The 56,146-nt window shown below is 68.3% G+C and carries 51 protein-coding genes and 1 pseudogene; 25 read left to right on the top strand and 27 right to left on the bottom strand.

All coding sequences use genetic code 11. The features are described from left to right. Nucleotides 1–330: 330 nt before the first annotated feature. Nucleotides 331–1,182 carry a mycofactocin-coupled SDR family oxidoreductase gene (locus tag ABFT43_RS09240; RefSeq protein ID WP_109238556.1) on the top strand — a complete coding sequence of 284 codons (852 nt, stop codon included), beginning with the start codon at nt 331–333 and terminating at the stop codon, nt 1,180–1,182. Between the two features lie 47 nt (nt 1,183–1,229). Then, on the top strand, nt 1,230–2,129 hold the full coding sequence (locus tag ABFT43_RS09245; RefSeq protein ID WP_347960040.1) for an acyl-CoA thioesterase: 900 nt from the start codon (nt 1,230–1,232) through the stop codon (nt 2,127–2,129). A gap of 10 nt (nt 2,130–2,139) precedes the next feature. Here ABFT43_RS09245 and ABFT43_RS09250 read toward each other — a convergent pair whose 3' ends face one another. After that, entirely contained in the window at nt 2,140–3,069 is a 930-nt protein-coding gene (locus ABFT43_RS09250; protein ID WP_109238554.1) for an alpha/beta hydrolase, read from the bottom strand. A gap of 93 nt (nt 3,070–3,162) precedes the next feature. Between ABFT43_RS09250 and ABFT43_RS09255 the strand changes: the two genes are divergently transcribed. Continuing rightward, nucleotides 3,163–3,726, top strand: coding sequence for a TetR/AcrR family transcriptional regulator (locus tag ABFT43_RS09255; protein WP_109238553.1), 564 nt, complete (start codon nt 3,163–3,165; stop codon nt 3,724–3,726). 80 nt (nt 3,727–3,806) lie between these two features. Here the strand turns inward: ABFT43_RS09255 and ABFT43_RS09260 are convergent, their stop codons facing one another. The 3 genes from ABFT43_RS09260 to ABFT43_RS09270 form a co-directional block, all read right to left on the bottom strand. Continuing rightward, nucleotides 3,807–5,075, bottom strand: coding sequence for an FAS1-like dehydratase domain-containing protein (locus ABFT43_RS09260; RefSeq protein ID WP_347960041.1), 1,269 nt, complete (start codon nt 5,073–5,075; stop codon nt 3,807–3,809). After that, complete coding sequence (locus ABFT43_RS09265) at nt 5,072–6,571, bottom strand: class I adenylate-forming enzyme family protein (protein ID WP_347960042.1); 1,500 nt, start codon at nt 6,569–6,571, stop codon at nt 5,072–5,074. The genes ABFT43_RS09260 and ABFT43_RS09265 overlap by 4 nt, the downstream gene beginning before the upstream one ends. Nucleotides 6,572–6,702: 131 nt before the next feature. Continuing rightward, the gene (locus tag ABFT43_RS09270) at nt 6,703–7,509 is read right to left on the bottom strand and encodes a FadR/GntR family transcriptional regulator (RefSeq protein ID WP_347960043.1); all 807 of its coding nucleotides are present in this window, start codon (nt 7,507–7,509) and stop codon (nt 6,703–6,705) included. Nucleotides 7,510–7,671: 162 nt separating this feature from the next. Here ABFT43_RS09270 and ABFT43_RS09275 point away from each other — a divergent pair, with 162 nt between their 5' ends. From ABFT43_RS09275 to ABFT43_RS09285, 3 genes are read left to right on the top strand one after another with little or no spacing between them, the layout of a single operon-like run. Continuing rightward, nucleotides 7,672–9,165, top strand: coding sequence for an aldehyde dehydrogenase family protein (locus tag ABFT43_RS09275; RefSeq protein WP_347960044.1), 1,494 nt, complete (start codon nt 7,672–7,674; stop codon nt 9,163–9,165). Then, the gene (locus ABFT43_RS09280; RefSeq protein ID WP_347960045.1) at nt 9,162–9,350 is read left to right on the top strand and encodes a ferredoxin; all 189 of its coding nucleotides are present in this window, start codon (nt 9,162–9,164) and stop codon (nt 9,348–9,350) included. Before ABFT43_RS09275 ends, ABFT43_RS09280 begins: the two co-directional genes overlap by 4 nt. 36 nt (nt 9,351–9,386) lie before the next feature. Beyond that, entirely contained in the window at nt 9,387–10,427 is a 1,041-nt protein-coding gene (locus ABFT43_RS09285) for a spirocyclase AveC family protein (protein ID WP_347960046.1), read from the top strand. Nucleotides 10,428–10,541: 114 nt separating this feature from the next. Here the strand turns inward: ABFT43_RS09285 and ABFT43_RS09290 are convergent, their stop codons facing one another. Next, nucleotides 10,542–11,384 carry a sulfurtransferase gene (locus tag ABFT43_RS09290; protein WP_347960047.1) on the bottom strand — a complete coding sequence of 281 codons (843 nt, stop codon included), beginning with the start codon at nt 11,382–11,384 and terminating at the stop codon, nt 10,542–10,544. 32 nt (nt 11,385–11,416) lie between these two features. On the opposite strand from ABFT43_RS09290, the gene ABFT43_RS09295 reads away from it, so the two are divergent. Continuing rightward, nucleotides 11,417–12,574: a metallophosphoesterase gene (locus ABFT43_RS09295; protein WP_347960048.1), complete on the top strand. Its 1,158-nt coding sequence runs from the start codon at nt 11,417–11,419 to the stop codon at nt 12,572–12,574. Between the two features lie 46 nt (nt 12,575–12,620). Here the strand turns inward: ABFT43_RS09295 and catC are convergent, their stop codons facing one another. From catC to ABFT43_RS09315, 4 genes are all read right to left on the bottom strand, one after another. Beyond that, on the bottom strand, nt 12,621–12,902 hold the full coding sequence (catC, locus tag ABFT43_RS09300) for a muconolactone Delta-isomerase (protein ID WP_347960049.1): 282 nt from the start codon (nt 12,900–12,902) through the stop codon (nt 12,621–12,623). Beyond that, complete coding sequence (catA, locus tag ABFT43_RS09305) at nt 12,902–13,768, bottom strand: catechol 1,2-dioxygenase (RefSeq protein ID WP_347960050.1); 867 nt, start codon at nt 13,766–13,768, stop codon at nt 12,902–12,904. Before catA ends, catC begins: the two co-directional genes overlap by 1 nt. A gap of 97 nt (nt 13,769–13,865) precedes the next feature. After that, entirely contained in the window at nt 13,866–14,969 is a 1,104-nt protein-coding gene (locus tag ABFT43_RS09310) for a mandelate racemase/muconate lactonizing enzyme family protein (protein WP_109238544.1), read from the bottom strand. After that, complete coding sequence (locus ABFT43_RS09315; RefSeq protein WP_347960051.1) at nt 14,966–16,021, bottom strand: LysR family transcriptional regulator; 1,056 nt, start codon at nt 16,019–16,021, stop codon at nt 14,966–14,968. The genes ABFT43_RS09310 and ABFT43_RS09315 overlap by 4 nt, the downstream gene beginning before the upstream one ends. Nucleotides 16,022–16,262: 241 nt before the next feature. Here ABFT43_RS09315 and benA point away from each other — a divergent pair, with 241 nt between their 5' ends. From benA to ABFT43_RS09335, 4 genes are read left to right on the top strand one after another with little or no spacing between them, the layout of a single operon-like run. Further along, a complete protein-coding gene (benA, locus tag ABFT43_RS09320; protein WP_168701679.1) occupies nt 16,263–17,660 on the top strand; it encodes a benzoate 1,2-dioxygenase large subunit in 1,398 nt (465 codons plus the stop codon). Further along, nucleotides 17,657–18,214, top strand: a complete 558-nt coding sequence (gene benB / locus ABFT43_RS09325; RefSeq protein ID WP_347960052.1) for a benzoate 1,2-dioxygenase small subunit — start codon at nt 17,657–17,659, stop codon at nt 18,212–18,214. Before benA ends, benB begins: the two co-directional genes overlap by 4 nt. 9 nt (nt 18,215–18,223) lie before the next feature. Then, nucleotides 18,224–20,896: a benzoate 1,2-dioxygenase electron transfer component BenC gene (benC, locus tag ABFT43_RS09330; RefSeq protein ID WP_347960053.1), complete on the top strand. Its 2,673-nt coding sequence runs from the start codon at nt 18,224–18,226 to the stop codon at nt 20,894–20,896. 18 nt (nt 20,897–20,914) lie between these two features. Further along, nucleotides 20,915–23,635: a LuxR C-terminal-related transcriptional regulator gene (locus ABFT43_RS09335; protein ID WP_457590125.1), complete on the top strand. Its 2,721-nt coding sequence runs from the start codon at nt 20,915–20,917 to the stop codon at nt 23,633–23,635. Here the strand turns inward: ABFT43_RS09335 and ABFT43_RS09340 are convergent. From ABFT43_RS09340 to ABFT43_RS09355, 4 genes are read right to left on the bottom strand one after another with little or no spacing between them, the layout of a single operon-like run. Beyond that, nucleotides 23,581–24,261, bottom strand: coding sequence for a CoA transferase subunit B (locus tag ABFT43_RS09340; RefSeq protein WP_347960054.1), 681 nt, complete (start codon nt 24,259–24,261; stop codon nt 23,581–23,583). The genes ABFT43_RS09335 and ABFT43_RS09340 overlap by 55 nt on opposite strands. A 9-nt stretch (nt 24,262–24,270) precedes the next feature. Then, nucleotides 24,271–25,056 carry a CoA transferase subunit A gene (locus ABFT43_RS09345; RefSeq protein ID WP_109238538.1) on the bottom strand — a complete coding sequence of 262 codons (786 nt, stop codon included), beginning with the start codon at nt 25,054–25,056 and terminating at the stop codon, nt 24,271–24,273. Then, nucleotides 25,057–25,836: a 3-oxoadipate enol-lactonase gene (gene pcaD / locus ABFT43_RS09350; protein ID WP_347960055.1), complete on the bottom strand. Its 780-nt coding sequence runs from the start codon at nt 25,834–25,836 to the stop codon at nt 25,057–25,059. Further along, on the bottom strand, nt 25,833–27,068 hold the full coding sequence (locus tag ABFT43_RS09355) for an acetyl-CoA C-acetyltransferase (RefSeq protein ID WP_347960056.1): 1,236 nt from the start codon (nt 27,066–27,068) through the stop codon (nt 25,833–25,835). The genes pcaD and ABFT43_RS09355 overlap by 4 nt, the downstream gene beginning before the upstream one ends. 92 nt (nt 27,069–27,160) lie before the next feature. On the opposite strand from ABFT43_RS09355, the gene ABFT43_RS09360 reads away from it, so the two are divergent. Beyond that, the gene (locus ABFT43_RS09360) at nt 27,161–28,051 is read left to right on the top strand and encodes a LysR substrate-binding domain-containing protein (RefSeq protein ID WP_109238719.1); all 891 of its coding nucleotides are present in this window, start codon (nt 27,161–27,163) and stop codon (nt 28,049–28,051) included. A gap of 84 nt (nt 28,052–28,135) precedes the next feature. Here the strand turns inward: ABFT43_RS09360 and ABFT43_RS09365 are convergent, their stop codons facing one another. Both ABFT43_RS09365 and ABFT43_RS09370 read right to left on the bottom strand, forming a co-directional pair. Continuing rightward, entirely contained in the window at nt 28,136–28,912 is a 777-nt protein-coding gene (locus ABFT43_RS09365) for an enoyl-CoA hydratase (RefSeq protein WP_347960057.1), read from the bottom strand. Between the two features lie 52 nt (nt 28,913–28,964). Further along, the gene (locus tag ABFT43_RS09370) at nt 28,965–30,038 is read right to left on the bottom strand and encodes a 3-hydroxyisobutyryl-CoA hydrolase (protein WP_347960058.1); all 1,074 of its coding nucleotides are present in this window, start codon (nt 30,036–30,038) and stop codon (nt 28,965–28,967) included. A gap of 104 nt (nt 30,039–30,142) precedes the next feature. Here ABFT43_RS09370 and ABFT43_RS09375 point away from each other — a divergent pair, with 104 nt between their 5' ends. After that, a complete protein-coding gene (locus ABFT43_RS09375) occupies nt 30,143–31,030 on the top strand; it encodes a siderophore-interacting protein (RefSeq protein ID WP_347960059.1) in 888 nt (295 codons plus the stop codon). Here the strand turns inward: ABFT43_RS09375 and ABFT43_RS09380 are convergent. Next, nucleotides 31,027–31,533, bottom strand: coding sequence for a MarR family winged helix-turn-helix transcriptional regulator (locus tag ABFT43_RS09380; protein ID WP_347960060.1), 507 nt, complete (start codon nt 31,531–31,533; stop codon nt 31,027–31,029). The two genes, ABFT43_RS09375 and ABFT43_RS09380, sit on opposite strands and share 4 nt — an antisense overlap. Nucleotides 31,534–31,596: 63 nt before the next feature. Between ABFT43_RS09380 and ABFT43_RS09385 the strand changes: the two genes are divergently transcribed. Next, nucleotides 31,597–33,003 (top strand): FUSC family protein, encoded by a 1,407-nt coding sequence (locus ABFT43_RS09385; protein ID WP_347960061.1) that lies wholly within the window; start codon nt 31,597–31,599, stop codon nt 33,001–33,003. On the opposite strand, the gene ABFT43_RS09390 is transcribed toward ABFT43_RS09385, so the two are convergent. The 3 genes from ABFT43_RS09390 to ABFT43_RS09400 all read right to left on the bottom strand — a co-directional run bounded on the left by ABFT43_RS09390 (nt 33,000) and on the right by ABFT43_RS09400 (nt 35,433). Beyond that, nucleotides 33,000–33,827 carry an amino acid ABC transporter ATP-binding protein gene (locus ABFT43_RS09390; protein ID WP_347960062.1) on the bottom strand — a complete coding sequence of 276 codons (828 nt, stop codon included), beginning with the start codon at nt 33,825–33,827 and terminating at the stop codon, nt 33,000–33,002. The two genes, ABFT43_RS09385 and ABFT43_RS09390, sit on opposite strands and share 4 nt — an antisense overlap. Before the next feature lie 79 nt (nt 33,828–33,906). Next, nucleotides 33,907–34,560, bottom strand: coding sequence for an amino acid ABC transporter permease (locus tag ABFT43_RS09395; protein WP_347960063.1), 654 nt, complete (start codon nt 34,558–34,560; stop codon nt 33,907–33,909). 30 nt (nt 34,561–34,590) lie between these two features. After that, nucleotides 34,591–35,433 (bottom strand): substrate-binding periplasmic protein, encoded by an 843-nt coding sequence (locus ABFT43_RS09400; protein ID WP_347960064.1) that lies wholly within the window; start codon nt 35,431–35,433, stop codon nt 34,591–34,593. A gap of 363 nt (nt 35,434–35,796) precedes the next feature. Here ABFT43_RS09400 and ABFT43_RS09405 point away from each other — a divergent pair, with 363 nt between their 5' ends. The 6 genes from ABFT43_RS09405 to ABFT43_RS09430 are packed head-to-tail and all read left to right on the top strand — an operon-like array spanning nt 35,797 to nt 41,787. Next, complete coding sequence (locus ABFT43_RS09405; protein ID WP_347960065.1) at nt 35,797–37,155, top strand: aminotransferase class III-fold pyridoxal phosphate-dependent enzyme; 1,359 nt, start codon at nt 35,797–35,799, stop codon at nt 37,153–37,155. Next, a complete protein-coding gene (gene hydA / locus ABFT43_RS09410) occupies nt 37,152–38,630 on the top strand; it encodes a dihydropyrimidinase (RefSeq protein WP_347960066.1) in 1,479 nt (492 codons plus the stop codon). The genes ABFT43_RS09405 and hydA overlap by 4 nt, the downstream gene beginning before the upstream one ends. Before the next feature lies 1 nt (nt 38,631). Beyond that, a complete protein-coding gene (locus ABFT43_RS09415) occupies nt 38,632–39,636 on the top strand; it encodes an LLM class flavin-dependent oxidoreductase (RefSeq protein ID WP_347960067.1) in 1,005 nt (334 codons plus the stop codon). After that, nucleotides 39,633–40,502 (top strand): carbon-nitrogen hydrolase family protein, encoded by an 870-nt coding sequence (locus tag ABFT43_RS09420; protein ID WP_347960068.1) that lies wholly within the window; start codon nt 39,633–39,635, stop codon nt 40,500–40,502. Before ABFT43_RS09415 ends, ABFT43_RS09420 begins: the two co-directional genes overlap by 4 nt. Before the next feature lie 50 nt (nt 40,503–40,552). Beyond that, the gene (locus ABFT43_RS09425; protein WP_347960069.1) at nt 40,553–41,341 is read left to right on the top strand and encodes an IclR family transcriptional regulator; all 789 of its coding nucleotides are present in this window, start codon (nt 40,553–40,555) and stop codon (nt 41,339–41,341) included. 35 nt (nt 41,342–41,376) lie between these two features. Continuing rightward, on the top strand, nt 41,377–41,787 hold the full coding sequence (locus ABFT43_RS09430; RefSeq protein ID WP_347960070.1) for a carboxymuconolactone decarboxylase family protein: 411 nt from the start codon (nt 41,377–41,379) through the stop codon (nt 41,785–41,787). A gap of 3 nt (nt 41,788–41,790) precedes the next feature. Here the strand turns inward: ABFT43_RS09430 and ABFT43_RS09435 are convergent, their stop codons facing one another. Together ABFT43_RS09435 and ABFT43_RS09440 are read right to left on the bottom strand one after the other, a co-directional pair. Continuing rightward, a complete protein-coding gene (locus tag ABFT43_RS09435) occupies nt 41,791–42,690 on the bottom strand; it encodes an SDR family oxidoreductase (protein WP_347960071.1) in 900 nt (299 codons plus the stop codon). Then, nucleotides 42,687–43,190, bottom strand: coding sequence for a MarR family winged helix-turn-helix transcriptional regulator (locus tag ABFT43_RS09440; protein WP_347960072.1), 504 nt, complete (start codon nt 43,188–43,190; stop codon nt 42,687–42,689). Before ABFT43_RS09440 ends, ABFT43_RS09435 begins: the two co-directional genes overlap by 4 nt. A 96-nt stretch (nt 43,191–43,286) precedes the next feature. Here ABFT43_RS09440 and ABFT43_RS09445 point away from each other — a divergent pair, with 96 nt between their 5' ends. Next, the gene (locus ABFT43_RS09445; RefSeq protein WP_347960073.1) at nt 43,287–44,762 is read left to right on the top strand and encodes an MFS transporter; all 1,476 of its coding nucleotides are present in this window, start codon (nt 43,287–43,289) and stop codon (nt 44,760–44,762) included. Nucleotides 44,763–44,847: 85 nt separating this feature from the next. Here ABFT43_RS09445 and ABFT43_RS09450 read toward each other — a convergent pair whose 3' ends face one another. Together ABFT43_RS09450 and ABFT43_RS09455 are read right to left on the bottom strand one after the other, a co-directional pair. Beyond that, nucleotides 44,848–45,591: a GntR family transcriptional regulator gene (locus ABFT43_RS09450; protein ID WP_347960074.1), complete on the bottom strand. Its 744-nt coding sequence runs from the start codon at nt 45,589–45,591 to the stop codon at nt 44,848–44,850. 37 nt (nt 45,592–45,628) lie between these two features. After that, a complete protein-coding gene (locus ABFT43_RS09455) occupies nt 45,629–46,780 on the bottom strand; it encodes an acyl-CoA dehydrogenase family protein (RefSeq protein WP_347960075.1) in 1,152 nt (383 codons plus the stop codon). Between the two features lie 199 nt (nt 46,781–46,979). Between ABFT43_RS09455 and ABFT43_RS09460 the strand changes: the two genes are divergently transcribed. The 3 genes from ABFT43_RS09460 to ABFT43_RS09470 are packed head-to-tail and all read left to right on the top strand — an operon-like array spanning nt 46,980 to nt 49,965. Beyond that, the gene (locus ABFT43_RS09460; RefSeq protein WP_347960076.1) at nt 46,980–47,795 is read left to right on the top strand and encodes an HpcH/HpaI aldolase/citrate lyase family protein; all 816 of its coding nucleotides are present in this window, start codon (nt 46,980–46,982) and stop codon (nt 47,793–47,795) included. After that, the gene (locus ABFT43_RS09465) at nt 47,788–48,792 is read left to right on the top strand and encodes a MaoC family dehydratase (RefSeq protein WP_347960077.1); all 1,005 of its coding nucleotides are present in this window, start codon (nt 47,788–47,790) and stop codon (nt 48,790–48,792) included. Before ABFT43_RS09460 ends, ABFT43_RS09465 begins: the two co-directional genes overlap by 8 nt. Nucleotides 48,793–48,822: 30 nt before the next feature. Beyond that, complete coding sequence (locus ABFT43_RS09470) at nt 48,823–49,965, top strand: CoA transferase (protein ID WP_347960078.1); 1,143 nt, start codon at nt 48,823–48,825, stop codon at nt 49,963–49,965. A gap of 99 nt (nt 49,966–50,064) precedes the next feature. Here ABFT43_RS09470 and ABFT43_RS09475 read toward each other — a convergent pair whose 3' ends face one another. The 4 genes from ABFT43_RS09475 to ABFT43_RS09490 all read right to left on the bottom strand — a co-directional run bounded on the left by ABFT43_RS09475 (nt 50,065) and on the right by ABFT43_RS09490 (nt 54,626). Beyond that, entirely contained in the window at nt 50,065–51,012 is a 948-nt protein-coding gene (locus tag ABFT43_RS09475) for a phytanoyl-CoA dioxygenase family protein (protein ID WP_347960079.1), read from the bottom strand. A 245-nt stretch (nt 51,013–51,257) separates the two neighbouring features. Further along, nucleotides 51,258–52,043 carry a PaaI family thioesterase gene (locus tag ABFT43_RS09480; protein WP_347960080.1) on the bottom strand — a complete coding sequence of 262 codons (786 nt, stop codon included), beginning with the start codon at nt 52,041–52,043 and terminating at the stop codon, nt 51,258–51,260. A 23-nt stretch (nt 52,044–52,066) separates the two neighbouring features. After that, nucleotides 52,067–53,425, bottom strand: a complete 1,359-nt coding sequence (locus ABFT43_RS09485) for a hydroxysqualene dehydroxylase (protein ID WP_347960081.1) — start codon at nt 53,423–53,425, stop codon at nt 52,067–52,069. 82 nt (nt 53,426–53,507) lie between these two features. After that, on the bottom strand, nt 53,508–54,626 hold the full coding sequence (locus ABFT43_RS09490; protein ID WP_347960109.1) for a CynX/NimT family MFS transporter: 1,119 nt from the start codon (nt 54,624–54,626) through the stop codon (nt 53,508–53,510). Between the two features lie 272 nt (nt 54,627–54,898). Here ABFT43_RS09490 and ABFT43_RS09495 point away from each other — a divergent pair. After that, nucleotides 54,899–56,136, top strand: a pseudogene (locus ABFT43_RS09495) (lipase family protein). Nucleotides 56,137–56,146: the final 10 nt, after the last annotated feature.

Here is a 56,146-nt window from a genome sequence, read left to right on the forward strand (position 1 = left end):
GGGCGTGAATTGGATGTTTTCGAGAAATCTCTCTTGAGCTACCACCCTCTTGATCGAACTCGAGCGGGACATCCCATCTCCGCGACCGGGGTCGCGAACGTGTGGGGACCTGCCACCGTCTCCGCGACGAGGCCGGTGATCGCCAGATAGAGGTCGCGAGAGTCGGTTTGACACAAGCGATCGTACCGGGCTCCGCGTGCCGGGATCTGCGTGCTCGAGCGTTCGCCCGCCCGACGGGACATCGGCCCGAAAGCACCACTGCGGTCGGCCGGCATGGTGTCTAATGGCTAAAAGAGTTAACTTGTTGTCCTGTATTCGCAAGGAGTCACCATGGCAGCCCGACTCGCGGGAAGAGTAGCGTTCGTCACCGGCGTGGCCCGGGGGCAGGGTCGCAGTCACGCGGTGCGACTGGCCGAGGAGGGCGCCGACATCATCGGCGTCGACCTGCCCCGCCCCGTCGGGAACATGACCTATCCGCTCGCGACGCAGGAGGATCTCGACGAGACGGTGCGCCTCGTCGAGATCACCGGGCGAAGGATCGTCGCACGGGCCGCCGACGTCCGCGACCGCACCGCCCTCGACGAGGCGGTGGCCGCCGGTGTCGAGGCCCTCGGTCGTCTCGACGTCGTGGTCGCCAACGCCGGTGTCTGCCCGCTCGGACAGAATCCGCCCAACACCTTCCTCGACGTCGTCGACGTCAACCTGGTCGGCCTGATCAACACCTTCAACGCCGCATATCCGCATCTCGACGACGGGGCGTCGCTGATCGCAATCGGATCGGTCGCCGGACTCACGCCGGGCACGGTCGACAACCCCGCCACGGGCCCGGGCGGGGCCGGGTACGGCTATTCCAAACGAGCCATCGCCCAACTCGTACAAGACTTCTCGATCCTGGTCGCGCCACGCGGGATCCGCGTGAACGCGATCCATCCGGCGAACTGCGACACCGACATGTTGCAGAACGACGCGATGTACCGCATGTTCCGACCCGATCTGGAGTCCCCGACCAAGGACGATGCGGCCCTGGCGTTCCCGCTGATGAACGCGATCCCGGTGCCGTGGGTCGAGCCGATCGACGTCAGCAACGCGGTCGTGTACCTGGCCTCGGATGAATCGCGCTACGTGACGGGCTCGCAACTCAAGGTCGACGCGGGCGCGATCGCCAAGGCGGTCCCTCTCTGAGCCTCGGCGACTGCATCACGGTGACGCGGAGGATCGGAGAGCGAGACATGACAGCACACAACACCCGGGCCGCACGGGGCGTCGACGACACGCGGACCGACTTCGGCACGGTCAACGGAACCTCCCCGGGCCACACGGGACCGATCGCGTCGACCGTCACCGACGCGCTCAACCTCATCACGATCGACGAAGACATCTTCGTCGCCGCACCCGCCAGCGGCGACGATCCCCGTGGCCTCTACGGCGGCCGGCTGACCGCCCAGGCCCTCCGCGCCGCCTCGCTCACGCTGCCCGACGACCGGCTCGCCCATTCCATGCAGTGCTACTTCATGGTCCCGGGCGACGCCACCAAGCCGATCACCTTCGCCGTCACCCGCGAACGCGACGGCGGCCGCTACTCGGTGCGCCGCGTCGTGGCCAGTCAGGATGGTGTCGACATCCTCGATCTCGCGGCGTCGTTCCAGCGTGACCGGCCCGGATCGGACTACCAGGCCCCGGACATGCCGGCGGCCGAACCGCCTTCGCAACTGGCGCCGGTCCCCCAGGACCCGCGGATGCTCGATCTGGATGTCCGCATCCCCGACGACGGCGATGCCTATCATCGCTGGCCCACCCGCCTGTGGGTCCGGATCACCGGCCCGCTCGCCGACGACGCGAACCTGCGCACCTGCGGTCTGGTGTTCATCTCGGACATGTGCACCGGGCTCTCGAAGGCCCCGGGCGTACAGCAGGTCGGCATCCTGCCCAGCATCGACCACACCGTCTGGATACACCGCGCCTGCGATCCCAACGGCTGGATGCTGATGGACCTGGCGCCGGAGTCCACATCACACGGCCGCGGCATGTACACCGGCCGCATCTTCGACGAGAACGGCGTCCTACTGGCGAGCCTCGCCCAGGAGTCCCTGTTCCGCAAGCGCGAGAAGCGGAACGGGCACACCCGATAGAGAGCCGAAATCAGAACGGGTCGGGCCCGGGGCGCTGACCCACGTGGCGATCGAGGAAGTCGATCTGGTCGGCGACGATCGTGTCGAAGTAGGGAACCAGATATGGCTCGAAGTGGGCGCAATCGTACTCGCGGACCTCACCTTTCGGGATTCGACGCGCGACTGCGCGGGCCTTGTCGATCGGTGTGACGTCGTCCCTCTCGGCGAGCTGGACCAACACCGGGACCTTGATGTGGGATGCGTATCGGCCTGGAGAGTAGAACGGCACACGCAGTGCGACGCGGGCAGCGACGTCGTTCTCGGCGAGCACTTCCGGTCGCATGTCCGCCATCCGCTCCACCTGTTCGTAGGCGCCCGGTGAGGTCATCATCGCGACCTCGCCGGGTCGCCCGACCGCGGGTACGCGGTACGGGGCGCGCCCCGTCCACGCCCGGATCTGGTCACGCAGTCCGGCGATCGCCAGTTTCGCCAGGAGTGCGGGCGACTGAGAGAATCCCGAAGCCGGTCCACTCACGTGCGGAACCTGGACGATCGCAGCGGCGAGGTCGTGGTCCAGCGCGGCCAGCCTCAGGACATGACCACCGGCGAACGACGTTCCCCACGCGACGACCCGCCGGGTGTCGATCCCCTCGAGACCCCGGACGAAGGCGATCGCGGCATCCCAGTCGGCATGCTGTTCGGCGATGTCGAGAACGCGACGCGGTTCGCCTTCACTTGCTCCCCAGCGGCGATAGTCGAAGACCAGCGCGGCGTAGCCGGCCCGGGCGAATCGAGCGGCGTAGGCGTCGAGTCGCAGTTCACGGAAGGCGGCGAAACCGTGCCCGAGCACGACGATCGGGGGGTTCTCGACATCGTCCGGGCGATAGAGCCACGCGGCGCACCGGACGTCGCCGGACCTGAATGCGACGTCGGAGCGAACGTAATTGAACTGACCTGCCATGACCAACACCTTCGACGGGTATCTTGAACGGTGTTCAACAAGCTACAGCATCTTGAATGGCATTCAAGACAAGGGTCGGGTGGAGGCGACGACGTGGCGCGCAACAAGAAGCCGCAACCTGCCGACGAGAAGCGCGAGGAGATCGTCGCCGCCGCGCGGAGGCTGTTTCTCGAGGGCGGATACGACGCGACCTCGATGAGCAGGCTCGCGAGGGAGGCCGGGGTGGCCCCCAACACGATCTACTGGTATTTCGACGACAAGGACGATGTTCTCGTCGCGGTCGTGTCCGCGGTCATGGCCGACGTCTGGCCGGAGTACCAGGAGATCGCGAGCAACCCCGTCGCGGAGCGGATCTCGTGGATCGTACAACGGTTGACCGAGATGCGCGGACTGGTGACGACAGTGCACGCCCGCGTACCGCATTCGGCTGCGGTGGCGGAGTGGCACAACAATTTCCACCTGCTGACCAGCACCTTGTTCCGCGCCGAACTGGAAGCGATGGGCGTCCCACAGGAGGCCCTCGACGCCGAGGTCATGATCGCCGTGTTCACCGTCGAGGGCCTGCTGATGCACACGCCCGACGCTGTCGAGCAGCGCAAGGTGTGCGAGGCCCTGGCATCCCGATGGCCGACACCGGGCAGTCGATCCCACACGTAGCCGCGGGCAGGGCGCCTCCCTGGCCCTCGTCATTCCCGCAATGCGTCCCGGGTACCAACCGCCGAGAGCAGTTGCTGCCCTCAACCCTCCCGTTCGACCCGGCCCATCTCGTACCGCAGGATCTCGTCGCGGCTGTCGGCCGGCGGGTCGGGCAGCTCCACCCCCGCATCCCGGGTCGGCAACAACACCACCGCGCGGGCCGGTGAGGTGATCGTCCCCCGCTGGTTCTCGCACCAGAGTTCGATGTGAACCTCGTTGCGACCGTGGACCTGCTTCTTGTCGACGACCTGACCCTTGAGCCAGGTGGTGTCGCCCATGTAGTTGAAGGCGCGGTGCTGCACCGACAGTTTCCACAGCCAGCCGTCGTCGCCGATCCAGTCGGTGAGCAGATGGGTCAGCCAGGTCTCGCGCATGGCGCCGTAGTCGTACGAGGTCGGGATGCCGAGCTCGCGCGCCCGCTCGGGTTCCCAGTGCAACCGCTGCACGGTGTCGGGGATGCTGAGCGCGTTGGGCGGATACAGGCCGGGCGCCTTCTTGCGGACCTTGTACGCGTGGCCGAAGGCGCCGTTGGGCGTCAGTTGCATGCCCCATCCGACGTGCCAGACGACGATGTCGGTGGTGACCAGCGGCCCCTTCACCTTGACCGGCAACGCCTCCCCGACCTCGACGTCCTCGAAGTACCGGGGCCGCGCACCGCGTCTGACCTCCGCCTCGTACGCCGCATCGATCTCCGCGAGCTCCTCGGCCGTGTAAGGAACCTGCTCGAGGTGCTCCTTCTTCCGCTTCTTGGACGCCGAGCGTTCGGCGTTGACCCAGGTGCCTCGACGGATGACGCAGGGCTCGCCGTTCTGGTTGTCGTAGATGAAGGCGCGGGTCACGTGCGCGGACCGGCCGCCGAACCTCGAGGTCTTCGGCACGACCCCGACCTGTGCTCGCAGGCAATGGAGCCGGTCGCCGAGACGCAGCGGTCGCCACCACTCGAACTGCATGATTGCCTGGTACGACCCCAGCCCGGCGAACGGGTCGCCACGGAACAGCGCCTTGGTCTCCGCGTCGGGCCTGGGCGCCGCGTCCTCCCCCATCGTGTAGTGGAAGTTCGGCGGAGCGATGAGCCCGCCCCATCTGGTCGTCGGCCCGTAGGACGGGTCGCACCACAGCGGGTTGTCGTCGCCGTAGGCCTGGGCGAAGTGTCGCACCCCGTCCCAGGTGACCTCGTAGTTGTGCGGCGCGTGGGGAATCCGCTCCGGCACACCGTTGCGGAGTCGGCTGCGTTCGATGGCCTCGTCGGTGAGGACGACCTCCGTGTCGCAGGTCTGGCTGCAGAGTCTGGTGCCTGGCTTCAGGGTCATGACCTGTCCTGTGCTCGTTCGAATTGCGCCACCAACCGGCGGCGCAGAACCTTGCCGGTGGCGGTCTGCGGCAGCTCGTCCACCCAGATCACCTCGTCGGGCGTGCGAGACCCGCGCAACCGGGCACGCACGTGGGAACGCACCTCGTCCTCGGTGATGTCGGTCCTCGGATCGCGCACGACCACCGCGACGAGCCGCTGGCCCCATTCCTCGTCCGGCAACCCGATGACCGCGGTCTCGCGGATCGCCGGATGTGTGAGGAGCACGTCCTCGATCTCCGCGGGCCCGATGTTCTCGCCGCCGCGGATGATCGTGTCGTCGGCGCGCCCGGCGATGAACAGGTAACCCTCGTCGTCGACCCACGCCTGGTCGTTGGTGGGGAACCAGCCGTGCTCGTCGAGGACCGAGCCCTTGCCGAGGTAGGAACCGGACACCTGGGCGCCGCGGACGAACAGCAATCCCGTCTCCCCCGGCCCGACCGGCGTTCCCTCGACGTCGCGGATCTCGATCTCCATGCCCGGCACCGGCCGCCCGACGCTCTCGAGGCGGCGGCGAATGTGCGGGTTGTCGGAGGCGAGCGCGGCGGCGTGGTCGTCGGGTCCCAGCAGGGCGAGCGTCGAGCTGGTCTCGGTGAGGCCGTACGCGTTGCAGAAGCCGGCGTCGGGGAAGGCCCGCATCGCACGTTCGAGGATCGGGAGCGGAAGGCGCGCACCGCCGTAGGAGATCAACCGCAGCGCGGGCGCCTTCGCGACCTCGCCGTCGAGCGCGTCGACGATGCGGGCGAGCATCGTGGGAACCACGGTCGCCGACGAGATCGCCTCGCGATCAACCAGTTCCAGCCACTCCTCGGCGTCGAAGTCGGGCAGGTGCACGACGCGGCGGCCTCCGTAGAAGTTGGTGAGCGTCGCACCCACGGCGGCCACGTGGTACGGCGGCACGGTGATCAGCGCTGCCTCGTCGGGGGCCGCGCCCGCGAAGTCCACGGTGGCGAAGACATAGGCCTGCAGGTTCTCATGCCGCAGCGGGACGACCTTCGGCTTCGACGTGGTTCCGCTGGTGTGGAGCAGGACCGCGGGCGCATCGTCCGGGACATCGAGGGGAGGCAACGGTTCCGACGACCGCGCCATGGCCAGGAAGTCGTCGAGACCGAGGACCTGGTCACGGCCGGCGACCTTGTCGCGGTAGCGCTCCTCCACGACGACCAGCGGGCGTCGGAAGTCGGCGATCAATTCCGCGAGCACCTCGTCACCGAGCCGGTAGTTGACCGGCACGAACGGGACGCCCGCACAGACCGAGGAGAAGAACACCTGCGGGTAGCCCGGGCCGTTCCGGCCCAGGTAGATCACCTCGGACGGGTCACGCTCGGAGATGACCGCCGCCCCGCCGCGAGCGGCGGAGACGACGTCGGCATGGGTGAGCCCGGACTCGCGGCCACCGAGAGCGATTCGATCACCGAGCCCGGATTCGACCATGTCCAGCAAGAGCCCGACGCCCATGATTCCAGCCAATCCACGTGAGGTCACGGTCATGTGGCGCAGCACGCGGCCACGCATCCCCATCGTAGATCATTCAGTGCAATCAGTTATCCGATTTGGACAACCATGGGCACCGCGAGGACCCGTCGGGCTCAGTTGAAGAGGTCGACCACGGACTCGGTGGCGAAGCGGCCCCACAGCATCTTCTTCGCGACCGAGCTCATGTGGCGCTTCCAGTGCGCCTCCGCACCGTCGGCATCCCCGGCCTCGACCAGTGCGACCAACTTGCGATAGGCACGGATCGTCTTCTTGAACTGCGTGACCACCTCGTCGGTGTCGGTGGTCCGGGAGACGACGCGCGACATGTGCGTGGCGACGACGTCCGCCAGGACGCGGCCGATCAGGCCGAGCGTCTGGTTCCCGGCGCGCTCGAGGAGGAGGTCGTGGAAGCGGAACGCGGCGGTCGACCAGGTGTCCAGGTCGGAGGCCTCGACGCCGGCGCCGACCAGGTCGGCGAGTTCGTCGATGACCTCGGTGAGCGCCTTGATGTCGTCGTCATCGTGCCGGGCGGCCAGCATCCTCACCGCGGCGGGCTCGAGCACCATGCGGGCCTCGTAGAGGTCGGCGAGGGTGGTGTGCTGGATCTGCAGGAGGAGGCCGAAGTACCTCGCCGCGACCGAGACATCGGGCGAAACCACCTGCACGCCACCGCGGGACCCGCGCCGCACGACGATGAGCGATTCGTTCTCGAGGATGCGGAACGCCTCCCGCAGGGTGGGCCGCGATACGTCGAATCGTTGTCCCAGCACGGTTTCCGGCGGAAGCATGTCACCGGGCCTGAGCACGCCGCGGACGATCTGACCGCGCAGCTGAGCGGCGATGAGTTCAGCCGTCTTCGGAACCTGAATCCGCTTGGGCAATCCGCTCTCGTCGAACGAGTTGTTGGCCAATTCCCACACCTTCCGGACGCCGGCGACAGCCGAGCGGGGTTCAGCCTAGCACCCGGCGATGGCCGACCCCTGTTTTGACGAAACCATCGTGAAAATGAACACACCCATTGTACGGTTTAATCATCTAACTGATCGAGTGACCCCCAACGGCGTAAGGGAGGGGCCGACGCCATGTCGGACACATCGCACGCATCCACCGGGCGTATCCGCAGCGGCCGGCTCTACGTCGACGGCAAGTGGGTCGACGGCCACGGCGACGAGGCCATCACCGTCGTCAATCCCGCCACCGAGGCGATCCTCGGCACCGTTCCCCAGGCCACCGTCGCCGATGTCGAGGACGCGGTCCGCGCGGCGCGCATCGCCTTCGACGAGGGGCCGTGGCCGCGGATGTCGGTCCGCGAGCGGCAGGCCGTGCTGCGGAAGATGGCCGAGGGTTTCGCCGAACGTCGTGCCGAGCTGGTGGATCTCAGCATCGCCGAGGCCGGTTCCACTCGCGCGCTCGCCGAGTTCCTGCAGGTCGGCACTCCGATCGAGCACTTCACCGATCTCGTCGACCGGGTGATGCCCGCCTTCGACTGGGAGACCCCGCTGCCGCCGATGGTGGGCAACGGCATCGGCCAGGGCGTCGTGGTCCGCGAACCCTACGGTGTCGCGGCCCTGATCACGCCGTTCAACTTCCCGCTGTTCCTCAACCTCTGCAAGGTCGGACCGGCCCTCGCCGCCGGCTGCACGGTGGTGCTCAAGTGCTCGCCGTACACGCCGTTCGAGGCGCTCGTCGTCGCCGAGGTCGCCGAGGCGGCGGGGCTGCCGCCGGGCGTGCTCAACGTCATCACCGGCGACGCCGACGCCGGTGAGGCGCTCACCACCCATCCGGGGGTCGACATCGTCAGCTTCACCGGCAGCGACACCGTGGGCGCCAAGGTCTACGGCCAGGGCGCGCAGTCGCTGAAGAAGGTGGTCCTCGAACTCGGCGGCAAGTCGGCGAACATCCTGCTCGACGACACCGATCTCGACAAGGTGATGCAGAGCGTGCTCGGGGGCTTCATCACCCACGCCGGCCAGGGATGTGCGCTCATGACCCGCGTCCTCGTCCACGAATCCCTGCACGACGAACTCGTCGGTCGCATCACGATGGCGCTGGACCACATCCCCGTCGGCGACCCCGCCGATCCGAACGTGGTCATGGGCCCGCTCATCCGCGAGGCACAGCGTGCCCGGGTGGAGGAACTGATCAAGATCGGCCAGGCCGAAGGTGCCCAGATCGCCTACGGCGGTGGGCGTCCCGCCGGCCTGGACAAGGGATTCTTCGTCGAACCCACCCTGTTCGTGGGCGTCGACAACAGCATGACGATCGCGCAGAGCGAGATCTTCGGCCCCGTCGGCGTGGTCATCCCCTTCTCCGATGACGACGAGGCCGTGCAGATCGCCAACGACAGCCCCTATGGCCTCTCCGGCGGGGTCTGGTCGGCCGACCCCGTCCGCGCACACGCGGTGGCTTGCCGTCTCCGCACCGGCATGGTCGTGGTCAACGGAGGCGGTGGCGGACTCATGCCCGACGGGCCGTTCGGCGGATACAAGCGCAGCGGCATCGGTCGCGAATTCGGCGCCCACGGGCTCTCGGAATTTCTGCAGCACAAGACGATCCAATGGCCGGCGGCGCGATGAGAATCGTCGTCGATCGGGAGCGGTGCGGCGGCCACGGACGGTGCGTCGCCGTCGCACCGGAGCTGTTCGACCTCGACGACGACGGGATCAGCCTCCCACTCGTCGACGAGCTCGCGACCGACCAGGAGGCCGCCGCCGAGGACGCGATCGCCAACTGCCCGCAGAGCGCGATCCGAATCGACTGAGACCGGCCACCGGTCGTCGGGAGGACTGAGGGATACATGTCGAGTTCGCTTGGGGAGAAACCCGATTCGGGAGTCGGGCAGTTCCCTCCGGAAGAGCCGGGCGCCGAGCCGGTGGCCAAGGATTCCCCGCCGATCGTCTGGCTGGCCCGCCTGGGCGCGGTCTTCCTGGTCATCCAGGCCTATGTCTACATCCGCTGGATCTTCTCCGACTCCTTCACCCCGATCCCGACCGGACCGGACGCGGTGCCCACCCACACGCTGGTCATCATCCGGGCGTCGGAGGTCATCTGCGTCGTCGGCGTGATCGCGTCGATCGTCTGGCTCGTGCACCGCACCCGCAAGGACGGGCGGTTCCCGACCATCGGCGTCTTCATGTTCGGGTGGTTGCTCACCTGCTGGCAGGACGTCGGGGTCAACGCGGTGCGGCCGGTGTTCTCCTACAACTCGGCGTTCCTCAACATGGGCACCTGGGGCGAGTTCGTGCCGGGCTGGGTCAGCAAGGGCCCCGAGACACCGGCGCCGATCCTCTACGAACTGGCCGACTACATGCTGTTCCTTCCGCTGGCGGTGGTGGGCATCGACAAGGCGGTGCGGGCCGCGCGCAAACGTTGGCCGCGGCTGAACAAGGCCGGGATCATCGTCGCGCTGCTCGTGATCTTCTTCGTCCTGGACACCTTCACCGAACAGGTCCTGCAGCGTCAGGGCCTGTGGTCGTACCTGCGGGTCGACGGGACATGGTCGATATTCACCGGCAGTGTCAACCAGTTCCCGCTGTACGAGGGCATCTTCTTCGGCTCGGTGATCATGGTCGTGTCCATGTCGTTCTACCTGTTCCGCCGCGACGGCGACCAGCTCGTCACCGACGCCGGCATCGAGCGGCTGAAGATCACCCGCGGTGTGGGATTCGTGCGCCTCCTCGCCTTCAGCGCGGTGATGAACGTGATCCTCGCCGTGTTCTTCCTGGGCTTCAACCTCGTCAACATGCACGCCGACGTCGCACCCGCGGATGTGCCGAGCTATCTGCACCAGAACATGTGCGGTCTGGCCGAGAACCCGCCCTGTCCGCACGTGCGGTAGGCGGCGCCCCGCCCAGGCCCCTCCACCCGGAGAATCGCGCCTCCGCCTCGGATTCGCGACTTCGAACTCGCGATCTGAGACGAAGATGCGACTTCGGATGGGTTCGGGGTCGTGTCAGGGCTGGTCGCCGGTCGTGATCGGACGCGCCGGGTCCGACGACCACTGCGAGAACGACCCGGGAAACAGCGTCGCGTCGATGCCGGCGACCGCCAGCGCGGCGATCTGGTGGGCGGCGTTGACGCCGGAGCCGCAGTAGACGACGACGTCGCGTCCGGGTCCCGGTTCGACGCCGAGCCGCGCGAACCGCCCGCGCAGATCGTCGGCGGGCAGGAAGCGACCGGTGTCGTCGATGTTCTCGATGGCCGGGGCGCTCAGCGCACCGGGGATGTGCCCGGCACGCGGGTCGACCGGTTCGATGTCGCCGCGGTAGCGTTCCGCGGCCCGGGCGTCGAGCAGGATCGCGCCGCCGGCGGCGACCTCGTCGATGGTCGCGACGGGCAGGTTGCCCGGCGTGAGTGTCACGGTTCCCGGCTTCGGCTTCCCGCCGTCGCCGCCGGTCGTACGGAGTCCCTCGGCCCTCCATGCGGCGAGACCGCCGTCGAGGAGCTTCACGTCGGCGATCCCCGCCCATCGCAGCAACCACCATGCCCGGGCCGCGGCGAGGTTGCCGGAGTCGTCGTAGACCACGACGGGCACGCCGTCGTTCACACCCCAGCGCCGGGCCGCGGCCTGCAGATCCTCGATCGACGGCAGCGGATGCCGACCACCCTCCGCGCCCGACGGCGGCGCGGCGAGCTCGGTGTCGAGATCCACGTACACCGCGCCCGGGATGTGTCCCTCGCGGTAGTGTGCGCGCCCGTCGAAGTCGCCCAGCTGCCACCGCACGTCAAGGACCACCGGCGGTGTCCCCAGGAGCTGTTCGGCCAGGTCGATCGGGGTGATGAGTACGTCGCCCATGCCGTGAGCCTACCGATGGGCAGAATGGGCGGATGGCGCTCATCCCCGCGATCGTGTTCGGCCTGATCACCTTCTGGCTCCATCGACGTCTCGTCCGGGCGACCGCCCTCCCCCGTCCGTGGTCGATCGTGGCCGATGCCGCGCTGATCGTGTTGTGGGCGCTGGCACTCGTCGGGCTCGCCACCGGACGCCTGCTCGCCCCTTCCTGGGCGCGCCCGTTCGCATTCGTGGGGTTGTCGTGGCTCGCGGCCGTGTTCTACCTGTTCCTCGGGCTCTTCGTGATCGGGCTGATCTCGTTCGGCGCGAACATGATCCGCCGGCTTCGGCGACGGTCGGGCACCGAGGACACCGCGGATGTGGAGGCCTTTCGACTTCGCCACCTCAGGATCGCGACGACGACGGTGGTGGTCGTCGCGTTGGGCGTCACCGGATACGGGATCAACGAGGCCGCCCATCCACACGTGACCCAGATCGAGGCCGAATCACCCGGATTACCGCGACAGTTCGACGGCCTCCGGGTCGCGGTGATCTCCGACCTCCATGTGGGCCCGGTGCGCGACGCCTCGTTCACCCGCCGTGTCGTCGACCTGGTGAACGCCCGGGAGCCCGACCTGGTCCTCCTGGTCGGAGATCTGACCGACGGCACGATCCCGCTGGTGCGCAACACCATCGGGCCGCTCGCCGATCTCCGCGCACCGCTCGGCGTGTTCGGGGTGAGCGGCAACCACGAGTACTACTCCGACGACGGCGGGCGCTGGCTCGACGTCTGGGAGGAGCTCGAGGTGCGGACGTTGCGCAACGCCCGCATCCCGCTGACCGTCGACGGTGCGACGATCCAGCTCGCCGGTGTATACGATGCCACGGCGCCCGAACCCCACGAACCCGACCTGGCGGCGGCGCTCGCGGGTTCCGATCCCGACGACTTCATCCTGTTGCTCGCACATCAGCCCAAACAGGCCACCGAGGCCTCCGATCTCGGCGTCGACCTGCAGTTCTCCGGGCACACGCACGGAGGGCAACTATGGCCCATCCGCTATCTCGTTCCGCTGCAACAGCCCTCGGTCGCCGGACTGGACCGGATCGGCGACACGGTGCTGTACACGACGCGCGGCGCCGGCGCGTGGGGCCCGCCGGTCCGGGTCCTCGCGCCGCCGGAGATCACGATGTTCACCCTGCGAACACCGGGTTGATGCCGGGGCCGGGCGAACGTCCTCCGTCTCGAGGTCCGTGCCGGGGTCAGGCGTTGATGTCCGACGGATGCGTCGCCAGCGGGGTGACCTTGATGTCCATGTACGCAAACAGCGGCAGCCCCGACAGGATCGTGTGCAGCTCGTCGCCCGACTCGACGTCGAAGATCGAGTAGTTGGAGTATTCGCCGGCGATACGCCAGATGTGCGGCCACTTGCCGGCGCGCTGAAGGTCCTGGGAGTAGGCCTTCTCCCGGGCCACGATCTCGGCCCGGAGGTCCGGGTCGAGATCGTGGGGGATGCGGACGTCCATGCGAACGTGGAACAGCATCAGTTCTCCGGGTCGAGGACGAAGTCGTAGGAGATGGTGTGGCCGCCCTGGCCGTCCTCCTTGGGATCGAGCACCAGTTCGGGCTTCACCGCGCTCGCCACGTCGTCGTCGTTGTGCGGGTCACCGGGGAAGTACAGCTGCGCGGTGAGCAGTTCGTGGCCGGGCGCGGACACCTTGAGGTGCAGGTGGGCCGGACGCCACGGGTGCCAGCCGGCGGCGGCGATCATCTTGCCGCAGGAACCGTCGGTCGGGATCATGTACGGCGCGGGGCGGATCGTGGTGATCTCGAAGTTGCCCTGGTCGTCGGTGATGAACGTACCGCGCAGGTTCCACTCCGGGATGCCGTGCGCGAACTGCGAGTAGTAGCCGTCGGCGTCGGCGTGCCACAGTTCGACCTTGGCACCGGCGAGCGGGCTGCCGTCGACGGAGCGGACCTGGCCGTTCCAGACGAGGCGGTCGCCCTTCTCGTCGGGACGCATCGGCAGGGTGCCCTTCGAGCCGAGTTCCGGCGCGTTCGGCACGTAGTACGGGCCCTCGATGCTGCCCTTGTTGCCCTGGCGGTGGGCGGTGTTGACCTCTTCGACCACGTGCTCGACCCACACGTCGAGGAACAGCGGCCACTCGCCGTCCTCACCGACGTTGATGAGCCACGCCTTGAGTGCGTTGTACTCGTCGTAGGTCACCTTGTGCTTGCGGATGGTGGCGTGGACTCCGGCGAGAACATCGTTGATGAGGGTCGAGACACGCTCCGGCGGAGTGTCCTTGACGGCCTCGAACGGCGACTTGTCCTTCCGGAAGTGTTCGGTGGCCGATGCACCGGAGGCGGCCGCGGTGGCCACTTCCTGGACCTGCTCGACTGTGGTCATGTGATTCTCCTCGGTGAGTTCGTGCTCCGCGGGGCTGCCGCGGAACAGGTTGTGGGGATGGGTTTCTCAGGGTGTTCTTCAGTTGCGGAGGCGTTGTTCAGTTGTCGGTGCGGTAGTGCGCGAGCTTGTCCTCGTCGAGTTCGAAGCCGATGCCCGGAGCGGTGGACCGGTGCAGGTGTCCGTCGCGGATCTGCAGCGGCTCGGTCAGCAGGTCATCGCTCATGTCGAGGAAGTTCGAGAGTTCGCCGGCGTGGCGCGAGGTCAGTTCGAAGGCACAGCCGAACGCGAGGGTGCAGGCGGTGCCGATCTGGCCGTCGATCTGGTTGCCCATCACCACCGGGATGCCGAGGCCCTCGGCGAGGTGATGCGTGCGGCGGGAGACCGTGAACCCGGTGCGCGCGGTCTTGATGCTGATCGCGGTCGCCGACCGTCCGAGGATCTCGCGGGTCACGTCGGCCGGCGTCGGCACCGACTCATCGGCGATGAACGGTACGTCGAGTTGCTCGACGAGCCACCGCCGGCCCATGACATCGGCTGCGTCACAAAGCTCTTCGGCGAACAGCAGGTCGAGGTCGGCCATTTCCTTCATGGCCCGGACCGATTCGGCCGCGGTCCAGCCGCGGTTGCCGTCGACGTAGAGCTCGATCTCGTCGCCGAACCGCTCACGCAGGGCGCGTACGACGGCGGTGTCGAGCGCGATGGGATGCCGGCCGACCTTCACCTTGAAGGTGCGGATGCCGTAGGTGTCGATCATCTTCTCGGCCTCGGCGACCATGGCCGCGGGCTCGTCGAAGCCGAGCATGTGGCTGACCCGCATGCGATCGGTGAACCCGCCCAGTATGTCGCCGACCGGGAGACCCAGCGACTTGCCGAGCGCATCCCAGATGGCCATGTCCACCGCGGATTTCGCAGCCGGGTTGCCGATGGTTCGCGACATCCGGGCCAGGACGGTCTCCCGTTCGAGGAGGGTGAGTCCGACGATGGCCGGGGCGAAGATGGTGTCGATGACGGTGATGATCCCGTCCTGGGTCTCACCGTAGGTGAAGGGCCGCGGCGGGGCTTCGGCGACGCCGACCACACCGGTGTCGGTGTGGACGCGCACCAGGACATGGTTGGCCTCGTACACCTCGCCGGAGGCGAAGCGGAGCGGTTTCACGTACGGGATGGCGAATGGGATCGCCTCCACGCGAGTGATCTTCATGAACGTTCTCCGAACTGGGCGGGCAGCAGGGAAGCACCGGGCGGGTCGGGTTGGGGTGGGAATGGACCCTGCGGGTCGGGTTGGGGTGGGAATGGACCCTGCGGGTCGGGTTGGGGTGGGAATGGACCCTGCGGGTCGGGTTGGGGTTGGGATGCGCTGGGCGCGAGGCCATTCGACTCGAAGGCGCCGGCGATGGCCTCCGCGACCGCGGCGACGACCGGATTGTCGTCACCCGATCGCCATGCGAGCGCGATCTCGACGGTGTCGGAGTCGACGAGATCGCGGACGACGAGCCCGTCGAGGGGCAGCGAGCGCACCGACGCAGGAAGCACCGCGACGCCGAGTCCGGCGGCGACAAGCGCGAGCAGCACCGCGGTGCCGGGCGCCTGATGCGCCCGCTGCGGCACGAAACCTGCAGCGCGGCAGGCACGGAGCGCGGCCTCGTTGACGGCGGAGTCGCGGCTGTCGTACATGACGAACGGCTCGTTGCGCAGGTCGGACATGGAGATCACGGGTTCGACGGCGAGCCGATGATCGGCCGAGACCGCGAGCACCATGGGCTCGACGTCGATGACCCGGGTGTCGATGTCCTCCCCGACCGCCGGCGGACGCAGGACGCCGAGGTCGAGCGCGCCGGTGCGCAGCGCGTCGCACTGGCTCGGTGTCAGCATGTCCGACCGGATGTGCAGGTCGACGTCGGGGAGTTCCCGCTTGACCACCCGAGCGATGCGCGGCAGATGCGAGAACGCGGCGATGCCGGTGATGCCGAGGCGCACGAGGCCGCTGCGGCCGGCCCCGATCCGGCGCACGCCGTCGACGGTCTCGTCGACCGCGGCGAGGATGCGTTCGGCGTGTTCACGCAGATACTCGCCGGCCGGGGTGAGGGAGACCTGCCGGGTGGTCCGCACGAACAGCGTGACGTCGAGTTCGGCCTCGAGTTGCCGGATCGCGTAGGAGAGGGCCGGCTGGGCCACGTGCAGCGCGGCCGCGGCCTGCCCGAAATGGCAGGTCTCGGCGACGGCTGCGAAGTAGCGCAGGTGCCTCAGCTCCATGGTGCGTCTTCTCTCTCGGGAACTGTAACCGGGGACCCGAAGTCGGGCTGGTGTGACCGTGGCCACGTGTTTCACACCGTAGAACCAGGAATACATACAAAGCAAAGACTTGATTTGGGTGGATTGAGCGTCGCTCTTTATCAATCGAATGCTTGGTCAGGACTGGGCAATGCCCTGGTGTGAGCGCCGCCACGTGATGTCACAGTTCTTCACACAGCCCACACCTGGAGGTAGACCCCACATGACCGCTTCCGTGTCAGAACACCTGAACCACGTGAACGCCGTCCTCGGTAACGCCGTCATCGACGACCCGGAGGCCGGCGTCTTCCGCGCCAATCGCCGCATCTTCACCGATGAGGACATCTTCGAGTTGGAGATGAAGCACATCTTCGAGGGCAACTGGATCTACCTGGCCCACGAGAGTCAGATCGCGAAGCCCGGCGACTACTTCACCACCTACATCGGCCGCCAGCCGGTGGTCATCACCCGTGACAAGAACGGTGAGCTGCACTGTCTGATCAACGCGTGTGCCCACCGCGGTGCGATGATCTGCCGGCGCAAGGCCGACAACCGGATGACCCTGACCTGCCCGTTCCACGGTTGGACGTTTCGCAACGACGGCACGCTCCTCAAGGTCAAGGACCCCGAGGGCGCCGGCTATCCGGACACCTTCGACGTCGACGGCTCGCACAACATGACCAAGGTGGCGCGGTTCGACAACTACCGCGGTTTCCTGTTCGGCAGCCTCAACGACGACGTGCTGCCCCTCGACGAGCACCTCGGCGACACCCGGCTGGTCATCGACATGTTGGTCGACCAGTCCCCCGAGGGTCTCGAGGTGCTGCGCGGCTCGTCGACCTACACCTACGACGGCAACTGGAAGGTCCAGGCCGAGAACGGCGCGGACGGCTACCACGTGACCGCGACCCACTGGAACTACGCGGCAACGACCTCGCGTCGCACCACGGGTGAGTCCAAGAACGACACCAAGGCGCTCGACGCCGGCAGTTGGGGCAAGTCGGGTGGCGGCTACTGGTCCTACCCCAACGGCCACCTGTGCCTGTGGACGTGGGCGGCCAACCCGCAGGACCGCCCGCTGTGGCACCGGATCGACGAGCTCAAGAAGATCCACGGCGACGCCAAGGGCGAGTTCATGGTGAAGGGCTCCCGCAACCTGTGTCTCTACCCGAATGTGTACCTGATGGATCAGTTCTCCACCCAGATCCGTCACTTCCGGCCGATCGCGCCGGACAAGACCGAGGTCACGATCTACTGCATCGCCCCGAAGGGCGAGAGCGACGCCGCACGCGCACAACGCATCCGGCAGTACGAGGACTTCTTCAACGCCTCCGGCATGGCCACCCCGGACGATCTCGAGGAATTCCGCTCCTGCCAGTTGACCTTCCGCGCACAGGCCGCGCCGTGGAACGACATGAGCCGCGGGGCGAAGCACTGGCTCTCCGGCCCCGACCCGGTGGCCGCGTCGCTGGGCATGACCGGCGTCATCTCCTCCGGCCTGAAGAACGAGGACGAGGGCCTCTATCCGGTCCAGCACGGCTACTGGCTGCAGACCATGCGGGCGGCCCTGGCCCGTGAAGAGCAGGCAGCGACCGTCGAGCAGGAAGGCGCGAACAAATGACCACCGCACCCGTCACCCCGTCCGCCGGAACCGATTCGGCCGGAACCGATTCGGCCGGCGGGAAGCTGATCACCCAGAACATGATCGAGCAGTTCCTCTACCGGGAGGCCCGCCACCTCGACGATCGCGAGTTCGAGAAGTGGCTCGACTGCTACGCCGACGACGTCGTCTACTGGATGCCGTCCTGGGATGACGATGATCGCCTCACCGAGGACCCGCAGCGCGAGATCTCGCTCATCTACTACCCCAACAAGGGCGGACTGGAGGATCGGGTCTTCCGCATCCGGACCGAACGGTCGTCGGCGACCTCGCTGCCCGAGCCACGCACCAGCCACAACATCAGCAACGTGGAGGTGATCGGCCGACGCGGGGACCTCGTCGACGTCCGATTCAATTGGCACACCATGTATTTCCGGTACCACACGGTCGACCCCTACTACGGGACGTCCTTCTACACGATCGACTACTCCGGCGAGCAGCCCCTCATCCGTCGCAAGACGGTCGTGCTGAAGAACGACTACATCCACCACGTCGTGGACATCTACCACTTCTAGGACCGGCCCATGACTGTCACCACCGACCCCGGCGTCGAAGCCGCCACCGGTTCCTCCGCGCGAACCCACCAGGTCGCCCTGTCCTTCGAGGACGGGGTCACGCGGTTCATCACCTGCCGCGAGGACCAGACCGTCGCCGACGCATCGTACCGGCAGCGGATCAACATCCCCCTCGACTGCCGCGACGGCGCCTGCGGAACGTGTAAATCGTTCTGCGAGTCCGGCGATTTCGACGGTGGCGTCTACATCGAGGACGCGCTGTCCGTCGACGAGTCCGAGCAGGGATATGCGCTGCCGTGCTGCATGAAGCCGCGGTCGGATCTCGTGCTGCAGATCCCCGCGACCTCCGACATCGCCAAGACCCAGGCGTCGCGGTTCACCGGGACCGTCGTCGAACTCGAACGGCTGTCGGCGTCGACCATGCGCCTGGGCATCCGCGTCGAGAACCGCGGCGAACTCGCGTTTCTGCCCGGTCAGTACGTGAACATCGAGGTTCCCGGGACCGACGACGGCGCCGGGGAGCCGGTGCGGCGCTCGTATTCGTTCGCCAACGGCCCCCACGAGGATCGACTGGTCTTCTTGGTGAAGCTGACCCCGGGCGGTGCGATGTCGACCTATCTGACCGATCGTGCCACGCTGGGCGAACCGATCTCGTTCACCGGCCCGCACGGGTCGTTCTTCCTCCGCGAGGCCGCGCGTCCCGTACTGCTGCTGGCCGGCGGCACGGGCCTGGCGCCGATTCTGTCCATGCTTCGGAAACTGGTGTCGGACAACAGCGTCCGTCGCGTCCATCTGATCTACGGCGTGTCGACGGACGTCGACCTGGTGGCCCTCGACGAGATCGAACAGCTGGCGGCCCAACTGCCGGGATTCACCTGGAACCACTGTGTCTCGGACCCGACGAGCGCGGCCGTCAACAAGGGCTACGTGACGAGCCTGATACGTCCCGACCACCTCCACGACGGCGACGTCGCGATCTACCTGTGCGGCCCTCCGCCGATGGTCGAGGCGGTTCGACGGCACGTCGCCGACGCTGGCATCGAGCCGACCGGTTTCTACTACGAGAAGTTCGCGCTCGCCGCGAACTCCGCACCCTCCTCGCAGTCCACCGAGGAAACGCCCGCGGAGCCGGCCGCCCCGACCGGGGCGGCGGCGCCGGCCACGGAGGACGACACGATCCTGCGCGTCGCCGGTCAACGCGTGTGGCCCGGCGACACCGGTTCGTCCACCGTCGATCCCGACCCGGGACAGCTCCTTCCGGTCGGCGCGGCACGCGGGATCGCCGGGCAGGCGGTGTTCACGGTCGCGGAGTTCGATCCCCTGCACCGGCACCGGAGCGAGAACTCGATCCCCGACACCGGACCGGCCACCCCGCCGGCCGCGACCGACGAACCCGTCGTGGGTTCGCAGGGCTATCAGATCGGCGAGGAGCATCCCGCGATCTGTGAGTCGGACGCGTTGTTCGAGGCTCGTGCAGCCCTGGAGCTCGGCGCCCTGGAGTTGACATTCGGCCGCCTCACCAGCGGGCAGCTGGCGGGATACCGACTGCTCGCCGAGGCGACCGTGCCCTACGTCGACGGCGACCGGTTCGTCGACGCCGCCGAGTACACCGAGACGAACGCGGCATTCCACGACTATCTGTTCGGGCTCACCGGAAACGACCACCTCCTCGAGGCCTACCGGGCACTCGGGGTGAAGGGTCGGATGACCGAGGTTTTACGCCACGCCACGTGGTGCCATCCTCGCTGCGCGCAGGATCATCTGGACATCGTGACCGCTTTCGAGTCCGGCGACCACGACGGCGCGCGTGCGCTGATCTCGGCGCATGCCGAACGGTCCAAGGAGACGATGCGGCGCGCGATGGCCGCCGAACGGGCCGGCCGCCGTCCCCGCCACGTCAGTCCGGGCCGCTTCGCCGGCAAGATCGTGGTGATCACCGGCGCGGCGCAGGGCATCGGTGAACAGGTGGCGCGCCGAATCAGCGCGGAGGGCGGTAAGGTCGTCCTCGCCGACCGCTCCGACCTGGTCGCCGAGGTCGCCCGCGATCTGGCGACCACCTGCCCCGGCGCGGTGACGGCGATCGCCGACCTCGAGACCTACGAGGGCGCCGAGTCGGTCGTGCGGCAGGCCGTCGCCTCCTACGGGCGGGTCGACGTGCTGGTCAACAACGTGGGTGGGGCGATCAACTTCAAGCCGTTCACCGAGTTCACCGAAAAGCAGATCCGCGCCGAGATCGATCGGTCTCTGATGACCACGCTCTACGCGTGCCGGGCGGCGTTGCCGGCGATGGTCGCGCGGGGCGCCGGGGTGATCGTCAACGTCTCGTCGGCCGCCACCCGCGGTATCCACCGCATCCCGTACTCGGCGGCGAAGGGCGCGGTCAATGCGCTGACGGCGTCGCTGGCGATGGAGTACGCCGACGCCGGCATCCGGGTGGTCGCGACGGCGCCGGGCGGTACCGAGGCGCCGCCGCGCCGGATCTCGCGCGGCACCCCCGAGCCCCGCACCGAGGTGGAGTCCGCATGGTTCCGGGCCCACATCGACCAGACCCTCGCGTCGTCGCTGATGCACCGGTACGGAACCCTCGACGAGCAGGCCGCGGCGATCTGCTTCCTCGCCTCCGACGAGGCCTCGTACATCACCGGTAGCGTTCTGCCCGTCGCAGGGGGCGACACCGGTTAGCGGTCCTAGGATGAAACGATGACGGTCGTCGGCCGGGATCGCGTGCGCATGGTCACCTCGACCCTGTGCGCAGGACGCGACCGCGAGATCGAGTACCTGACGTCCCGGCTCCACGCGGTCCGGGGCGTCGATCTCGTTGCCGTGACCGGTGATCCGGGCATCGGGAAGACCTCGTTCCTCGCTCGCCTGGTCCGTGGTCATCGGGATTCGGGGGGCGCCGGGCACACTCTTCGGGCGCAGGTCTCCGCGTGGCAGGCGCACACCCCGGGCGCCCTGATCCGGCAGCTCACGCAGGATCCGGCCCTCCCGGCGGACGAGCTCGTCGACGGCCTCCTCGCCGCGGTCCACCGAACCGGGCCGACACCGCGCGCCCCGGCCCCGACCCTGATCGCGGTCGACGACGCCGACCTCGCCGACGAGCCCTCTCTCCGGGCCCTCGTAACGCTTCTCCGCGAGCACCGGGACCTGCGGGTGCTGATGGTGGTCACGACGACGCGCCCCGGCACGACACTGGCCGGGGTGACACCCGACGAGATCCGCCTCCCGGGGATCGGCGCGGACTCCGCGGCCGAGATCGCCGTGCACCGCGGCCTCGTCCTGCACCCGGTCATGCGGGACGCGCTGATCGCGCACACCGCGGGCAACCCGCGTGACATCACCGACCTGTTCGACGAGGTCCCGCCCTCGACGTGGTCGGGCAGCGAGGCCGCGTTGCCCGCGCCGCGTCGTGTGATCGCCGACGTCCGCAGGCGGCTCCCCGGACCGGGATCGCCCGGACGGCTGCTCATCGAGGCGCTGACCATCCTCGACCCCGACGAACCCCTCTCCACCGCAATCGAACTCGCAGGCGTCGACGATCCGCTCGGAGCGCTCGACGAGGCACGCCGGACCGGTCTGGTCTCCACCGCCGGGGCGCTGACTCCCGCGGACGCACAACCGGCGCCGGCGAGTCCTCTCGTCCGCGCGGCGGTCCTCGAGCTCATGGGGATGCGGGCGGTCGGCGAGGCCCATCGCCGGGCCGCCCGGATCGTCGCAGATCCCGCTCGGCGCCTGCATCATCGGGTCGCCGCCGCCCCGACTCCGGACGCGGCGCTGGCCGACGACCTCGCCGAACTCGCCCGCACCCGCGGCACCGAGGGCGCGTGGGCGCAGGCCGCACGCCTGTATCGGCAGGCCGGTCGCCTCACCCCCGATCCGCTCCTGCGGGACACCCGGATCACCCTCGCGGTCGACTCGCTGCTCGCCGCGGGCGACTGCGTGGGAGCCGGCGCACTGGTCCCCACCGTCGAGTGCCTGCGTGAAACCCCCTTGCGGAACGCGACTCTCGCCTATCTCGCCATCCTGCGTGGACGGTCGTCGGAGGCGCAGCTGCGACTCGACCGGGCCTGGGCCATCGTCAACCGTGAGCGCGAACCCGACACCGCCGCCCTGATCGCGCAGCGCCACGTCCTGCACGATCTCGTCCGCCTCCAGGGCGATGCCCTCGTGCGCTGGGCCGACACCACGATCGACATGGCGGCCGAGGACTCCGCCGCCCGGATCGAGGCGGCGGTCATCCGCGGTCTCGGCCTGGCCTGGTCGGGACGACCGGACGAGGCACGGGCCGAATACGACGCCGTCGCCGAACGGATCCCGTTCGGCGCGCAGGCCCAGCGGGCGACGATGGGGCGCGGTTGGCTGAAGCTCGGCCTCGACGAGATCGACGCCGCGCGAGCCGATCTCGAGGCTGCGGTGTCGATGGCCCAGCTCGGTGGGTCGACACGCATCTCGCTGTGGGCGCACGGCTGGCTGGCGCGGGTCGAGTTCCTCAGCGGCGACTGGGACGAGGCCATGCGCAGCGTCGACGCGGGCCTGGCCCTCGCCGGTACCAGCGGCATCGAGTTGGCCACCCCGCTGTTGAACTGGACTGCATGCCAGATCCATTCGGCGCGTGGCGAGTGGGAACGCGCCGAAGCCCTGCTCGCACAGAACTCCGCGTCGATCGGGGACTACGAGATCATGCGCATCCCGGATCTGCTCGCACGCGCGGACCTGGCCGAATCCACCGCGGACCATGCGCAGGTGCGGCGCACCCTGACACCGCTGATCACGATGGCCGACACCGTACCCGGCCTGTCGGAACCCGGGTTGTGGCCGTGGGTCGACGTCCTCGCAAACGCGCTGGTGATCGAGGGGCGACTCGACGACGCCGACCTGCTACTCACCCGCTATGAGGCGCGGGCGGCCGAGCGCGGACACCGGTCGTCGACGGCGCGGCTGAAGTACGCCCGCGGTCGGTATCTCGGCGCGACGGGCGACATCCACGGCGCCCGCCGGGTCTTCGAGGAGGCACTCGACCTCATCGACGGTCTCGGACTCCGCTACGACCGGGCCCGGATGAATTTCGCCTACGGGCAGACCCTGCGCCGGGCCGGCAAGCGACGCGCCGCGGACACGGTCATCGGCACCGCCCGCGACCTCTGGCTCTCACTCGGCGCCACCGCATATGTCGAACGGTGCGAACGTGAACTGAAGGCCGGCGGCGTGATCACCTCGCGGCCCGAGGGCGCCCCGCGCGATGCCGGCGAACTCACCCCACAGGAGGAGGCGGTGAGCGCGCTCGTCGCCCGCGGCCTCTCCAATCGCGAGGTGGCCGCCGAACTGTTCATCTCACCGAAGACGGTGCAGTACCACCTGACCCGTATCTACGCGAAGCTCGGGCTGCGGTCGAGGGCGGAACTGGCGGCGTCGCGACGCTGATCGGCCACCGGCGCTCCGGTCTTGGCGACGACGGTCTCGAAGTCCACGCCGGGTGCGAGCTCGACAACGTCGAAACCCGTTCCGGCGACGTCGAACACGCCGAGGTCGGTGATGACCCGGCTGACGACCCCGCGACCGGTCAGCGGCAGCGAGCAGGCGTCGAGCAACTTCGGTTCGCCCTTCTTCGTGACGTGCTCCATCAACACGATCACCCTGTCGGCGCCGTTCACCAGATCCATGGCGCCACCGATGCCCTTGACGAGGGAACCCGGCACCATCCAGTTGGCGAGGTCGCCGTTCACCGCGACCTGCATCCCGCCGAGCACGGCGACATCGACGTGGCCGCCACGGATCATCGCGAAGCTGGTGGAGGAATCGAAATACGACGCGCCGGGCAGGACGGTGACGGTCTGCTTGCCGGCGTTGATGAGGTCGGGATCGACCTCGTCCTCGTACGGGAACGGCCCGACGCCGAGGATGCCGTTCTCGGCGTGCAGGAAGATCCCGGAGTCCTCCGGCATATGGTCGGGGATCAGCGTCGGCAGGCCGATCCCGAGGTTGACGTAGTCGCCGCGCGTGAGTTCCTTCGCCGCGCGGGCGGCCATCTCGTTGCGATTCCAGGTCATGAGGGTCTCCTAGGCGGTCGTGGCGACCGGTCGTTCGCCACGGGTGGTGCGCTTCTCGATCCCCTTGCGCGAGGCCTGCTCCGGGGTCAGTTCGAGGATGCGCTGGACGAAGATGCCCGGCAGGTGGATCTCGTCGGGTCCGAGTTCGCCCACCTCGACGACCTTCTCCGCCTCGACGATGGTGATCCGGCCGGCCATCGCGGCGGGCGGGTTGAAATTGCGAGCGGCGGCGTGGAACCGGCAGTTGCCCGCGGTGTCGGCGACCGCGGCGCGGACAAGCGCGTAGTCGGTGACGATCGCCTCCTCGAGCACCATCGGCTTGCCGTTGAAGACGCGGACCTCTTTGGGCGGCGACGATTCGGCGACCGTGCCATCGGGGTTGTAGCGCCAGGGCAGGCCGCCCTCCTCGACGAGGGTGCCCACGCCGGTGGGCGTGAAGAAGGCGCCGATGCCGCTGCCACCGGCCCTCATGCGTTCGGCGAGGGTGCCCTGCGGGGTGAGTTCGACGGTGACCTCGCCGGACAGGAATTGCCGGCCGAACTCCTTGTTCTCGCCGATGTAGGAGGCGATCACCTTCGAGATCCTGCGGGCCTCGAGCAGCAGGCCCAGGCCGCCGCCGTCGACACCGCAATTGTTGGAGACGATGGTCAGGTTCTCCGCCCCCTGCGCGAGCAGCGCGTCGATGAGGAAGCCGGGGATGCCGGCCAGGCCGAACCCGCCGACCGCGAGGCTCGCACCGTCGGGGATGTCGGCGACCGCGTCGGCTGCGGAGGCGACGACTTTCTCGTGGCTCATCTAGGACTCCAGGTGTTCGATCAGTGCGGGATTGACGATGCGGGGCTGCTGGGCGGGGGCCAGGTGTGCGGCATCGGGCACCACGAGCAGGCGACCGTCCGGGACCGTGTCGGCGATCTCGGCCAGCATCGCCGGGGGCGTCGCCGGATCGTCGGCGCCGGCGACGGCCAAGGTGGGTGCGCTGATCGCGGGCAGGCCGCCGCGGAGGTCCATCTCCGCGATGGCCTCGCAGCACGACGCGTAGCCCTCCGCCGACGTGCTCGCGACCATCGACTCGCACGACCTGCGCGCCGCGTCGTGCGCCGCGAGGAACTCCGGCGTGAACCACCGCTGGACCACCGATTCGGCCACGGCGGCAGTGCTGTTCGCGCGGACGATCGTGGCGCGGTCGAGCCATGCCTCACGGGGTGGCAGGTACGCGGCGGTGCACAGCAGGGCGAGCCGGTCGACGCGTTCGGGGTTGCGCGCCGCGACGCGCATCATGGTCATGCCGCCCAGCGACAGTCCCACGAGATGGGCGCGGTCGATGTCGAGACGGTCGAGCAGGGCGACCACGTCATCGGCGAGATCGTCGATCGTATACGGCCCCTGCGGAACCGGGGACAGCCCGTGACCGCGGGTGTCGTAGCGGACCACCCGGAAGCGCTCCTCGAGGGCGGCCACCTGCTCGTCCCACATCCGGTGCGTCGAGCCGAGCGAGTTGGACAACACGATCGCAGGCCCTTCGGCACGACCCGAGACCACGGCGTGCACCTGCACCGACGCGGACCCGGCGGTCATCGGGCGGCCTCGAAGATCGCCGCGAGACCCTGGCCGCCGCCGATGCACATCGTCTCCAGGACGTAGCGGGCGTCGCGCCGACGTGCCTCGTGGGCCGCGGTGGCGAGGATGCGGGCGCCGGTGGCCCCGATCGGGTGCCCCAGCGAGATGCCGGAACCGTTGGGGTTCAGGCGTTCGTCGTCGGCCTCGATCTTCCACTCGGCCAGGCATGCGAGGACCTGCGCGGCGAAGGCCTCGTTGAGTTCGATCAGGTCGATCTCGTCGAGGGTCAGGTCGGCCCGGTCGAGCGCGGCGGCGGTCGCGCTGACCGGGCCGATGCCCATGGTCTCGGGCTCACAGCCGGTCACGGCCCAGGAGCGCAGGGCGAGAAGCGGATCCAGTCCGCGGCGACGGGCCTCCCCGCGGGTGGTGACGACACACATCGCGGCGCCGTCGTTCTGGCCGGAGGCGTTGCCCGCGGTGACCGTCGACTCGGGGTCGACCTTCAGCCGGATCGGGCGCAGTGCCGCAAGCGATTCCTCGGTGGCGTCGGCACGCGGGTGTTCATCGCGGTCGACGACGATGTCCGGCCTGCCGCGTCGCCCCGGGACGGTGACCGAGACGATCTCGTCGGCGAACCGGCCCTGCTCCTGCGCGGCGACGGCCCTACGGTGCGACTGCGCGGCGAACGCATCCTGGTCGGCACGGGAGATGCCGTACTTCGCGCGGAGGTTCTCGGCGGTCTCGATCATCCCGCCGGGCACCGGATGCGATTCGCCGCCCGCGGTGAGGCGGCCGCGGTCGAGGCGGTCCAGCAGCTGGATGCCGCCCTGCTTGACACCCGTGCGGAGGCCGAGGGCGTAATGCTCGACGTTCGACATCGACTCGGCACCGCCGGCGACCACGAGACGGGCGCCTCCGGTCGCGACGGCCGACGCGGCGGTGAGGATCGCCTGCAGTCCGGAGCCGCAGCGACGATCGACCTGCATGCCGGGCACTCCGACACCGAGTCCCGCGTCGAGTGCGGCGATGCGTCCCAGCGCGGGCGACTCGCCGCCGGGATAGCCCTGGCCGAGGATGACGTCGTCGATGTCGCCCTCGCCGAGACCGGTACGTGCGGTCAGCTCGCGCAGCAGATCCGTCGCCAGGCCGGTCACCTGGACCGAGGAGAGCGTTCCGCCCATGCGCCCGACGGGGGTTCGCAGAGGTGAGCAGATGACGATGTCGGTGTCCGCGGTGCTGGTCGAGGTCATGCCACCAACCCTAGGGACCACCGTCGATATGGAGAAGTATCCATTTCTCCACTTTTGATACTCTAGGGATATCAATGGGTAGCATCGAACCCATGGAGCTGCGTCATCTGCGGTACTTCCGCGCGGTCGCCGAGGAGCTGCACTTCGGCCGAGCGGCCCGGCGACTCCACATCGCCCAGCCGCCGCTGTCCCAGCAGATCCGGCAACTCGAGGACGAGCTCGGGGTCGCGCTCCTCCGGCGGTCCACCCGCCGCGTCGAGCTGACCGCTGCCGGCGAGGACTACCTCCGGCACGCGGTGGCGATCCTGGACTCCGTCGACGCCGCGGCCCGTCGCGCTCAGCGCATCGCCGAGGGACGGCAGGGCAATCTCGCCATCGGTTGCGTCGGGTCGGCCACCTACTCACTGCTGCCCCGGCTCGTGCGGGCGCTGCGCGACGAGCTGCCCGACGTCGACGTCAGCGTGCGCGGCGAGATGCTCGGGCCCGCGCAGGTCGAGGCGCTGGCCTCCGGCGACATCGATCTGGCGCTGCTGCGGATGCCCGTCGACACGACCGGGCTCTACGTCGAGTCGATCCGCCGGGACCGTCTGATCGCCGCACTGCCCGCCGATCATCCACTCGCCGCCACCACGGAGGACGAGCCGATCGACCTCTCCGATCTGAGCGGAGACGACTTCGTCGCCCACGTCGGCCGGGGGAAGTCGGTGAGCAGCGGGGTCCTTGCGTCAGCGTGCGAACGAGCGGGGTTCGTTCCGCGCATCCGGCACGAGGTCGAGGAGACGTCGACGCTCGTCACGCTGGTCGCCGCCGGACTCGGCGTCGCGATCGTGCCCGAGCCGACGTCGGCGCTGGGCATCGCCGGCGTGGTCTATCGACGGCTGGAGGACACCACCGCCGGATTCGACCTCACGGTCGCCTTCGCAGAGGACCGTCGCACGCCGCTGATCGAGCGGGTGCTGCCGGTGGTGCGAACATTGTCGTGAAAGCACCGACCCACCCTTTTCGGCAACACCGCCCGTAGCTGGGCGAGAGTACCGAAAAGGGTGGGTCGGAGCGTCTTTCAGCGATCAGCGGTGCGTGAAGTTCGGGTCCCGCTTCTCGACGAACGCGGCCATGCCCTCGGTCTGGTCGTCGGTGGCGAAGGTCGAGTAGAACAGGGCACGCTCGGCGCGGACGCCCTCGGTGAGGCCGGACTCGAACGCGCGGTTGACGGCCTCCTTGGCAAGCGCCGACGCGATGAGCGACTTCGAGGCGATGACCTCGGCGACCTCGATGGCCTTGGCGAGGGCCTCTTCCTTGGGAACGACGCGCGACACGAGACCGAGGCGCTCGGCCTCGTCCACCTTCATCTGACGACCGGTGAGGATCATGTCCATCGCCTTGGCCTTGCCGACGGCGCGGGTCAGGCGCTGCGATCCGCCGATGCCCGGGATGACGCCGAGGTTGATCTCCGGCTGACCGAAGACGGCGTTGTCGCCGGCGATGATGGTGTCGCAGAGCATCGCGAGCTCACAGCCGCCACCGAGGGCGTAGCCGGTGACCGCGGCGATGATCGGGGTGCGGGTGCGAGACAGCTCGTCCCAGGCGCCGAAGAACTGCTGGTTGGCGACCTCGGCGTAGGTCTTGGTGGACATCTCCTTGATGTCGGCGCCGGCGGCGAAGGCCTTCTCCGAACCGGTGATGACGATGGCGCCGATGCCCTCGTCGACGTCGAACTCCTTGACGACGCCCACGACCTCGTTCATCAGCTCCGAGTTCAGCGCGTTGAGCGCCTTCGGACGGTTCAGCGTGATGATGCCGACGCGGCCACGGCGTTCGACGAGGATGGTCTGGTATTCGGTCACGGTCTTCCTTCTCTCGGTTTCTGGGCTTCGGTGCTCGTGCTCGGACGCCCGGTCAGGCGTCGAATGTCAGGTCGTGCGGCAGCGGCGCGAAGAATTTCTCGATGCTCGCCTCGGAGAATTCTGCCCAACTCGGGTTCCGATCCTTGTCGATGACCTGCGCGCGGATTCCCTCCGCCATGTCGGGGTGCAGCAGGCAGCGCAGCGAGACCCGGTATTCACGGACCAGGGTCTCCTCGAGGGTGGCGTCACCGGCGGCCTCGCGCAGCGAGCGCAGGGTGACGGCCAGGGCGGTCGGCGATTTCGCGGCGATGGTGTCGGCGGTCTTGGTCGCCTCCTCGGCGCCGACGGCCCGGCAGCGGTCGATGATCTCCGAGATCGTTTCGGCGGCAAAGGCTTCCGAGATCCATTCGCGCTGCGCGGCCACCTTCGACTCCGGGGCGTCGGACGCGAACCGCGCCAGTGCGGCGTCGACTCCGCTATCGCCGACGGCCTTGATGAACTCGGGCAGCGACTCGGAGGGGACGAAGTGGTCGGCGAGGCCCAGCGCGATCGCGTCGGCGCCGCTGAGCTGTCCCGCGGTGAGGCCCGCGTAGACACCCAGGTTGTCGGGCACATGCGAGAGCAGATGCGTGCCACCGACGTCGGGCACGAAGCCGATTCCGACCTCCGGCATGGCGAGGCGGGTGCGGTCGGTGACCACACGGACGTTGCCGTGCGCGGACACACCGACGCCGCCGCCCATGACGATGCCGTCCATGATCGCGACATACTTCTTGGGGTAGCGGGAGATCGCGGCGTTGAGACGGTATTCGTCGAACCAGAACTTCGCCGACGGCGAGTTCTCCGCGTCGAGGTCGGTGGCGTCGGGGTTGCCGCTCAGGGCCGCCGCGTCGCGGTGGATCGCGACGATGTCGCCGCCCGCGCACAGTCCGCGCTCACCGGCGCCGTAGAGGACCACGGCGTCGACCGCGTCATCGGCGGCCCAGGCATCGAGCAGCGTGGCCATCTCGGTGACCATCTCGTGGTCGATGGCGTTGATCGATTTCGGACGGTTGAGGATCAGCGACCGCGCCGACCCGTTCTCCTCCGCCAGGACCGACGGGACCAGCACTGATTGTTCCGACACGAGCGAACTCCTCTCCACACCGACAGGCCTCCACAGATGGTTGCATATCCTAGTAATAGAAACCAGTGCCCGATCGCGGACCCTTCGGCCGCTACGGTGGCCGCATGGGCTACTCGAGGGCACGCGTCGCACACGTCGCCGATCTGACGCCCAACCTGCGCAGGATCATCTTCGACACCGTCGACCTGCCAGGACTCGGCCTGCCGGGGGTCGCCGACGAGGCGGTGGGCATCTACTTCCCGGCCCCCTCACAGACCGCCGCCCCGGACATGGAGTGCCGGGACGGGACCTGGGGATACCACGACGTCGACCCCGCTCCGGACGGTCGGAACTACTCGATCCGGGCCGTCGACGAACCTGCCGGCCGGGTCGTCGTGGATTTCGTCATCCACGACGCGGGCCCCGCGACGAGCTGGGCACAGCGCGCCGAGACCGGGCACGAGGTCGTCATGTCCCACGCGCGCAGCTGGTTCGCGCCGCCGTCGGACACGCGGCATCTCGTGCTGGCCGCCGACCTCGCCGGACTGCCGGCGCTCGCCCGCATCGTCGAGGAGATACACACGACCGACCCTGCGCGGACCCCCCGCGTGACGACGATCGTCGAGGTGCCGACCCCGACGGACCTGGGGTACCTGCCGGCGAGCGGGATCGAGACGATCACCCTCGTCGGCGGCAACGGCCGTACCGCGAGCGGGCTCGCCGAGGCGATGCGCGCACTGGACCTCCCCGCCACCGGCGGCTACTGCTGGTTCGCCGGCGAGGCGGCCCAATCCCGTGCCGTCCGGAAGCATCTCCGCGACGAACATGGTTGGGACCGAAGCCGTTACGACATCCTCGGCTACTGGCGCCAGGACAGCGAGCGGTGGACGCAGGCCTATGCACAGCGCAGCGCCGAGTTGTTCGCGGTCTATCAGCAGGCGATCGCCGCGGGCAGGACCGAGAAGGAAGCCGCAGAGGAATTCGACGAGGCGCTCGAGCGGGCGGGGCTCTAGAACCGCCTTTCCACATTCCGCGCGACCCGCCGCAGCAGATCCGTCAGCGTCGCGATCTCGTCGTCATCGAGACCGTCGAGCATCTGGCGTTCGGCGGCGATGCGACGCGGGAACTGCTCGTCGACGAGGGTGCGGCCCTTCTCCGTCAGCGACAGCAGGACGACCCGGCCGTCGCGTTCGAGGCGCCGCCGTTCGACGAGCCCCATCGACACCAGCCGCTCGACGTTCTTGGTGGTCGACGCCCCGGAGATCCCGGTGACCGATGTGACCTCGCTGGCCCGCAGCGGTATGTCGCTGCGGGCGAGGGCGCCGAGGACGTCGAATTCGGTGCGGGTGATGCCCAGCGGCGCCAGGTCGTGTTCGAGCCGGGACAGAGCGAGCGAGCCGATCCGGACGATACGGCCGATCGCATCGACCGGGCGGAGGTCGAGATCGGGATAGCGCGTGGCCCACTCCCCGCGGACCTTGTCCACGAAGTCCGACACCTCACGCCCCTCCGACATGCGGGAAGTGTATCCCCACACAAGTGCTTCACATATAATTTATTGGTAAACTATCATGATTCCATGATCGTCCCCTCCCCAGACCGCGTCCGGACCCGCCTGCGGCACTCGCGCAGCGCATTGGCGCATTCGGTGTCTGCGACCGCCTGGCGGGGCGCCCTCGAGGTGCGACGCGCCGACCCGACCACCGCGGTGGCCCTCCGCGTCGGACTGGCCATCCTCATCGTGCTGGTCGCGGGCGGTCTGTCCGGACAGACCGAGGTCGCGGGCTTCGCCGCCCTCGGCGCGCTGGCGTCGGCGTTCCTGCGCTACGAGCCCTACCCGCGCCTCGCCCGCCGACTCGCCGGGGTCGCCGGGCTGATCGTCGCCCACACCGCGTTCGGGGCCATGCTCGGCGTGACCGGAGCCGGCATCTGGACACAGGTCCTCGGGGTGTCGGTGGCGGCCGCCCTCGTCTACTGGGTGGTCCAGGTCGCCGGAGTCACCGGCCCGGGGCCGGTCGTGATGATCTTCGCGGCCACCGGTGCCGCCGGCTACGCCGACACCGTCGCCGACGCCGGATACGCAACGGCGGCGTCCGCTGTCGGCGGACTGGTGGGCTGGCTCGTGGCGATGGCCCCGATGCTCACCCACCCGCACGGCCCGTCCCGGGTCGCCGTCGCACGCGCGCTGGCCGCGGTCTCGGCGGTCGAACAGCATGGCTCCGACGCGATCCCGGCGGCACGAGAGGCGATCGCCCGGGCCCGGGACACCCTGGCATGCACTCCCCCACGTCGCCTGGACCGACATGTGCTCGAGCTGATCGCCCTGGTCGACGCGGCGGAGACCGCACTCGACGGGCGCGGCCCGCAGGCCACGGAACGGGAGGATTTCGCGCGCATCGAGGCCGCACTTCGCAAGGCCCGCAGCGACATCCGGACACCACGTGTCGATCCGGCGGCCGTCGGGCTCCCCGCGTCGCACTCCAGGGAACTGCGCCGGCCCGCCGCGGATCGACGACTCTGGTCAGGAGCGGCCCGAGTGGGTTTCGCCTCTCTCCTGTCGGGCGGCCTGGCCGCCGCATTCGGCCTGTCCCACCCCCTCTGGGCGATCCTGGGCGCAATCGCCACGCTGCAGGGCGTGAACTATTCGCACACCGTGCAGCGTGGCATCCAGCGTCTCCTCGGCAACGCAGCCGGCGCGGTACTCGCCGGGGCGTTCCTGGCCACCGATCCCGGATACTGGCCGCTGATCGCCGCCGCGGTCGCATGCCAGACCGGCGCGGAACTGACCGTCACGAGGAACTACGCCGCCGCGACGACCTGTGTCACCGGGATGGCGCTGCTGCTCACCGCGCTCGGCGATCCGGTCGGCCCCGGCGTCGCGGCCGCTCGCGTGGGCGACACGCTCATCGGTGTCGCCATCGGAATCGTCCTCGCGGCGCTGACGATCCGTGGTGATGACCGGTTCCACCTGCGCACCGGCCGCTAGGCCGGGTCGGCCGGCTTCCCGTCGGGATGTGACCCGTCGGCCTCGACCGCCACGCCCACCGGGTCCACGACCGCATTGACGAAGTGTGCCAACCGCTCGGTGGGCGGTCGGCGGATCAGCTCCGGACCGCCCTGGGCGACGATCCGGCCCTGCTCCATGAACACCACACGGTCGGAGACCTGCTCGGCGAAACCCATCTCGTGCGTGACGCTGATCATGGTGAGACCTTTTCGCGCAAGGCGTTTCATGACCAGCAGGATCTCGGCCTTCATCTCCGGATCCACCGCCGAGGTGACCTCGTCGAAGAGCACCACGCGCGGCTGCATCGCGAGGGTCCGGGCCATCGCGACACGCTGCTTCTGACCACCCGAGAGCTGGCCGGGATAGGCGTCGGCACGATCGGCGAGGCCCACCTCGCCCAACAGTTCCATCGCGCGGGCGCGCACCTCGTCCTTCGGTTGTCCCAGCGAGTTCACCGGCGAGTCCATCACGTTCTCCAGCACACTCATGTGCGGGAAGAGGTTGAAGGATTGGAACACCATGCCCACGTCCCGGCGCAACTCCCGCAGCGCCCGGCCACGCAGGTGCCGCTGCCGACCCTTCCCGTCCGGCCCGGACACACGCCGCCCGAGGATGTCGATCGTGCCCCCGCTCGGGGTCTCGAGCAGGTTCAGGCACCGCAGCAGCGTCGTCTTGGCCGCGCCCGACGGTCCGATCAGGGCCACCACCTCGCCCTGGTTCACGGTGAGGTCGACGCCGTGGAGGATCTCCCGGCCTCCGAAACTCTTTCGGAGGCCGGAGATCTCGATGATGGGTGTGGTCATGACTGGGCTCCTTCGGTGAGCGGGATTGCAGCGCTGGTCATGTCGGCGTTCGTCACGGCGCCATTCATCGCGGCGTCCATCACTTGAGTGCGAACGCACGCTCGAACGCGAACTGCAGACCCACCAGCACCGTGTTCAACAACAGGTAGATGATCGCGACGATGGTCAGGATCTCCAGCGGCTGGAAAGTGGTGCTGATCAGCCGGTTCGCAGTGCCGGTGATCTCGGCGACCGTGATCGTGCTCGCGAGCGAGGTCGCCTTGAGCGCGGTGATTGCGTTGCTGAAATAGGGCGGGATGCTGACGCGGAACGCCTGGGGCGCGATGATCCGCCACATGTAGTGCGTCGGCGTCATGGCCAGCGCCTGGGCCGCCTCCCACTGCCCGCGGTCGACCGCCGACAGGCCACTGCGGAAGATCTCCGCGGTGTAGGCCGCCGCGGTGAGGCCCAGACCCAGGATGCCCGCCGCAATCGGCGTCAGCGACATGCCGAGCGCCGGCAACCCGAAGTACGTGAAGAACAGGATCACCAGTGGCGGCAGGCCGCGGAACACCCAGGTGAAAGCGATCGAAACGGCCTGGAGCGGCCAGACCGGGGTGGTGCGCATCAACGCGAGCAGCGCACCACCGACCGTGCCAATCGCCATGCTCCCGAGGAACAACCAGATCGTCGCCCAGAGGCTGTCCAGAAGTGCGCCGAGGTACTCACCCCAGACGTGCGCGTCGAATGTCATATCGTCACCAACCCGGTCTGTGTCTGTGGCCTAGTGCTCGGACTTGGTGGGCGCCAGCGGGTACGGCTTGGACGCGTCCACCGAGGCCGGGGTCGCGAGCGGCTCGCCGAACCATTCGACCTGCAGCGCACCGAGAGTGCCGTCCTCGTACATCTCGTCGAGGGCCTTGTTCACGCGATCGAGCAACTCGGTGTTGCCCTTCTTGGTGGTCGCGGCGACGATCGACGGGTTCACCGAGTCACCGACCGGCGCGACGCCGTCCGACGGGTTCTTCTTGGCGAAGTACAGCGCGTTGATGGTGTCGTAGACGATCGCGTCGATGCGACCGTTCTTCAGGTCGAGGATCGCCTGGGACGGACCGGTGTACGCGACGACCTCCGAGTACTTCAGCTCGTCCTTGTTGGCCAGGGCCCACTGCTGCTGGACGCTACCGTCGACGGCACCGATCCGGCGACCCTCGAGTGTCGCGTTGAGACCGGTGATCATGCCCTTGTCGCCGGTGCGGATCATCGCGACCGAACCGCTCGAGGCGACCGGATGTGTGTAGTCGAGTTGCTTCGCGCGCTCCTCGGTGTAGACCACCGAGCCGTCGGACATGTCGTAGAGGCCCGTGGTGACGCCCTGGAGCAGGGACTTGTAGTCGACCTTCTCGAACTTCACGGTCACGCCCATGCGCTCGCCCATCTCCTTGGCGATGTCGATGGCGTAGCCGGTGAGGTCGCCGTTGGTCTCGACCATGGTGAACGGTGCGTAGTTCGCGGAGGTGGCCACGGTGACCACGTCACCGTCACCCTCGTCGCTCGCCGAGCAGGCGCTGAGGGCCAGGGCGGCGCCGAACACGGCAACCATGGCACGGAGAGGAAGCTTTCTCATCGCGTAGTCCTTCTGTCAGAGGGGTCCGCCCGATGTCCACCGGACGGTGACGGAGATACCGAGCGGTCGATCACTGGCCCACCGTTGGGGCGGACCTGCGGTTCGCTCTTCGCAATCTCGGTTCGCTGGATGAGTCAACGTTTCACTCGTTTAGCGGAGATTGCCCAAATGTGAACACTGGGTTTCAAGACCGGAAGCCCAGGTCAGGACACATCCGGAAGCCGTTGCCACACAGTGATCCTCGTCTCGAACGAAATGGAAACCACTGCGTAACAAGAAGGAAACCGGTGCGAGGAAAGCTGCTCTCAATCCGACTGAGACATCGGTTCACTAGATGAACCAGACCCCCCTTGGAGGAATCCCATGACCAGCAGCGGCACACTTCCGGCCACGACGGAGGAGGGAACGGACTGGATCGCCCGCGCGCATCGTGACCACGTGCTGACCTCGTGGACGAAGCAGTCGGGCCCCATGCCGATCACCGTCGTCGACGCCGCCGGCTGCTGGTTCACCGACAGCGAGGGCAACCGCTACCTCGATTTCCTGTCCCAGCTGGTGAACATGAATCTGGGACACCAGCATCCGAAACTCGTCGAGGCCATCGCCGACCAGGCCCGCACGTCGTGCTTCATCGGCCCCACCTTCGCCAACGAGGCCCGCAGCCGCCTCGCGCTCGAACTCGACGCCCTCACGCCGGGCAACCTCACCTCCAGCTTCTTCACCACCGGCGGCGCGGCCGCCAACGAGGCGGCCATCGCCATCGCCCGAGCCGTCACCGGCCGGCACAAGGTGATCGCCCGGTACCGCTCCTACCACGGGGCCAGTGCCGGAGCGATGACACTGACCGGCGACCCGCGCCGTTGGGGACTCGAGCCCCTCACCACCCCGGGCGTCGTACGCATGCTGGATCCGTACGTGCCGGGCGGCGGCAACGCCGACGACCCCCGGTTCTCCGCGGCACATCTCGAAGAGATCCTCCGGTACGAGAACCCCGGCAGCGTCGCAGCGGTGATCATGGAGACCGTCACCGGCACCAACGGTCCGATCGTACCGCCGCCCGGCTATCTCAAGGCCGTGCGCGAGATCTGCGACAGGTACGGGATCATGCTGATCTGCGACGAGGTCATGGTCGGATTCGGCCGCCTCGGAACCTGGTTCGGCATCGAGCAGTTCGACGTCGTACCCGATATCCTCACCACCGCGAAGGGAATCAACTCCGGCTACGTCCCACTCGGCGCGACGATCGTCGGCGAACACATCCGCGACGCGCTCCGCGAGATCCCGTTGCCCACCGGCCTGACCTACGCCGGGCACCCCCTCGCCTGCGGAAGCGCGGTCGCAGCGATCCAGATCATGAAGGACGAGAAGGTCGTCGAGAACGCCGCCGTCCAGGGCGATCGCCTCAAGCGCGGCCTGGACGAACTCGTCGAGCGCCACCCGAGCGCCGGCGGCATCCGCGGCCTCGGCCTGATCTGGGGCATCGATCTCGTCGGCGCAGACGGAAACCCGTTGATCCCGTTCAAGGGAACCCCCGAGCAGGCCGCGCCGGGCGCGGCCGTCGTCAAGGCCGCAAAGGACCGCGGGCTGTGGATCGGCCGACAGGACAGTGTCATCCGTCTCGCGCCGCCGCTGGTCATCACCGCCGAGGAGATCGACCTCGCGCTGTCGATCCTCGACGAGGCGCTGGTCCACGCCGACAACGCCGTCGGAGCGTCGCGATGAGCGAGACCCTCGTCATCCGCGGCGGACACGTGGTGACCGCCACCGACACCTTCCGCGCCGACATCCTGATCTCCGACGGCAGGATCGCCGCCCTCGGCATCGACGAGGGTTGGACCGCCGACCGTGTCATCGACGCCACGGGCCACTACGTCCTGCCCGGCGGGATCGACACCCACACCCATTTCGAGCACCACAACCTCACGGGCACGACCCGCACCGCCGACGATTTCCGCACGGGGAGTGCGGCTTCCGCGGCCGGTGGCACCACGACCTTCGTCGATTTCGTCCGCGGGTTGCCGGGCGAGAGCCTTCTCGATGCCTTCCACCGGCGCCGCGCGTCGGCCGAGACCGGGTCCATGATCGACTTCGGGTTCCACCTGATGGTGCCGGCGACCGCGAACAGCGACGACTCGTTCGACCAGTTGCGTCGGCTGACCGAGGAATTCGGCGCGACGAGTTGGAAGTTCTTCATGGCCTACCCGGGGCTCATGGTGAGCGATGACGTCCTCATCAGCGGCTTCACACTGGCCCGTGAACTCGGGGTCCTGCCGATGGTGCACGCCGAGAACGGCCACCTGATCAACGCCGCGGTCGATGCGCTCGTCGAGGAGGGCAAGACCGAGGAACACCATCACATGCACGGCCATCCGGTCGCCGCCGAGCGCGAGGCGATCATCCGCGCGGCGACGATCGCGGAGTGGGTGGACACCCCGCTGTTCATCGTCCACGTCTCCTCGGCCGATGGAGTGGAGGAGATCGCATCCCTGCAGAATCGCGGACGCCCGGTGTTCGGCGAGACCTGCCCGCACTACCTGGTCACCGGATACGAGGACTACTCGGACACGGATTTCGAAGCGGCCAAGTACATCTGCTCGCCACCGATCCGAGAGAGCGTCCACCAGGAACCGTTGTGGAACGCGCTCGCCGCCGGCGTCCTGGGGTCGGTCGGCACCGACCACGCCACATACACGATGGATCAACCCGAGGATCTGCCGCCGCAGAAACCGCAGGGCCGCGGCTACTTCCCGAACATCCCCCCAGGCGTTCCCGGCGCCGAGGAACGGATGATGGTCCTCTACGAACACGGAGTCGCCGCAGGACGATTCGACGTCAACCGGTTTGTCGACATGACCTCGACCAACCCGGCCAAGACGTTCGGTCTCTACCCCCGGAAGGGCACCATCGCACCCGGCTCCGACGCCGACGTCGTGATCTGGGATCCGCGGGCCGACCACACGATCCCGGCCACCGGGCACCGTTCCCGCGCCGGGTACAGACTGTACGAGGGAATGACCATGCGCGGTGCGCCGCGCCACGTCTTCTCCCGCGGCGTGCAGCTCGTCCGCGACGGCGAGCTCATCGAACGCCACGGACACGGCACCTATCTGCCCCGGACCTCGCTGCACGACCGTGCTCCGAATCCCCGGCCGGGCAACCGATCCGCAATCGCCAACCCAAGAAACCGCGAGGTGTGAAGTGACAATTCCTCTCGGCGTTCACCTCGGTGAACGCTTCACCCTGGAAGAGACGAAGGCGATCGCCGACGTCGCCGACGAAGCCGGCTTCGACAGCCTGTGGGTCGCGGAGGGCCGGCTGACCCGCGACGCGATCAGCATCATGTCCCTGCTCGCCGACCGGACCCACAACGTGCGCATCGGTTCGGGCGTGATCAACAACAAGACCCGCAATCCCGCGCTCACCGCGGTCACCTTCAAGACGCTCGACGAGATCGCCCCCGGCCGAATCATTCTCGGCGTCGGCGCATGGTGGGAGCCGATCGCGTCGAAGGTCGGGGCCCCGATCCGCAAGCCGCTGGGCACGATGCGTGAGTTCATCTCGATCTGCCGAACGATGTTCGCCAACGAAGAGGTCACCTTCCAGGGCGAGCACTTCTCGATGGACAGGATCCGCTTCGACCGGATGTACGCGGAGAACAAGCCCGTCGACATCCCCATCTACACGGGCCCGGTGGGTCCGAAGATGCTCGAACTGTCCGGCGAGATCGCCGACGGCGTGTATCTCGACTTCCTGATGCCGACGAGCTACACGCGTGAGGCCGTGGCCGCGCTTCAGCGCGGCCGTGAGCGCAGCACGCTGACCAATGACATCGACATCACCCAGATCATCTGCTGCTCGATCGACGACACCGATCCCGAGGACGCCAAGGACGCGGTCAAGGCGTTCTTGACGATGTACCTGATGCAACAGCCGCACATCGGCAAGCACTGCGGGGTCGAGCCCGGCCTGGTCGACCGGCTCAAGGAGATCGCCGGATGGCCCGCCCGGCCGGAGGACATCCGCAAGGCGATGCCGTTGGTCCCCGACGACCTGGTCCGGCGCGTCACCGCCTACGGCACGACCGCGCAGACCGCCGACATGATCGATGAGTACCGCGCGGCCGGGGTCCGCGTCCCCGTGCTCTTCCCCCTCGGCGCCAACCCCGTTGACACTGTCCGCTCTCTCGCAAAGGTTTCCGCATGACCGCCCCCGACAACATCCAGACCGACAACATCCAGACCGACAGCACCGGCATCGTCACCGCCGGTGTCCTGCAGTTGCGCCCGACCGCAGACCGCGATGCCAACCTCGCCGACGTGGCCGACCTGATCGACCAGGCCGCCGCGCGCGGGGTCGCGATACTGCAGCTGCCCGAGCTCTTCTCGGTCCCCTTCGTCAAGCCGATGCCGCCGGACCCCGACTACCTGGTCTACGGGGAGTCGCTCGACGGCCCGTCGAACACGATGGTGCAGGAGAAGTCCCGCGAGCACGGGATGACCATCATCTCGTCGATCTTCGAGAAGACCGCGGCCACCGGCGTCTACCACAACACCGCCACGATCTTCGTGAACGGCGAACGCCGGCTCGACTACCGCAAGTCGCACCTTCCGCTGTCGTACAACTTCCCGGAGAAGTCGTACTTCCGGCCCGGTGACGAGTCGCCCGGTGTGGTCGACGCCGACGGCATCGGGGTCTCGACGATCATCTGCTACGAGCGTCACTTCCCGGAGCTCGCCCGCACCGCCGCGGTCCAGGGCGCCACCGTGCTCGGCATCCCGATCGCGTCCGGCAACGGGTACAAGCGCGAGACCTTCGACCTCGAGCTCAAGGCGCACGCGGTATTCAACTGCATGTACGTCCTGGCCGGCAATCGGATCGGCGTCGAGGGCCCCAAGGAGTACTTCGGCGGCAGCTCCATCTACGGACCCGACGGCGAGACCGTCGCGACGGCCACCGACAACGGCGAGAACGAGCTGGTCGTCGGCGACATCGACCTCGGCCAACTGCCGGCCAAGCGCGCGTTCGGACGTCCATTTCTGCGCGATCGCCGGTTCGACCTATACAAATGACACCTACGACCCCCGCTTTTCCCGATGTGACACCGATCTGAGGAGAAACCGTGGCCGACGCCGGACTTGTACAAAAGACCCTCCGGGTCCTGCAGACGGTCGCCGCGAGCCCCAACGGAATCGGACTGTCCGGGGTCTCCCGGCTCACCGAGATCCCCAAGGCCACCTGCCACCGCATCCTGCTGGCCCTCGCCGCCGAGGACTGGGTGGTGCTCAACGAGGACACCAAGCGGTTCCACATGTCGCTGTCGGTGTTGCTCATGCTCAGTCCGACGTCGGACCGGGACACGGCGCTCTCCTACGTGAACCGTCTGCTCGGGGCCCTCGCCACCCAGGCGATGGAGACCTGCGGGCTCGACCAGCCGGTCAAGGGCACCAACACCGTGATGGTGCTCGCGCAGACCGCCTCCCCGCACAACATCGGGCTCGGGCGTCGTGCGGTGCCTCGCCTGCAGCCGGCGTGGTCGACCTCCACCGGCAAGGTGTTCCTCTCGTTGCTCGAACCCGAGGCGGTGCGCCAGAACCTGGAGTCCGACCCGCAGTTCCGCGAGTCGCCCCGCGGGGGCGACATCGACGGGTTCCTCTCCGAACTCGCACTGACCGCGGAACGCGGCTTCGCGGCCTCGCGCGACGAACTCGAGCCCGGAGCGGCTTCGGTCGCCTGCCCGGTTCGCGTGAACGGCACTGTGCCATATGCGATCTGGGTGGGCGGCCCGACCTATCGTCTCACCGAGGAACGCGTCCCCGAGATCGCCGAACAACTCATCCACACCGCACACGACATCGAGCGGGTCCTCGCCCGCACCCCACCCGGCACCCAGCTGGGCCCCGCGATGTGACACCCGAGATCCCCCCCATCCCAAGGAGACATCCCATGACAACGACGTCGACCGAACGCTCGGCTCTCTACGAGGCCGGCCTGGCGATGCGCAAGAAGGTCGTCGGCGAGGCCTACGTGGAGAAGGCCCTGTCGACGGCGACCGAGTTCGGCCAGCCCATGCAGGATCTGGTGACCGAGTACTGCTGGGGCGCCGTCTGGACCCGTGAGGGCCTCGACCGCCGAACCCGCAGTCTGCTGAATCTCGTCATGCTGACCGCGCTGAACCGTCAGACCGAGTTCGCCACCCATGTGCGCGGTGCGCGGGCCAACGGCGTGACCGACCAAGAGATCCAGGAGGCCCTCCTGCAGACCGCAATCTACGTCGGAGTCCCGGCCGCGCTGGAGGCATTCCGCAACGCGGAGAAGGTGCTGCGCGAACTCGATGCCGCCGAGCGAGCCGACTGACGACTACGCTCCCGATGAGGGGCGGGCCGCCTGGTACCGGGCGACCTGCCCCTCTTTCGGTGCGCGGTACATCTTCCATACGAGTTTCGGAATCCGCTTGAACGGCAGGGGCTTCGGCCAGTCGCGGGTGCGCATGAGGGCCTCGGTGCCGCCGTCGACGGTGATGATGGAACCGGCCATGAAGTCGGCGGCCGGCGAGAGCATGGTCATCACCCAGGCGGCGAGCTGCTCGGGGGTTCCGAACTCGCGCACCGGGACCGGGAACGACGTCACGGCCTTGGCCTGCGGGCTGTCCAGCTGCGCCTGGAGCAGCGGGGTCATCACCGGGCCGGGGGCGATGACGTTGATCCGGATGCCCTGTCCGGCCCATTCGGGCTTGGTGCCCTGCCAGCGGCACCACTGGGTGACCGCGATCTTCGACGCCGCGTAGGCGACCGGCGCGGTCACGCCACGTCGGCGCAGGATCTGCCTCGTGGCGCGCTCGGTGTCGCCGTTGATCAGCCGGCGCACCGCGCCGCTCGGTACCATCGGCGTGACGGTCGTCGAATTCGAACCGAAGACAACCACTTTCGCTTTGTCCGCAGCGGCGAGAGCCGGGCGCCAGGCGGTCAGCAGCTCGGTGACACCGAGGACGTTGACCTCGGTGATCATCCGCTCACGTCCCCGGGCCGGGCCCATGCCGGCCGCGAGGACGGCGCCGTCGAGCCTGCCGCCGGCCCTCGCGAGCACCTCGGCGGCGGCCGTCGCGCGACCCGCGGGCGTCGAGAGGTCGGCGACCACCTCGGCGTCCTTCAGGTCCACGCCGATCACCGTGTGCCCCTCCTTGCGCAGGGAGTCGGCAACCGCCGCCCCCATTCCCGACGCCGATCCGGTCACCGCGTACGTACCGCCCCCAGTGGTCATCCCAGTCCTCTCTTGTACGTCTGGTCGTTCTTCTCGTCACGCTCACCGGCGGCGTGCCGGCTCTGCGTCCGTTCGTAGGCGTCGTTGAACGCCCGCAATTCGTGGAGCAGCGCCTCGGGGCTGCCGGGTGCGAGGTCGGCGAAGACCTGTTCGAGCTGCCGGGCCCGCAGCAGTCCGTCGCGCTTGAATGCCTCGAGGCCCTTCGCGGTGGGCCGGATCTGCTTGGACAGCGAGCCCTCCACGTCGAACCGCTCGACGTAGCCATGTTTGATCGCGGCGTTGACCTGGCGGTTGACCGTGGACTGTTCGAGTTCGAGGGCCTCGGTCAGTTCCCGGAGCGTGCGCGGCCGCCCGTCCGACAGCACCCAGAGGATGGCGAATGCCGATTTCTCCAGTCCGGCCGACGGATGGACCAGTGCCCGGCGCCGGGCCATGCGCAGCAATTCCGCTGCCAGATCCCGGTGCACCGGCGTCTGCCACGGCGCGTGGTCCTCGGACATGTCTCCTCCATCACATTCGACCAGGACAATCTACTGTCCGCTTTGGCTATGTAGGTTACATATGTATGCTGCATACCTCGAAGGAGGTCTCAATTCATGAGCCATGCACAGGGGCAGGCGCCCCAACCGGCGGCCGTCGCCGACAAGAACGTGCCGGCGGGAGCCATCGGCAGCGTCGTGGCACTGTGCTTCGGCGGTCTCGTCGCCGCGCTGATGCAGACACTGATCATCCCGATCCAGCCCGACCTGCCGCGCCTTCTGGGCACGTCGATCGGCAACGCGTCGTGGGTCATCACCGCCACCCTGCTCGCCGCCGCGGTGGCCATGCCGATCGCGGGTCGTCTCGGCGACATGTTCGGCAAGCAGCGCGTCCTGGTGGGCAGCGCGGTCCTGCTGACCGCCGGTTCGCTGCTGTGCGCGCTGGGCGACACCCTCGTCCCGCTGATCATCGGTCGCGCCGTACAGGGCCTGGCCATGGGGTTCATCCCGGTCGGCATGAGCCTCATCCGTGAGGTCACCCCGCCCAAGATCACGTCGATGGCGGTCGCGGCGATGTCGGCCACCCTGGGTGTGGGCGGCGCCATCGGCCTGCCCCTGTCGGCGTGGATCGTCCAGACCTGGGACTGGCACGCGTTGTTCTGGGTGGCAACCGGTCTCGGTTTCGTCATCATCGCCGCGCTACTGCTCCTCGTCCCGCGCGTCAACAACGCCTCGGGCGGACGCCTCGACGTCCCCGGCGCCGTCTTGATGGCGATCGGACTCTCGGCGTTCCTGATCGCGGTGTCGAAGGCCAACGACTGGGGCTGGACGTCGGGAACCACCCTCGGACTGGGACTCGGCGGCATCGCCGTGCTCATCGCGTTCGGCGTGTTCGAACTCCGGCAGAACGACCCGCTCGTCGACCTGCGCACCACCGCGCGTCCCGCCGTCCTGCTGACGAACATCGCCGCCGCCGCGATCGGTTTCGGCATGATGGCGCAGTCGATCATCCTGCCGATGCTGCTGCGCATGCCCGAGGCCACCGGATACGGGCTCGGACAGACGCTGCTGGCGGCCGGTCTCTGGCTGGCGCCCGGCGGTCTGATGATGATGATCTTCGCCCCGATCTCGGGCCTGCTCATCAACAAGATCGGCGCCAAGTACACCCTCGCCATCGGCGCCACGATCCTCGGCGTCGGTTACCTGTTCGCGTTCCTTCTCATGGACGCCGCATGGAAGCTGATGCTGGCGTCGATCATCTGCGCCATCGGCGTGGGCATCGGATACGCCGCCATGCCGACGCTGATCATGGGGTCGGTGCCGATCACGGAAGCGGGCGCGGCCGTCGGCCTCAACGGTCTGATGCGCTCGCTCGGCACCACCGTGGCCTCCGCGGTGATGGCCGCGATCCTGGCGAGCTCGACCCTGTCGCTGGGCGGTGCCGAGATCCCCGCCGAATCGACCTTCACCTGGTGCTTCCTGGTGGCCGCGGCCGCCGCCTTCATCGGCGTGGCGATCACCCTGCTGATCCCGAGCAAGGGCAAGTCCTCGGACCTCGTCGTCGCGGAGCCCGTCAAGGCGCGTCAGCACTGACGCACCGCTTCGCGCACGACACGTGGCCCGGCAATCATCGACTGCCGGGCCACGTCGTTTCCGCCGGTTCGGCATCGGTACCGGGTCACGGGCTGCTGCGGCGCAGCGTCACGCGGTAGGTGTAGTGCTCGGGCAGGAAGTGACTCACCGCGAGCTCGACGGCACGGCCCCGCGAGTCGGTGTACAGGCGGTCGACACGCAGCACCGCGTGCCCGACATCGCAGCCGAGGCGCGCGGCCGTCTCGGCGTCGGCGGTGGTGGCCGTGATCGATTGCGCGCACTCGTCGATCGGATACTGCAGGTGGGGTTCGAGCAGGCCGATCATCGTGTAGGCGCTCGTCGCACCCTGTTGCAGCTCGGGCGCGCCGATGACGAGGCGCGCCACCGGCTCGGGCCAGTAGACGCTCGTGACGACGAACGGCACACCGTCGTGGAAACGCTGGAAGACGATCCGGTACACGACGTCGGTGTCGAGCCGCAATCGTCCCGCCGCCTCGAGATCGACACGGCGCGAAGGGGCTTCGAGCACCTGCATCTCGGTGTCGGCCGAGAGGTTCATCAGGTCCTCGATCGAGCCGAGCTGACGCAGGTACTGCCCGACGTTCTCGGTCGCGAAGGTCCCACGCCCCGGCACCCGGTACACCGAGCCCTCGGTGACGAGCTCGAGGAAGGCGCGGCGCACGGTCTGACGGCTCAGCCCGTATTCCTGCGACAGTTCGGATTCGGTGGGCAGCCGGACCCCGCCCTTGTAGCGCCCCTGCGCGATGTGCGAGCGCAGTTCCGCGGCCAGCACCTTGTACGCCGGCTCGGACTGCCCGGCCCCACTCATCGCCAGTCCCCTCGTGTCTTCGCCCGTCGGATCCCCGTCAGATCCCTCCGCGCGCGACCAGCTGCGAGGCGATCACGTTGCGCTGGATCTCGTTGGTGCCCTCGCCCACGATCATCAGCGGCGCATCGCGGAAGTAGCGCTCCACGTCGAACTCGGTGGAGTAACCGTATCCGCCGTGGATGCGGACCGCGTTGAGGGCGATCTCCATCGCGACCTCGGAGGCATACAGCTTGGCCATGCCGGCCTCCATGTCACACCGATCACCCTTGTCGTACTGCTCGGCCGCGTACCAGGTGAGCTGGCGGGCCGCCGTCAACTTGGTGGCCATGTCGGCGAGGTAGTTGCCGATCGACTGGTGCTTCCAGATCGGCCGGCCGAAGGATTCGCGCTGCTGCGCGTAGGCGAGCGAGTCCTCGAGAGCGGCGGTGGCGACGCCGAGGGCGCGGCAGGCGACCTGGATGCGCCCGGTCTCCAGGCCCTTCATCATCTGGCCGAATCCCTTGCCCGGCACCCCGCCGAGGATCGCCGTCTTCGGTGCGCGGTAGCCGTCGAAAGCCAGTTCGCAGCTCTCCACACCCTTGTAACCGAGTTTGGGAAGGTCTCGTGAAACAGTCAGACCGGGACCGTGTTCGGCCAGCACGATCGAGATGCCCCGGTGTCGGGGCTCGGCATCGGGGTCGGTCTTGCAGAGCAGCGCGATCAACCCGGAGCGTCGGGCGTTGCTGATCCACATCTTGGCGCCGTTGATGACGAGCTCGTCGCCGTCCTCCTTCGCCACGGTCGTCATCGCCTGCAGGTCCGAGCCGCCGCCCGGTTCGGTCAGCGCCATGGTCGCCCGCAGTTCACCGGTGGCCATCCGCGGCAGGTACGCCTGCTTCTGTTCCTCGGTGCCGAACAGGGCGAGCAGCTTGGCGACTACGGTGTGCCCGCCCATCGCCCCGGCCAGGCTCATCCAGCCGCGCGCGAGCTCCTGCGTGACCCGTGCGTAGCAGGGCATCGACACCGGCGAGCCGCCGTACTCCTCGGGAACCGCCAGGCCGAAGATCCCGATCTGCTTCATCTGCTCGATCCACTTCTCGGGGTATTCGTTGGCATGCTCCACCTCCTGCACCGCCGGCTTGACCTCGCGGTCGATGAACGACCGGACGGTCTCGACGAGGAATGCTTCTTCGGCTGACAGCGTGCTCATGGACTGGTCCCACCTGACGGTTCGGAGATGGCGATATGTACGGCCATTTTGTTGCCGAGGCATAGCCAAGTCAACCCTTCACAAGCTCCGGGATGGTCTGCTAGAACCGGGAGGACGTTTATTTGGCCGCACATTTGTCGGACCCGTGGGGCCGAGGAGATCACCGGGAGAGATGGTGCAGAGAAGACGAGGCGTACTGGTGGCGCCTGCCTCAGACGACCGCAAGGCCCGCAAGGCGCTGACCTCCATCGCCGACGAGGTCGTCCTCGACCTCGAGGATGCGGTGACACCGGAGAACAAGGACTCCGCCCGTGCCGCGGCCGGCGAGCTGGTCGCGGAGTTCGGCGCAGACCGCGCCGTCTCCCTGCGTATCAACGCCATCGGCACCCCTTGGGCACAAGCGGATCTCGCAGCATGTGCGACGATGACGAACCTGACCTCGGTGGTCCTGCCCAAGGCCGACAGCCCGGGCGATCTCCGGGAGGCCGACCGGCGACTCGGCGACTCACCGGTCCGGCTGCAGGCGCTACTCGAGACGCCCCGGGGAATCCGCGACGCCGCTGAGATATGCACTGCGACAGACCGTCTCGATGCCGTCCTCATCGGGTACGCCGATCTCGGCGCGGCGCTCGGCCGCGCCCCGGGACTGCCGATGCAGACCTGGCACGTCATCCAGGACTCGGTCCTGCTGGCCGCGCGGGCCGCGGGTGTCGACGTGATCGACGGACCGCACCTGACCATCGCCGACGACGAGGCATTCCGGTCGGCGAAGCGCTGGGTACGCGACCTCGGTTTCGACGGCACCTGGGTGATCCATCCGGCCCAATTGACCTCGGCCATCGAGATCTTCACCCCCGATCCCGACGCGATCGAGGACGCCAGGCGGGTGCTCACGGCACTGGAGCAGGCCGCAGCCGCCGGCGCGGGCGCCGCCGAACTCGACGGCCGGATGCTCGACGAGGCCCTGGCCGTCTCGGCACGCAAGACCCTCGCGAAGGCCGGCGTCGATGGATGACGTGATCGCCGTCGGCGGACCGTACTTCGACGAGTTGCGGCACGGACAGGTCTTCGACGACGCGCCGTCGATGACGTTGACCTCGGGCCTCGCCGCGCATCATCAGGCGATTATCGGCGACCGCCTGCGGCTCTCGCTCGACGCGCATCTGTCGCGGCGGGTCCTCGGCGAGGGCGTGCTGGCCCATCCTGGGCTGGTCACCGACGTCGCGATCGGTCAGTCGACGCTGGCGACCCACCACGTGAAGGCGAATCTCTTCTACCGCGGCCTGCGGTTCCTGAGCCATCCGAGGATCGGCGACACGCTCGCCACGGTGACCGAGGTAGTCGGGCTTCGGGAGAACAGCCCCAAGCCGGGCCGGGCGCCCACCGGTCTCGCGGCGCTGCACATGGTCACCACCGACCAGGACGGCAACACCGTCCTCGATTTCTACCGGTGCGCGATGCTGCCCTTGAGCCCCGACGCCGATCCGGGACGAACGGTGCACTCGGATGATCTGAGCACCATCGGCCCCGAGGGCGACGCCGAGCACGAACTCCCCGACTGGGATCTGCAGGCGTTCCGCGAATCGGTTCGCGGCCGGCACTTCTCGACCGACCTCGCGGGCACGGTGTTCCGGTCGAGCGCGGATGTCGTCTCGAGCGCACCCGAACTCGCACGGTTGTCACTGAACATCGCCGCCACCCATCACGACGAGCGGGTGGCCGGCAAGGCCGCCGGCGGCCGCCTGGTGTACGGCGGGCACACGATCGGACTCGCGCTGGCGCAGGCGAACCGGGCGCTGCCGAACCTCGTCACCGTGCTCGGCTGGGACTCCTGCGACCACACCGGACCGGTTCACGAAGGCGACACCCTGAGCTCGGAGATCACCGTGGAGTCCGCCACCCCGCTCGGGTCCGGCGGCGGTGTGCTCAAGCTGCGGTCGAAGGTCGTCGCACACGGCGACGCCGAGGACCGCGAGGTCCTCGACTGGCGCTTCGACGTCCTGATGGCCTGACCCCAGAATCGTTCCCCCGAGAGGTTTTCCATGAGCAGCACCAACCCGCGCCCACTCGAGGGCCTGCGCGTCGTCGAGGTGTCGAGCTTCGTGGCGTCGCCGCTGTGCGGTCTGACGCTGTCCCAGCTCGGCGCCGAGGTCATCCGCGTCGACCCGGTCGGCGGCGCCGCCGACACCAACCGGTGGCCGGTGACCGCCGACGGCACGTCGATCTACTGGACCGGACTCAACCGCGGTAAGAAGTCGGTGACCGCGAACCTCCGGGAACCCGAGGGCCGGCGACTCGTCCGGGACCTGGTGACCGAGAGCGGGCCCGGCGGCGGCATCCTGGTCACCAACGCCGGTGGGCGCGAGTGGATGAGCCACGCGACGTTGTCGGCGAAGCGCCCCGACGTCATCACCCTGGAACTGCTCGGACGTACCGACGGCACGCCGGGCGTCGACTACACCGTCAACGCGGCACTGGGTTTCCCGGCCATCACCGGCCCCACCGACTACGCGGGCGTCGTCAACCACGTGTTGCCCGCCTGGGATGTGGCGTGCGGCCTGTACGCCGCGCTCGCCATCACCGCTGCGGTCCGGCGTCGCGACCGGACCGGCAAGGGCGCGCAGATCACCCTGCCGCTCGAGGACACCGCGCTCGCGATCGCCGGGACCCTCGGCTACCTCACCGAACCGCAACTGGGCTCGGGCAGCCGCCCGGCGACCGGCAATGATGTGTACGGCACGTACGGAACGGATTTCGTGACCGCGGACGGCGACCGGTTCATGATCGTGGCCCTGACGCCGCGGCACTGGCGGGATCTGGTCGCGATGACCGGGACCGCCGACGCCGTCGCTGCCGTGGAGAAGGCATTGGGCGCGGACTTCACCAAGGAAGCCGACCGGTTCACCCATCGTGGCGTGGTCACACCGCTGTTCGCCTCATGGTTCGAGCGGCACACCACCGCCCAGGTCGAGCAGGCGCTGGCGAAGTGCTCGGTGCTGTCCGGGCGGTACCGGACGTTCGACGAGGTCGTCGAATCCGGCGTGCTGGAGCGCAATCCGCTGTTCGCCGAGCTGGATCAACCCGGGCTCGGCAAATACCTCGCGGCCGGCCTGCCCGCGTCGTTCGACGGCGAGCACTACTTCACCGGCCCCGCCCCGGAACTCGGCTCGTCGACCGGATTCTAGCCGAACCCGAGCACCCGCGAAATCGCACTCTCGCAACAGAATCGCGACTCGAAAGTCGCGATTCTGTTGCGAACTGGTGATTTTGGATGCGGCCGGGTGTCACCGATGCGCGAGGTAGTCCGGCCGCGGCGGGGTGCCGCCGAACGGCTCCTGCAGTGCATTGGATTTCGCGTTGAACACCACGAACAGGTTGCTGCGCGGGTACGGCGTGATGTTGCCGCCCGACGCGTGCAGGCAATTCGAGTCGAAGTACAGCGCCGATCCGGCCGGCCCGGTGATGGTGTCGATCCCGAGCTCGTCGGCGAGCGCTGCGACGTCCTCCTCCTCCGGCGTGCCGAACGGCGGACGGTAGGAGGTCAACGACTCGCGATGGTAGTCACCGGGCGTCTCCCCGACACAGCTGACGAAGCGGCGGTGCGAGCCGGGGATGATCATCAGCGGCCCGTTGATCGACAGGTTCGGTGTGAGCGCCAGCGACACGCTCAATGCCCGCGGGGCGGGCATACCGTCCTCGGCGTGCCAGGTCTCGAAGTCGGAGTGCCAGTAGAACGGGCCTCCGGAGAACCCCGGCTTGAGGTTGATCCGGCTCTGGTGGATGGTGACCTCGTCGTCGAGAATCTGTTCGGCCGCACCGCGAATCGATTCGCGGTCGACGATCTCGGCGATGACGTCGCTGAGCCGGTGCACCGCGAATAGCGACCGCACGTCGCCGTTCGAGGGCTCGCGGATCACCCGGTCGTCCTCCCCGAGACGGTCGGTGATCGCCGTGACCTCGTTCAGGCACGCCTCGATGTCCTCGGGGGACAAGACCTTTCGATCGGTGTGGTAGCCGCGGTCGGCGTACTGGCGCAGTTCGGGCGGCGAGAGCGGTCCCGGGCTGTTCATGCTGCCCCACACCGTGTTGTGCGGGCGCGGTTCGATCTGACCGCGATGCGGCAGGCGGGTTCGATAGACGTCGACACCCGAGGGGGTTGCGGCGTCGGCACCCGAGACACGGGTCGTGGTGTCGGCGACCTGGTTGTTCTGGCTTGCTGTTTGAGTTACCACGATCTTGCGATCCTTTCCCTCATCCGGCAGGCCGCTTGATAGAAAAGGCGATTACGAAGCGGCAGGCAAATGATTGTGTTGTGCGCGAACGCCGACGCGATGACTTCCGGTGCGCCGGCGCGCGAAATGCGGCCGAACCCGACACGCGTCGATCTGCACGTGCCCGCGGACGGCCGTCTGTGTGCAGACTGCCAGCCGACCGCGGGTCATCGCAACCGTGCAGGTGACAGCGGTCGGGAGAGACGTCAGATCCGTTGAAGGATGACGGTGGCGATCGACGAGGGCTTGCCCGGCGAATTCGCCGAGACCACCCGCACCACCGACATCGAACGGCCTTGATGCACCATATCGCAGGTGAAGGTCGTGATCTCGGAGGCGACACACGGTCGGACGTAGGCGATGTCGACACTGGTCGTCCGGAACCCTCCACCCGCCTCGATCGCGGTCATGGCGGCGAGTTCCGAGGCACAGACCAGGATTCCGCCGTGGACGCTACCCATGCCGTTGGCGGACAAGGGCGTTGGCGGCATGGTGAATACATCCGGCGCGGTGGCCACGAGCCCCAACTGTTCACGCACGGGACCCTCGGGTGCTGCCAGTAGATCGGGGGTGGCGTGGTCGCCGGGAGATCCGGGTGCGGAGACGAGGTGGGACCGCTGGATCATCGTCGCGATCGTCGCGCCCGACGCGTCGGTGACCATCCCCCTGCTCATGGCGCCGCCGTCGTAGCGGGCCACGAGTTCGCCGGTGAGCTCGAGCGCCGAACCGTCCAACGGCGGGTCGGCGATGAAATCGACGCGGATGCCGAGGGACACCGGCCACTGCCCATCCGGGCTCCCGGCGTCGACGAGATACCCGGTCACGTCGTCGAGGGCGACCCCGAGTGCGCCGCGCGTGACGCCCGCGTCGGGATCGGCGAGCCACGGACCGGTCTGCATGCGGCCGGCGCCGCGCTCGGCGGTGATCGCCATGTCGCCGACGCGCAACATGATCTCGGGACCACCGATGAAGAAGACAGACGTCGTGGGCATGAAGACGAACCCAACCCGTCTGCCTAGGCCCGGGACCGGGTTCGCGCGTACTCGAGGATCACCTCGACGGCGCGCGCCGCGCTCTGGCACGCGCCTTCCATCGTGGTGGTCCAGTCGGTGCGGGTCCAGTCGCCGGCCAGGGCCAGATTGTCGATGGCGGTGCGCTGGTCTGGGCGGATGCCTGCGGTGCCGGGCCGTTGGGCGAACGTCGATTTCGGCATCCGCACGACGTGGCTGTGGACCACCTGCGCGTCGGCGGCGCTCGGGTAGTACCTGCGCAGCATGTCCATCTGGATGTCGGTGATCTCGGCGTTGGACTTCCCGATGAGTTCGTAGGCGGCCGAGACGGTCGTCGAGTAGAACCAGTTGTCCCTGGGTTCGCGACCGTGCATGCGCTGGCGGTCCCACACCTGTTCGAGTACACCCTCCCCGCCGTAGAGGATCTCGCCCCAGTCGGTCATCCCGATCGGCCGGTCGAGGTAGAGGTTGACGCTGACGATCGGCACCGGGGTGAGGTTCTCGACGGCCTCGTAGATCTTCTCGTGACCGGGTACCCGGTCGAGCAGGCCCTTCACGTTCCACACCGGAACGGCGCAGATGACCGCGTCGGCCTCGACCTTCTGCCCATCGGACAGGGTGACCCCGGTGACCCGGGCGTCGGCGACGTCGATCGACGACACGACCGCGCGGTGGCGGACGTCGACACCGGCATCGGCGAACCTCTTCTCCGCGCCCGCGATGAACAGGGTGTCGAGGTCGACGGTGGGAAACCCGATGGAGATCGGGGTACGCGTCGCGAGCGCTCGGCGTGCGCCGGTGACGAGCAGGTCGGCGGGTACCTTGGCGGACGATATCTCGGTCTTGTCGCCGGTGAGGCCGATGACGATGCCGTCCCACAATGCCTTCCGCGCCGACGCCGGCATGCCGATGCGGCGGAACCATTCGTCGGCGGTGACCTTGTCGAGCCACTCGGGCTGCCGGAAGGCCTGGCGGATGAGCTTCGCCTGGGCACGCGCGGTCCGGAGTCGGTCGAGGCCGGTTACGCCGGGAAGGTCACCGAGCGCTGCACGCAGGCCGGACAGTCCTCCGAACGCCGACTTCCGGGTGGCACCACCCGGCATGCGGATGGTCATGTGCCCCGGGAACTCGACGTGCCGGCGGGTACGGACGCTGTCGAGGTAGCGCATCAGGTCGGTGTAGCCGCTGGCGAAGACGTGCTGCCCGTTGTCCGGGACGTCGTCGACGACGGCCAACGGCATCGAGATGGTGCGTCCGCCGAGCGATCCGCGGCGCTCGAGCAGCGTCACCCGCTGGCCCGCCTCGGAAAGCCAGACCGCCGATGCCAATCCGGCCAGACCCCCACCCACGACCACGCAATGCATGCGCATGAGCGTAGCCGCCGGAAGTGCACGATGTGAGACAGATTGCAATGATGGTCTCACCAGGCGAGACACGTGGCCGGGTTCAGTCCGTCATCTTGACGTCTTTCGCGGCGCCGAGTGCCGCCAGCGCCTGCAGGACCACGAAGAGGGCGAGGACGGCCATCGCCGTGGTCCAGGACCCGGAGAGGTCGTGCACGCCGCCGATGAGGATCGGACCGGCCGCCGCGGCCAGGTAGCCGACCGACTGGGCCATCCCGGACACCTGCCCGGTCTGTTCCGGGCTCGAGCTCCGCAGCACCATGAACAGCAGGGACAGGCTGATGCCGGCGCCGGGGCCCACCATCACGCACGCCGCCCAGAAGCCGGGCCAGAAGTCGGTGGCGAGGAGTCCGGCGAAGCCGAGCGCCGACACACCGAGCGTCACGAAGGTGACCGCGCGCTGGTCGGCGAAGCGGCCGGCGAACACCGGCGCGACGAACGACGCGACCAGCCCGAGCAACTGCGCGGCCGCGACGACCGCACCGGCCCCTGCCCGGGACATCCCGTCGTCGACGAGGTACTGCGGCAGCCACGCCACCAGCGTGTAGAAGATCAGTGATTGCGTGCCCATGAACACGGTGATGGCCCAGGCGATCGGGTTGCGCAGCAACGAGGTCGCCGCCGCGGCCGGGCCGACGCGGTGCGCATGGGACAGTTGCGGCAGCCAGACGAGCACGGCCACGATCGCGAGGAGCGCCCAGGAGGCCAGCGCCATTCGCCAGTTGCCGCCCAGCGCATCATCGATGGGCACGATGACGCCCGACGCCACCACCGCGCCGGCGGACAAGGTGACCGAGTAGAGGCCGGTCATCAGCCCGGATCGGTGTGCGAAATCCCGCTTGATCAGTGCGGGAAGAACGACGTTGCAGATGCCGATCGCGGCGCCGATGACCGCGGAGCCGACGAACAACGCCACCGACGACGCCAGGAGCCGGACGAGAAAGCCGACGATCAGCACCAGGAGCGCCCCGAAGATCGTCCGCTCGATGCCGAACCGGTTGGCGAGACGGGGTGCGACGGGCGCCGATATCCCGAAGAAGAGCACCGGGAGCGCCGTCAGCAGACCGGCGACCGCGCTGCTGAATCCGAGGTCGTCGGAGATGGCCCCGACCAACGGACCGACCGACACCACGGCCGGACGGAGATTCGCCGCGACCAGCATGACGCCGACGGCGGTGAGGACGACGGCTGCGGTGGAGCGCGGGCTCGACTCCTCGGTCAGCGCGATACGCGGGGTGCTCACGGGCGGCGCACCGAGACGGGGGCGCTCCGAATCATCGTCTCAGACATCGTTTCTGAACCTAACACTCATCATCCGGTAGCGCCGCCCGACAGAGGTACGGTGAGAACCCCGCCAGAGCCGCATCATCGGTGTTTCAATGAGCCATGGGGAACGGGCTGGTCAAGAAGGTCCTGCAAGGCGTGGGTTCGATCATGATCGCCGCCGGCGTCGTGGCAGGGTTCGCGCTCCCCGCCCCTGCCGACGCCGCTCCGGGACCGGGCTCACCACTGCCTTCCGCGGACCCGTTCTACGCCTGGGACGGATCGCTGCGCGGGGTGGCCCCGGGGACCGTTCTCCGCACACGCCCCATGACCTTCCGGACACCGGATCAACCCACGCCGATCACCGGCACCCAGGTCCTCTACCGCACCACCGATCAGTTCGGCGAGGCACGCGCAACGGTTGCGACCGTGCTGCGTCCGCTGGTGCCCGGCCCGCCGAGGCTCGTCTCGTATCACATGGCCTACGACGCGCTGGGCGCCCAGTGCGACCCGTCCTACACCCTGTCGGGCGGCTACACGAACGGCACCGCAACCACAGAGCAGGGCGTCATCGCGGGTTACCTCGCGGCCGGCTACACCGACGTCGTCCCCGACTACGAGGGCGAGGACCTGCAGTGGACGATCGGACGACAGTCGGGGTACGCCGCACTCGACGGTGTACGTGCGGCACAGTCATTCCTCCGCCTGCCGACGTCGACGCCGGTGGGTCTGGTCGGTTACTCGGGCGGGTCCATCCCGACACAGTGGGTGCGGAGATCGCCCCGAGATACGCACCCGAACTCAACATCGTCGGCGCCGCAGCCGGCGGACTGCCGGTCGATCTCGCCCACAATCTTCCCTACATCAACGGCAGTCCCAAGTGGGCCGGCGTCATCCCGGCACTGGTGGTCGCCTATCAACGCACCTACCGACTCGACACCGCGGAGTTCCTCTCGTCGCTCGGCGAGAGGGTGACGAAAGCAGTGGACAAGCAATGTATCTCGCAGTTCGCGAACAACTATCCGGGACTCACGAGTGCGGCGATGGTGTCTCCGCCGTACACGGGCTTGTTGGACGTCCCGGGCGTGGTGCGGGCGATCAACGACAACATCATGGGTCGCCAGGGGACCCCGAGCACCAGGATGTTCCTCGCCGTGGGCAAGAAGAACGCCATCGGAGACACCCTGATGATCACCGGTGACGTCATCGCCCTGGCGAATGAATACTGTTCCCGCGGTGTCGATGTCACCTATCACCAACTCAACGGTTACGCCCACCGAGAGGCGTTTCTTCCGTTCATACCGTTGGCCGTGGCCTACCTGACCGAAAGGTTCGCCGGCCTCCCGACGAGGAGCAACTGCGGTTCACTTCCGCGTGGAAACAGTCTGGCCCCGCTACCGGTTCCCTGAATCCCACCGG

The organism is Gordonia aurantiaca (assembly GCF_039939235.1).
In the GTDB taxonomy this organism is placed as follows: domain Bacteria; phylum Actinomycetota; class Actinomycetes; order Mycobacteriales; family Mycobacteriaceae; genus Gordonia.

What these genes read in the sequence shown, in the direction of transcription:
- ABFT43_RS09455 (WP_347960075.1), bottom strand. Translation starts at nt 46,780, where the DNA reads ATGAGCACGCTGTCAGCCGAAGAAGCATTCCTCGTCGAGACCGTCCGG.
- ABFT43_RS09405 (WP_347960065.1), top strand. Translation starts at nt 35,797, where the DNA reads ATGACCAGCAGCGGCACACTTCCGGCCACGACGGAGGAGGGAACGGAC.
- catC (WP_347960049.1), bottom strand. Translation starts at nt 12,902, where the DNA reads ATGCTGTTCCACGTTCGCATGGACGTCCGCATCCCCCACGATCTCGAC.
- catA (WP_347960050.1), bottom strand. Translation starts at nt 13,768, where the DNA reads ATGACCACAGTCGAGCAGGTCCAGGAAGTGGCCACCGCGGCCGCCTCC.
- ABFT43_RS09445 (WP_347960073.1), top strand. Translation starts at nt 43,287, where the DNA reads ATGAGCCATGCACAGGGGCAGGCGCCCCAACCGGCGGCCGTCGCCGAC.
- ABFT43_RS09360 (WP_109238719.1), top strand. Translation starts at nt 27,161, where the DNA reads ATGGAGCTGCGTCATCTGCGGTACTTCCGCGCGGTCGCCGAGGAGCTG.
- ABFT43_RS09385 (WP_347960061.1), top strand. Translation starts at nt 31,597, where the DNA reads ATGATCGTCCCCTCCCCAGACCGCGTCCGGACCCGCCTGCGGCACTCG.
- ABFT43_RS09435 (WP_347960071.1), bottom strand. Translation starts at nt 42,690, where the DNA reads ATGACCACTGGGGGCGGTACGTACGCGGTGACCGGATCGGCGTCGGGA.
- ABFT43_RS09430 (WP_347960070.1), top strand. Translation starts at nt 41,377, where the DNA reads ATGACAACGACGTCGACCGAACGCTCGGCTCTCTACGAGGCCGGCCTG.
- ABFT43_RS09315 (WP_347960051.1), bottom strand. Translation starts at nt 16,021, where the DNA reads ATGGAGCTGAGGCACCTGCGCTACTTCGCAGCCGTCGCCGAGACCTGC.
- pcaD (WP_347960055.1), bottom strand. Translation starts at nt 25,836, where the DNA reads ATGACCGCCGGGTCCGCGTCGGTGCAGGTGCACGCCGTGGTCTCGGGT.
- ABFT43_RS09485 (WP_347960081.1), bottom strand. Translation starts at nt 53,425, where the DNA reads ATGCATTGCGTGGTCGTGGGTGGGGGTCTGGCCGGATTGGCATCGGCG.
- benA (WP_168701679.1), top strand. Translation starts at nt 16,263, where the DNA reads ATGACCGCTTCCGTGTCAGAACACCTGAACCACGTGAACGCCGTCCTC.
- ABFT43_RS09275 (WP_347960044.1), top strand. Translation starts at nt 7,672, where the DNA reads ATGTCGGACACATCGCACGCATCCACCGGGCGTATCCGCAGCGGCCGG.
- ABFT43_RS09395 (WP_347960063.1), bottom strand. Translation starts at nt 34,560, where the DNA reads ATGACATTCGACGCGCACGTCTGGGGTGAGTACCTCGGCGCACTTCTG.
- ABFT43_RS09345 (WP_109238538.1), bottom strand. Translation starts at nt 25,056, where the DNA reads ATGAGCCACGAGAAAGTCGTCGCCTCCGCAGCCGACGCGGTCGCCGAC.
- ABFT43_RS09335 (WP_457590125.1), top strand. Translation starts at nt 20,915, where the DNA reads ATGACGGTCGTCGGCCGGGATCGCGTGCGCATGGTCACCTCGACCCTG.
- ABFT43_RS09260 (WP_347960041.1), bottom strand. Translation starts at nt 5,075, where the DNA reads ATGACCCTGAAGCCAGGCACCAGACTCTGCAGCCAGACCTGCGACACG.
- ABFT43_RS09420 (WP_347960068.1), top strand. Translation starts at nt 39,633, where the DNA reads ATGACCGCCCCCGACAACATCCAGACCGACAACATCCAGACCGACAGC.
- ABFT43_RS09310 (WP_109238544.1), bottom strand. Translation starts at nt 14,969, where the DNA reads ATGAAGATCACTCGCGTGGAGGCGATCCCATTCGCCATCCCGTACGTG.
- ABFT43_RS09470 (WP_347960078.1), top strand. Translation starts at nt 48,823, where the DNA reads ATGAGCAGCACCAACCCGCGCCCACTCGAGGGCCTGCGCGTCGTCGAG.
- ABFT43_RS09440 (WP_347960072.1), bottom strand. Translation starts at nt 43,190, where the DNA reads ATGTCCGAGGACCACGCGCCGTGGCAGACGCCGGTGCACCGGGATCTG.
- ABFT43_RS09295 (WP_347960048.1), top strand. Translation starts at nt 11,417, where the DNA reads ATGGCGCTCATCCCCGCGATCGTGTTCGGCCTGATCACCTTCTGGCTC.
- ABFT43_RS09490 (WP_347960109.1), bottom strand. Translation starts at nt 54,626, where the DNA reads ATGCTGGTCGCGGCGAATCTCCGTCCGGCCGTGGTGTCGGTCGGTCCG.
- ABFT43_RS09340 (WP_347960054.1), bottom strand. Translation starts at nt 24,261, where the DNA reads ATGACCTGGAATCGCAACGAGATGGCCGCCCGCGCGGCGAAGGAACTC.
- ABFT43_RS09250 (WP_109238554.1), bottom strand. Translation starts at nt 3,069, where the DNA reads ATGGCAGGTCAGTTCAATTACGTTCGCTCCGACGTCGCATTCAGGTCC.
- ABFT43_RS09265 (WP_347960042.1), bottom strand. Translation starts at nt 6,571, where the DNA reads ATGGGCGTCGGGCTCTTGCTGGACATGGTCGAATCCGGGCTCGGTGAT.
- ABFT43_RS09480 (WP_347960080.1), bottom strand. Translation starts at nt 52,043, where the DNA reads ATGCCCACGACGTCTGTCTTCTTCATCGGTGGTCCCGAGATCATGTTG.
- ABFT43_RS09400 (WP_347960064.1), bottom strand. Translation starts at nt 35,433, where the DNA reads ATGAGAAAGCTTCCTCTCCGTGCCATGGTTGCCGTGTTCGGCGCCGCC.
- ABFT43_RS09450 (WP_347960074.1), bottom strand. Translation starts at nt 45,591, where the DNA reads ATGAGTGGGGCCGGGCAGTCCGAGCCGGCGTACAAGGTGCTGGCCGCG.
- ABFT43_RS09390 (WP_347960062.1), bottom strand. Translation starts at nt 33,827, where the DNA reads ATGACCACACCCATCATCGAGATCTCCGGCCTCCGAAAGAGTTTCGGA.
- benC (WP_347960053.1), top strand. Translation starts at nt 18,224, where the DNA reads ATGACTGTCACCACCGACCCCGGCGTCGAAGCCGCCACCGGTTCCTCC.
- ABFT43_RS09465 (WP_347960077.1), top strand. Translation starts at nt 47,788, where the DNA reads ATGGATGACGTGATCGCCGTCGGCGGACCGTACTTCGACGAGTTGCGG.
- ABFT43_RS09380 (WP_347960060.1), bottom strand. Translation starts at nt 31,533, where the DNA reads ATGTCGGAGGGGCGTGAGGTGTCGGACTTCGTGGACAAGGTCCGCGGG.
- ABFT43_RS09355 (WP_347960056.1), bottom strand. Translation starts at nt 27,068, where the DNA reads ATGACCTCGACCAGCACCGCGGACACCGACATCGTCATCTGCTCACCT.
- ABFT43_RS09375 (WP_347960059.1), top strand. Translation starts at nt 30,143, where the DNA reads ATGGGCTACTCGAGGGCACGCGTCGCACACGTCGCCGATCTGACGCCC.
- ABFT43_RS09280 (WP_347960045.1), top strand. Translation starts at nt 9,162, where the DNA reads ATGAGAATCGTCGTCGATCGGGAGCGGTGCGGCGGCCACGGACGGTGC.
- ABFT43_RS09245 (WP_347960040.1), top strand. Translation starts at nt 1,230, where the DNA reads ATGACAGCACACAACACCCGGGCCGCACGGGGCGTCGACGACACGCGG.
- ABFT43_RS09285 (WP_347960046.1), top strand. Translation starts at nt 9,387, where the DNA reads ATGTCGAGTTCGCTTGGGGAGAAACCCGATTCGGGAGTCGGGCAGTTC.
- ABFT43_RS09240 (WP_109238556.1), top strand. Translation starts at nt 331, where the DNA reads ATGGCAGCCCGACTCGCGGGAAGAGTAGCGTTCGTCACCGGCGTGGCC.
- benB (WP_347960052.1), top strand. Translation starts at nt 17,657, where the DNA reads ATGACCACCGCACCCGTCACCCCGTCCGCCGGAACCGATTCGGCCGGA.
- ABFT43_RS09290 (WP_347960047.1), bottom strand. Translation starts at nt 11,384, where the DNA reads ATGGGCGACGTACTCATCACCCCGATCGACCTGGCCGAACAGCTCCTG.
- hydA (WP_347960066.1), top strand. Translation starts at nt 37,152, where the DNA reads ATGAGCGAGACCCTCGTCATCCGCGGCGGACACGTGGTGACCGCCACC.